The following is a 57,671-nucleotide window of genomic DNA, read 5'->3' as shown; positions in this document are numbered from 1 at the left end:
GTGGCTCGCGGGGGCGCCACGGCCGCGCTCGGAGCGCCCGCCGGAGCGCCCTCCGCGCCGTGGCGGCCCACCGCGGCGGCCGCCGCGCCGGGGGGCCTCGAGCAGGGGCCGCCAGACGTCCTCGGGCACGGGGACACCGCTCGGGGCGACGGCACCGAGGGCGGCGAGCGTCGGGTCGCCCGGTGCGACCTTGGCGGTCTGCGCCTGCGCACCGGCCCCCTCGATGATCCGGGTCACCATCCGGCGCTGGTGCGGCAGCGCGAGCATGACGACCGCGCCCTGCTCGCCCGCCCGCGCCGTACGGCCGGCCCGGTGCAGGTAGTCCTTGTGGTCCTTGGGCGGGTCCACCTGGACGACGAGGCCGATGTCGTCGACGTGGATGCCGCGGGCGGCGACGTCGGTCGCGACGAGCACCGGCAGCCGACCCTCGCGGAAGGCCCCGAGCACCCGGTTGCGCACGCCCTGGGAGAGCCCGCCGTGCAGCGCGGCGGCGAGGACGCCCCGCTCGCGCAGCTCGCGGGCGATCCGCTCGGCACCGAGCTGGGTGCGGGCGAAGACGACGGTGCGCCCGGCCCGCCCGGCGAGCTCGGCGGTCAGGGCCTTCTTGTCCTGCGGGTCGATGAGCAGCACATGGTGGCTCATCGTCGTCACGGCCGCCTGGGCCTCGTCGGTGGAGTGCGTGACGGGGTCGACGAGGTAGCGCTGCACGAGGGTGTCGACGCCACGGTCGAGCGTGGCCGAGAAGAGCAGCCGCTGCCCGCCCTCGGGCACCGCGTCGAGGATCGCGGTGACCTCGGGGACGAAGCCCATGTCGGCCATGTGGTCCGCCTCGTCGAGGATCGCGACCTCGACCCCGCCGAGCTCGACGGCGCCGCGGTCCATGAGGTCCACGAGCCGCCCGGGCGTCGCGATGAGCAGGTGCACGCCGCGGCGGAGCGCGGAGATCTGCCCCTCGTAGGAGAGCCCGCCCGCGACGAGGCGGTGGCGCAGCCCGGCGACGTGGACGAAGGGCTCGAGCGCGTCGCTCACCTGCATCGCGAGCTCACGGGTCGGGACGAGGACGAGTGCCCGCGGGCGCCGAGGCTGCGGGGCGCCGCCCTCGGCCAGCCGGGCGATCGTCGGCAGGCCGAAGGCCAGGGTCTTGCCCGAGCCGGTCCGGCCGCGGCCGAGGACGTCGCGCCCGGCGAGGGCGTCGGGGATCGTCGCGGCCTGGATGGGGAAGGGGTCGGTGATGCCGTCGCGGGCGAGCCGCTCGACGACCCGCGCGGGCAGCCCGAGGGCGGCGAAGCCGTTGTCGGCAGTCACCTCGCGCGGCCCGCCCGCCGCGGTGGAGCGGTAGGTGGTCCAGGTGTCGGCCTGGGCCCGCTCGGTCTCGGGCGACTCCGGGCGCGTCGTGCGCTCGGCCCGGCGCCCCTCGTGGCGGTCCCGGCGGGCGGGGTCGGCCACCCGGGGCTCCTGCTCCCGGCGGGGCCGCTCACCGCGCTCGCGACGGGGCCGCTCGTCGTGCGGGCGACGCGGCTGACGGGTCCGCCCGTCCTCGCGTCGGGGCTCCTCGCTGCGCGCCGGGCGCTCACTGCGCGCGGGGCGCTCGCTGCGCGCGGGGCGCTCGCTGCGCGGCGTCGAGCCGGCGGGGGCTCCCTGGCCGCGGTGCGGCTTCTTGGTCGCCTTGCGGGCCTGGGCCTTGCGGGCAGCGCTCCAACGGGCCTTCGGCCCGGATGCCTTCTTCGGCATGGTGGTACTCACCTGTGTCTCGGTCGTGATGGCGTCTGACAGACACGTCGTCGGCCGGTGGCGAAACAGCAGGGACAACGGGTCTCCGGGCCGGCAGTGGCCCTGGCGGCCGGTTCGACGGGGGTGTCACCGGCGGGCACCGGGTGGGACTGGCCACGGCTCGCGCGGTGCGAGCGGAGGGCGCTGCCGAGCGCCCGGCCACCACGGTGGAGGACCCAGCCTACCAGCGCACGGGGCCTGCTCCGGACGGCCAGCGCCGGCCGACCAGCCTCGCGAGCAGCACCCCGAGGGCGACACCCGCGAGGTCGGCGAGCGCGTCGAGGGCGTCACCGTCGCGGTGGGCGAGCACGCTCGCCTGCACCACCTCGCTGAGGAGGGCATGGGCCGTGAACCCGGCGACGAGCCAGCGCAGCCGGCCACCGGCGAGGGCCCCGAGCAGGACGGGCAGGAGGAAGACGCCGGCGTGCACGAGCTTGTCGACCCCGGGCGGAGCGGGCGGCCCGGGCACCGTCGGCGCGTAGACCACGGCGAGCTGGAGGGCGAGCGCGGCCACCGCGAGCACGGCGAAGGCCCGCGGGGCGGCGCGGCCGCCGGCCTCCTCACTCATGCGTCGTCGGCCCCGGGGTGGTGCTCGGTCCCCGCGACGGCCCGCCGCACCGCGTCGGCGACGACCGTCGTGACGTCGGGGTGGAAGACGCTGGGCACGATGTACGTCGCGTTGCGCTCCTCGTCGGTGACGACGTCGGCGAGCGCGTCGGCCGCGGCGAGCAGCACGTCCATCGTCACGTGCCGGCTCGCGGCGTCGATGAGCCCACGGAAGACGCCGGGGAAGACGAGCACGTTGTTGATCTGGTTGGCGAAGTCCGAGCGCCCGGTGGCGACGACCTCGGCGTGCCGGGCCGCGATCTCGGGGTCGATCTCGGGCACCGGGTTGGCCATCGCGAAGACGACCGCCCCCGGGGCCATCGAGGCGACGTCCTCCTCGGTGAGGATGTTCGGTGCCGAGACGCCGAGGAAGACGTCCGCGCCGCGGACGGCGCGTGAGAGCGTGCCGCTGACGTTGTCGGGGTTGGTGTGCTCGGCGATCCAGGCGTGGTTCGGGTGCTCGCCGGAGAGGACGTCGGCGCGGCCCCGGTGGACCACGCCGTCGATGTCGGCGACGACGACGTGTCGCGCGCCGGCGTGCAGGAGCAGCTTGAGGATGGCGGTGCCGGCCGCCCCGGCTCCGCTCATGACGAGCCGCACCTCCTCGAGCCGCTTGCCGACGACGCGCAGCGCGTTCCGCAGCGCGGCGAGGGCGACGATGGCCGTCCCGTGCTGGTCGTCGTGGAAGACGGGGATGTCCAGCTCCTCGCGCAGCCGGGCCTCGACCTCGAAGCACCGGGGAGCGGAGATGTCCTCGAGGTTGATCCCGGCGAACCCCGGCGCGATCGCCTTGACGGTGCGGATGATCTCCTCGACGTCGGTCGTGTCCAGGCAGAGGGGGAAGGCGTCGATGTCCGCGAAGCGCTTGAAGAGGGCCGCCTTGCCCTCCATGACCGGCAGCGCCGCGAGCGGGCCGATGTCCCCGAGCCCGAGCACCGCGGTGCCGTCGGTGACGACCGCGACGGTGTTGCGCTTGATCGTCAGGCGGCGCGCGTCCTCGGGGTTGTCCGCGATGGCCGTGCACACCCGGGCCACGCCCGGGGTGTAGACGAGGGAGAGGTCGTCGCGGGTGCGGATCGGCACCTTGGACTCGACGCTGAGCTTGCCCCCGAGGTGCATGAGGAAGGTGCGGTCGGAGACCTTGCCGATCTCGGCCCCCTCGACCGTGCGCATCGTCTCGACGATGGCCTCGGCGTGCTCGGGGTCGCGCGTGAGCATCGTGAGGTCGACGCGCATCCGGGCCTGCGCGGAGCCGGTGACGTCGAGGCCGGTGACCACCCCGCCGGCCCGCTCGATGAGGCTCATCATCTCGCTGACCGCGGTCGGGCGGGCGGGCAGGACGAGGCGGACGGTGACGCTGTTGGCGATCGAGGGCGCGGCGGGCATGGGGACGATTCAACCCTGTACCACCGGGTAGCCCGAACGGCAGGCGTCACCGGGGCCCCGGGAGGCGCCCTACAGTGACGCCCATGACCGCGGACCGCAGCGCCCCCGGAACGCACGCATGAGCTGGCTCGACGCGCTCGGCTGGTTCGGCTCGGCCCTGCTCGTCTTCTCGCTGCTCCAGGCGCGCATCCTGCGCCTGCGCGTGCTCAACACGGTCGCCTGCGTCATCCTCACCGTCTTCAACGCGCTGCTCGGGGTGTGGCCGATGGTCGCGATGAACGTCGCGCTCGCGGGCATCAACGTCTACTTCGTCGCCCGGATGCTGCGCGAGCGGGGGGACGAGCGGGCCTACAGCGTCGTCGCGGTCGGCCCCGGCGACGGCTACCTGCGCCACTTCCTCGAGGTCTACCGGGAGGACATCGCGCGGTTCTTCCCCGGGTTCGCCCCCGCGGACGTCGCCTCCGGCACCACCTACCTCGTCCAGCACGGCGACGAGACCGCCGGCGTGGTCCTCGTCCGGGACGCCGGGGAGGGCACCGCCGAGGTCGCGCTCGACTACGTCACCCCGCGCTTCCGGGACTTCGCGCCGGGTGAGTTCGTCTTCCGCCGCTCTGGTCTCTTCCGCGAGCGGGGCTTCGTCCGGGTGCTCACCCCCGCCGGCATGGTGGCCCCGTACTACGCGCGGCTGGGCTTCGTCCCCGACGGCGACCGGTACCGCCTCGACCTGGCCTGAGACGCGCGTTACATCCTCGCAATACCCCTCGGGGTACTACGCTGTGATCTACTACGTTGAGTAGTATTGAGCGCCGTATCGCGAGGAGGCGAGGGCCGTGGCACCGTTCGTCCACGAGTTCGAGAGTGGGTCCAAAGAGCAGAAGGACCTCCTCGGGGGAAAGGGGGCCAACCTCGCCGAGATGACCCGGCTCGGCATCCCGGTGCCGCCGGGGTTCACCATCACGACGGACGCCTGCCGCCACTACCTCGCGCACGGTGAGGCCCCCGAGGGGCTGTGGGGCGAGGTCGAGGCCCACGTCGCGACCCTCGAGCAGCGGATGGGCCGCCGCCTCGGCGACCCCGGTGACCCGCTCCTGGTCTCGGTCCGCTCCGGCGCGAAGTTCTCCATGCCCGGGATGATGGAGACCGTCCTCAACGTCGGGCTCGGGGACGCGGCCGTCGAGGGCCTGGCCCACCAGACCGGTGACCCGCGCTTCGCGTGGGACTCCTACCGCCGGCTGCTGCAGATGTACGGCAAGACCGTCCTCGGGCTCGACGGTGACCTGTTCGAGGACGCCATCGACGCGGCCAAGCGGGCCCGGGGGGTCACCGCCGACGTCGACCTCGACGTCGACGACCTGCGTGGCCTCGCCGCGCGCTTCCAGGAGGTCATCCTGCGCGAGTCCGGGGCGCCCTTCCCCCAGGAGCCGCTCGAGCAGCTGCGTGCCGCCGTCGTGGCCGTCTTCGACTCGTGGAACTCCGACCGGGCCGCGCTCTACCGCCGCCGGGAGCGCATCCCCGCCGACCTCGGCACGGCGGTCAACATCCAGGCGATGGCCTTCGGCAACCGCGGCGCGGACTCCGGCTCGGGGGTGGCCTTCACCCGCGACCCCGCGACCGGTGAGCGCGGGACCTACGGCGACTACCTGCCCGACGCCCAGGGCGAGGACGTCGTCGCGGGCGTGCGCAACACCCTCACCCTCGCCGACCTCGAGCGGATCGACCCCGCGAGCTACCGCGAGCTGCTCGAGATCATGGCCCGGCTCGAGGAGCACTACCGCGACATGTGCGACATCGAGTTCACGATCGAGCGTGGCCGGCTGTGGATGCTCCAGACCCGGGTCGGCAAGCGCACCGCCGAGGCGGCCTTCCGGATCGCGACCGACCTGCTCGAGGAGGGGGTCATCACCGAGGAGGAGGCGCTCTCCCGGGTCACCGGCGAGCAGCTGGCCCAGCTGATGTTCCCGCACTTCGTCCACGGCGGCGGGGCCGAGGCCGTGGCGACGGGCATGGCCGCCTCCCCCGGCGCGGCCGTCGGGCAGGCCGTCTTCGACTCCGACACCGCGGTCCGGATGACCCAGGAGGGCACCCCCGTCATCCTCGTGCGCCGCGAGACCACCCCCGACGACCTGCACGGGATGGTCGCGGCGCGCGGGATCCTCACGAGCCGGGGCGGCAAGACCTCCCACGCCGCCGTCGTCGCCCGCGGTATGGGGCGCACCTGCGTGTGCGGCGCCGAGGCGCTCGACGTCGACACCCGGGCGGGCTGCCTCACCCTGCCGGACGGCACGGTCGTGCGCCAGGGCGAGACGATCTCGATCGACGGGTCCACCGGTGAGGTCTTCCGGGGCGAGGTCGACGTGGCCCCCTCCCCCGTCGTGCGCTACTTCGAGGGCGAGGTCGACCCACAGGACGCGCCGCCGGTCGTGCGGGCCGTCCACCGGATGATGGAGGTCGCCGACCGCCGACGGCGCCTGCGGGTGCGGGCGAACGCCGACAACGCGGCCGACGCCGCGCGCGCGGCCCGCTTCGGCGCCGAGGGCATCGGCCTGGCCCGCACCGAGCACATGTTCCTCGGCGAGCGCCGCGCGATGGTCGAGCGGCTGATCCTCGCCGAGGGTGACGAGGAGCGCCAGGTCGTCTTCGACGAGCTGCTCCCCCTCCAGCGGCGCGACTTCGTCGAGCTCTTCGAGGCGATGGGTGGCCGACCGGTCACCGTGCGTCTCCTCGACCCCCCGCTGCACGAGTTCCTCCCCGACCTGACCGAGCTGTCGGTGCGGGTCGCCATCGAGGACGAGCGCGGCGAGCACTCCGAGCGGGACACCGCCCTGCTGCGGGCCGTGCTGCGGCTGCACGAGCAGAACCCGATGCTCGGCCTGCGCGGCGTGCGCCTCGGGCTGGCGATCCCGGGACTGTTCGCGATGCAGGCCCGGGCGGTCCTCGAGGCGGCGGCCCTGGTCGTCGAGGCCGGTGGGCAGGCGCGCCCGGAGATCATGGTCCCGCTCGTCGGCGACGTGCGCGAGCTGCGGGCCATCCGCGAGGAGATCGACGCGGCGGCGCACGAGGTGCGGGTGGCGCACGCCGTGCATCTCGACCACCTCGTCGGGACGATGATCGAGCTGCCCCGGGCGGCCCTGACCGCGGGCGAGATCGCCCAGACGGCGGACTTCTTCTCCTTCGGCACCAACGACCTGACCCAGACGACGTGGGGCTTCTCGCGCGACGACGTCGAGTCCTCGTTCTTCTCCCGCTACCTCGAGAAGGGCATCTTCGGGGTCTCGCCGTTCGAGACCATCGACCGCACGGGGGTCGGCCGGCTCGTGCAGATCGCCGCGTGGGAGGGGCGCCAGACCCGTGGCGACCTCAAGCTCGGCGTGTGCGGTGAGCACGGAGGCGACCCGGAGTCGATCGGGTTCTTCGACGAGTCCGGCCTGGACTACGTCTCCTGCTCGCCCTTCCGGGTCCCGGTGGCCCGACTCGAGGCCGGTCGCTGCGCGGTCGGGGGCTGACGCGACCGACGGCCCGGACCCGCGCGGGGTCCGGGCCGTCGCCGAACAGCGTGGGAGTGCGCCGATGGTGGAGGTGGCGGGAATCGAACCCGCGTCCACTGACGGCAGCCCAGGGCTTCTCCGGGTGCAGTGCGCTGTGGATTTTCTCGGCCCCGGGGCTCGCGCGCACACGTTCCCCGACAGGCCCAGCCGAGTGGGAGTCCCGCGTCGCCGCTCGGCACGACGACGCAGCAAGATCTCTAGCTGACGCTGGTGACTAGGTCGAGATCGAACCTAGGCCAACGGACTTCGGGCTCGCTCAGGCGGCGAGGGCGAAGTCGGTGCGCTTGGAATCGGCACCTATTGGTGTGCACGGAGCGTTGTACGAGATGACCGTGCGTCCTCGACCCGCTTCCCACTGGACATCCGACCAATGTCGAAACCGATCACCCCCGTGGGGGGCGTACTCCCACGCTGTTCAGTTGTCGCCCGCCGCGGCCGGTCGGCCCGGCGGAGAACCCATTATGCCGTCCAACGTCGGGCAGACCCAAGCGTGTTCCCCACCCGCGGGACGGCTCGGCCCCGCCGGCCGCGGGCTCACTAGGGTGGTGCCGTCCCACCGCCGAGCCCCGGAGGTCCCCGCCGTGTTCCACAAGATCCTCGTCGCCAACCGCGGGGAGATCGCGGTCCGTGCCTTCCGGGCCGCGACCGAGCTGGGCGCCAAGACCGTCGCGGTCTTCCCGCACGAGGACCGTACGAGCGAGCACCGGCTCAAGGCCGACGAGTCCTACGAGATCGGCGAAGAGGGCCACCCCGTGCGGGCCTACCTCGACTACGAGAACATCGTCCGGGTCGCGGTCGAGTGCGGCGCCGACGCGATCTACCCCGGCTACGGCTTCCTCTCGGAGAACCCGAACCTCGCCGAGGCCTGCGAGGCCCAGGGCATCACCTTCATCGGCCCCCCGGCCTCGGCGCTGCACCTGGCCGGCAACAAGGCCCGGGCGGTCGCCGCCGCACGCGAGGCCGGGCTGCCCACGCTGCGCGGCGCCGACCCGAGCACCGACCTGGAGGCCCTGGCCCGTGCGGCCGAGGAGATCGGCTTCCCGGTGTTCGTCAAGGCCGTCTCCGGTGGCGGTGGGCGCGGGATGCGGCGGGTCGAGGAGCCCGCGGGGCTGCGCGAGGCGCTCGAGGCGGCGCAGCGCGAGGCCGACGCCGCGTTCGGCGACCCCACGCTCTACCTCGAAGAGGCCGTCGTGCGGCCCCGGCACATCGAGGTGCAGGTCCTCGCCGACGGCACGGGCACGGTGCTCCACCTCTACGAACGCGACTGTTCGGTCCAGCGCCGCCACCAGAAGGTCGTCGAGATCGCCCCGGCCCCGAACCTCGACCCACAGCTGCGCGAGCGGATGTGCGCCGACGCCGTGCGCTTCGCCGAGGCCATCGGCTACCGCAACGCCGGCACCGTGGAGTTCCTCCTCGGCGAGGACGGCCGCTACGTCTTCATCGAGATGAACCCGCGCATCCAGGTCGAGCACACCGTCACCGAGGAGGTCACCGACGTCGACCTCGTCGTCTCGCAGATGCGGATCGCCGCGGGTGACACCTTCGAGGACCTCGACCTGCGCCAGGAGGACATCCGCACCCGTGGCGCCGCCCTCCAGTGCCGGATCACCACCGAGGACCCCGCCAACGGCTTCCGCCCGGACGCCGGCCAGATCACGGTGTACCGCTCGGCCGGTGGCGGCGGCGTGCGCCTCGACGGTGGGACGGTCTTCGTCGGGGCCCAGGTCAGCCCGCACTTCGACTCGATGCTCGTCAAGCTCACCTGCCGCGGCCGGGACTTCGAGTCGGCCGTGCGCCGGGCCCGGCGGGCCCTCGCCGAGTTCCGCATCCGCGGGGTCTCGACGAACATCCCCTTCCTCGAGGCCGTGCTCGCCGACCCCGCCTTCCAGCGCGGTGAGGCCACGACGAGCTTCATCGACGAGCGGCCCGAGCTGCTCGAGGCCCGGATGGGCGGCGACCGCGGGACCAAGCTGCTGCAGTACCTCGCCGACGTCACGGTCAACCAGCCGCACGGGCCCGCGACGACCCACCTGAAGCCGCGCACCAAGCTGCCCGCCCTCGACCGCGAGGCCCCGCTGCCCCCCGGCAGCCGCGACCTCCTCCAGCGGCTCGGGCCGGCGGGCTTCGCCCGGCAGCTGCGCGAGCGCACCGACGTGCCGGTCACCGACACGACCTTCCGCGACGCCCACCAGAGCCTGCTCGCGACCCGGATGCGCACCCGCGACCTGCTGCACGTCGCCGGCCACGTGGCCCGCACCACCCCGCAGCTGCTCTCGATGGAGGCCTGGGGCGGGGCGACCTACGACGTGGCCCTGCGTTTCCTCCACGAGGACCCGTGGGAGCGGCTGGCGCTGTTGCGCGAGGCGATGCCCAACGTCCCCCTCCAGATGCTGCTGCGGGGCCGCAACACCGTCGGCTACACCCCGTACCCGACGAAGGTCACCGACGCGTTCGTCCACGAGGCGGCCCGTACCGGGCTGGACATCTTCCGGATCTTCGACTCCCTCAACGACGTCGACCAGATGCGCCCGGCCGTCGACGCCGTGCTCGAGACCGGGACGGCGGTCGCCGAGGTGGCCCTGTGCTACACGGGCAACCTCATGGACCCGGCCGAGGACCTCTACACCCTCGACTACTACCTGCGCCTCGCCGAGCAGATCGTCGGGACCGGCGCCCACGTCCTCGCCATCAAGGACATGGCCGGACTGCTACGGGCGCCCGCCGCCCACCGGCTCGTCACGGCGCTGCGCGAGCGGTTCGACCTGCCCGTCCACCTGCACACCCACGACACGGCCGGAGGGCAGGTCGGCACCCTCCTCGCGGCGATCGACGCCGGCGTGGATGCCGTCGACGCCGCGACCGCGACGATGGCCGGCACGACGAGCCAGCCGAGCCTGTCCGCCCTCGTCGCCGCGACCGACGGCACGGAGCGCGAGACCGGGCTCGACATCGACGCCGTCTTCGCCCTCGAGCCCTACTGGGAGGCGGTGCGCCGGATCTACGCCCCGTTCGAGTCCGGCCTGGCCTCCCCCACCGGGCGGGTCTACTTCCACGAGATCCCCGGCGGGCAGCTGTCCAACCTGCGCCAGCAGGCGATCGCGCTCGGCCTCGGCGACCGTTTCGAGGACGTCGAGAACATGTACGCCGCGGCCAACCGGATCCTCGGCAACCTCGTCAAGGTCACCCCGAGCAGCAAGGTCGTCGGCGACCTCGCGCTGGCACTCGTCGGCGCGGGCGCCGACCCGGCCGACTTCGAGGAGGACCCGACCCGCTACGACATCCCCGACTCGGTCATCGGTTTCCTCGAGGGCGAGCTCGGCGACCCGCCGGGCGGCTGGCCCGAGCCCTTCCGCAGCAAGGCGCTCCAGGGGCGCAAGGCCAAGCCGCGGGTCACCGAGCTCACCGAGGAGCAGGAGGCCTCGCTCGTCACCGACACCCGACGCACCCTCAACGAGCTGCTCTTCCCCGGCCCGACGCGCGAGTACGAGCAGACCCGTGAGCTCTACGGCGACCTGTCCGTCCTCGGCACCATCGAGTTCCTCCACGGACTCGAGCACGGCCAGGAGTACGAGGCCGAGATCGAGGCCGGCAAGCGCCTCCTCCTCGGCATCAGCTCCGTGGGCGAGGCCGACCGGCAGGGCATGCGCAACGTCATGTGCACGCTCAACGGCCAGTTCCGCCCGGTCCAGGTGCGCGACCGCTCGGTCGAGGCCGAGACCAAGGCCGCCGAGAAGGCCGACCCGGGCACCCCCGGGCACGTCGCCGCGCCGTTCGCCGGGGTCGTCACCCCGACCGTGGCCCAGGGCGACACCGTCGAGCCGGGCGCCGTCGTCGCGACCATCGAGGCGATGAAGATGGAGGCCAACATCACGACCCCGACGGGCGGCACCGTGGCGCGGCTGGCCATCGACGGCCACCAGCAGGTCGAGGGGGGCGACCTCGTCCTCGTCGTCGAGGGCTGACCCGCGCACGCCCCGCCGGGGGCCGGGACGGTTACCGTAGGGGAACCGGCACCTGGTCAAGAAGCGGCTCGATGCTCCCATCACCGACGAAGGGAAGCACCCATGGGTTTCGACGACAAGCTGGAGAACGCGGCCACCGACGCCTCGGGCAAGGCCAAGGAGGCGGCCGGCAAGGCCACCGACGACGAGAGCCTCGAGGCCGAGGGCCGCACCGACCAGGCCAAGTCCGACCTGCGCCAGGCCGGGGAGAAGGTCAAGGACGCCTTCAAGCACTGACCCCCGGTACGCGACGAACGGGCCGCTCCCTCATGGGGGCGGCCCGTTCGTCGGTGGTCACCAGCTGCCGCCGGAGGTCCCTCCCCCGCCACCGCCGGAGAAGCCGCCGCCCATGCTGAACCCCGAGGAGCCCGACGAGCCCGGCGTGGAGACGAAGGTGCCGGCGGCGAGCGTCGAGAAGGAGTCCATGCTCGAGGCGATGTCGCGGAAGCCGGCGGCCGACCAGGCACCCGAGTACCAGGCCGGGGCGAGCACGGTGTGCCCGGCCGCGGCCGCGGTGGCGGCGAGCTCCTCGAACACCTCGGCCCAGCGCTCCGCGACGCCGAAGACGATGGCGTAGGGCAGGTAGCGGGAGAAGACGTCCTGGGCCTCCTCCCAGCGGATCTGGTTGGCCTCCGCGGTCTTCAGGTAGCGCTCGAAGCCGCGGGCCTGGGCCAGGACGGCCGACCCCTCGGCCGTGCGCGCCGCCATCCGCCGGCCGAGCGCCCGGGTCACGAGCCCGCCGACGACGAGGCCCCCGGCGAGCACCCAGCCGGGGTTCGCCGGCAGCCCGGCGTCGGCGAACAGCCCGGAGGCCGGCCCGACGAGGAAGAAGCCGGTGAGGACGCCGAGGCCGGCGACCACCGTGCCGAGGGCCATCCAGCCCGAGCGCTGGGCCTGCGGGCTGCGCCGGAACCAGCCGCGCTCGACGACCTCGTCGTACATGAGGTGCTGCACGGCGTCGAGGGTCGGGCGGAAGCGGTTCTTCAGGGACGAGAGCGCCACGGTGTCGCCGGCGGCGAAGAGCGACTCGTGGAGGAGCTGCTCGTAGGGGCTCAGCGGGGCCGAGCGTGCCGGCGGGGTGGTCCGGGTGAGCACCCAGTCCTCGCGCCGGAAGTGCCCGGAGTCGTCCCGGCCGATCTGCAGGTGCCCACGCACGGCGAGGTCGACGATGGTCGCGGTGACGTCGAGGATGCCGGCCTCCTCGTCGATGACCGTGCCGACCATCCCCGGCTGGACGCCGTCCGGCGGCGTGAACCGCACCGCGACCGTCGGGGCGTCGCCACCGCGCACGACCACCGGCCGCTGGTCCACCCCGGGGGTGAGACCGGGCGTGAGCCCGGCGTACTGCTCGTCCCGGCCGCGGCGCCAGACGAGCAGGCCCATGGCGGTGGCCGCACCGAGGGGGACGAGCGCCCCGGCCCCGAGGGTGAGCAGCCCGAGAGTGCGCGCCGCCTCCGGGCTGAGCGGGCTGCCCTCGTCGCTGGAGACGCTGCCGGTGCGCAGGTCGGGCGCGAGGTCGCCGAAGGCGCCGCGCGGGAACGAGGCGACGACCGAGGCGCCCTCACGCGCCTCGAGGTCGGGGACCCGGTAGGAGGCCGGGTCGCCGGCGGACGCCTCGCACGCGGTGGTCGAGCCGAACTCGCCGTAGTAGCACGCCGCCCGGGTGACGGGCACCGGGCCGGCGACGGTGGCGCGCACGTCGTGCTGCGGCACGCCGTTGGCCGTGCTCACGACGTCGTAGTAGACCTCCGCGGTGCCGTCGCCGATGTCGTTGACCAGGTGGGCCAACCGGAAGCGCACGACGTAGCGCGCGGTGCCGGAGACCGTCTCGGACGGGCTGCCGATCCGGATGCGCCGGTCGGCACCGTTGTCCTCGACGGTGATGTCCGTGGGCGCCCCGGTCGGTGAAGTGACCTCGACCCCGGAGAGCTCGTAGTAGCGGTAGCGGGTCTCGCTGTCCTGGTAGCCGGCACGGACGCGGACGTTGCGGTAGATCCCGTGGCGCTGCTCGCCCTCGGGGAAGCGCCAGGTGATGTCCTCGGTGACGACCACCGAGCCGTCCCGCTCGGCCTCGACGGCCACGTGGAGGGAGTCGGCCTGCTCGGCGGCGGCCACCGAGCCCGGGGACCCGCCCCAGGCACCGAGCCGGCCCCCGACGAGCGTGCCGCCGGCCAGGGTGTCGGCGGAGGTCGCCGCGGCCGCCGGCAGCGCCACCGAGCCCGCGAGCAGCAGGCCGCCGAGCAGCCCGGCCAGGCCGGCCGCGACCGACCGCCGGCGCCCCCCGGCGGTCACCTCACTCCTCGCCCCGCCGGCGGGCGGCGATGGCGCGCTCGGCCTCGCGCCGGTCCTGGCGCTCGCGCAGCGTCTGGCGCTTGTCGTAGGCCTTCTTGCCGCGGACGACCGCGATCTCGACCTTGGCCCGCCCGTCCCTGAAGTAGAGGCTGAGCGGGACGATGGTGTGCCCGGTCTCCCGGGTGGCCTGGGCGATCTTTTCCAGCTCGCGCCGGTGCAGCAGCAGCTTGCGCCGCCGGCGCGGGGTGTGGTTGGTCCACGTGCCGCTGACGTACTCGGGGATGTGCACGCCCTCGAGCCACAGCTCGCCCTCGCGGTCGAAGCCGGCCCAGCCGTCGACGAGGGAGGCCCGGCCCATCCGCAGGGCCTTGACCTCGGTGCCCATGAGGACGAGGCCGGCCTCGTAGGTGTCCTCGACGTGGTAGTCGTGGCGCGCCTTGCGGTTGCTCGCGACGAGCTTCCTCCCCGGGTCCTTCCCGCTGTCCTTGGCCACGAGCAGGAGGCTACCGTCCGCGGGCGGGCCGCCCCCCGAGGTGTCCCGGTGCGGCGGTCAGGACAGCGTGTTCAGCCAGCCGCGGGGTCGACGAAGCTGCCGTTGACGAGGGTCTCGAAGTGCAGGTGGCAGCCCGTGGAGGAGCCGGTGGTCCCGCTGTAGGCGATCAGCTGGCCCCGGCTGACGTAGCCGCCCCCGACGACGATGCTCGAGAGGTGGTTGTAGGTCGTCGCCAGCCCGACACCACGCTGCAGCCCGTGGTCGATGACCACCCGGTTGCCGTAGCCCGCGGTATAGGTCGTCTGGATGACCGTCCCGGAGGCGGCGGCGTACACGGGGGTGCCGCAGCCGACGGCGTAGTCCCGCCCGGAGTGCAGCTTCCAGTAGTGGTAGATCGGGTGGTAGCGCATCCCGAACTCCGAGCTGATCCAGCCGGTGTGCACCGGGCGGGAGAGGTAGCCCGAGCTCGTCGAGGACCCGCCGCTGGAGCCGCCGGAGGAGGAGGAGCCGCTCGACCCGCTCGACCCGCTCGAGGAGCCACCCGAGGAGGAGCCACCCGAGGAGCCCGAGCTGCTCTGGTTCTGCTGCGCCCGGCGCTTGGCCTCGGCAGCCGCGCGCTTGGCCGCCTGTGCCTTGCGCCGCGCCTCGGCCCGGGCGCGGGCCTCGGCCGCCCGCTTGGCGAGCACCTTGGCGAGGCGCTCCTGCTCGGACTTCATCGCGGCCAGCTGCTTCTTGTCGGTCGCGAGCTGGTCCTCGTAGCCGTCGGCCTGCTTCTGCTGGGTCGCGGCGAGGGACTCCAGGGCGGCCTGGGCCTGCGCGGCGGCGGCCTGGGCGGACTCGGCCTTGGCCAGGGCCGCCGCGGCCGCCTTCTGCTTGCGGTCGGAGTCGGCACGCAGCGCGGAGACGTGGTCCTCGAGCGCGGTGAGGCTGGCCTGCTCGGTGCTCAGCCGCTCGATCGTCGCGTTCTGCACGTCGAGCACGGTGTCGACCATGGCGAGCCGGTCGGCGAACTCCTGGGGCTTCTCGCTGGAGAGGGCGACGTCGAGCTGGCCGAAGCCCTGCTCCTGGTAGATCTGCGCGGCGAACTGCGCAATCCGCTCGCGGCCGTCGGCGACCTCCTGGGTCGCCTTCTTCAGGTCCGACTCGGCCTTGGCCTCGTTGGCCTTGGCGATCTCGAGCTCCTGGGTGGCCTGCGCCTCGGCGGCGTCCGCAGCGGCGGCGGCCTCGCGCGCCTCGCTGAGGGCACTGCGCGCGGCGGGGAGCTGGCTCTCGGTGGCGTGCAGGCGCTGGTAGGCGTTGGAGAGCGCGGCGCTCGTGTCGTCGAGGTGGTCCTCGAGCTGGTCGACCTGGGCGTCGACCTTCTTCTTCTCGGCGCCCGGGTCCTGGGCCGCGGGCGCACCGGGCGCGCCGACCAGGGCGAGACCGGCGGTGCAGGTCACCGCGGTGAGCAGCCCGACGAACCGCCTCGAGGCAGCCCGCAGCCCGCGGTCACGTGGTCCCATGATCACCATTGGTAACACGAACCACAGTGGTTTGCACAGACATCAGGGCAGAAAAGTGCCACCGACCGGCCTCGCCGGTCAGCGTTCTCTCAGGCGGGCGCGGGCCCGGGGGTCAGACCCGCAGGTAGCGGCGCAGGGTGACCAGGCTCGTCGCGACGGCGATGAGCAGCACTCCCCCGAGCATCCACGGGGCGAGCAGCCAGACGTCGGAGACGCCGATGAACGCCTGGGAGAGGGCGATCTGGCTGGCGCCCTCGGTGAAGACGTACTGCGTCAGGCCGACGAGCAGCCCGACGGCCAGCCCCACCCCGACGAGCGAGACGATGACCATCTCGGTGACGAAGGGCATCCGGATCGTCCAGTTCGAGGCCCCGACGAGACGCATGATGCCGATCTCGCGGCGGCGGATGAAGGCCGCCTGCCGGATCGTCGTCGCCATGAGCAGGGCCGCGCAGGCGGCCATGAGCGCGGCGAGGAAGACCGCGAAGACGGTGATCCAGTTGATGATCGTGAAGAACTTGCTGAGGACCTTCTCCTGGTCCTGGACGGTCGCGACGCCGGGTGCGTCCTCGAACTGGGTCGTGACGTTGCGGAACTTCGTCGGGTCCTCCAGCTGCACGCGCAGGCTCTGCGGGATGTCCCCGACCTGGACGTTGCCGGCGATCGGGCTGTTGCGGAACTGCTCCTTGAACCGGTCGTAGGCCTGCTTCTCGGACTCGTAGAAGACCTGCTTGACCTCGGGCAGCGCCTCGAGCTGGGACTGCAGGGCGGCACGCTGGGCGTCGGTGACCGCCTTGCCCTCGCAGTTGGGCTGGAGGGCGTCGGCGGTGCACAGGTAGATCGACACCTGGATGCGGTCGTACCAGTAGCCCTTCATGGTGTCGGCCTGCCGCTGGGCGAGCAGACCGAGGCCGAGGAGGAACATCGAGACCATCGTCACGAGGACGACCGAGACGGCCATCGAGACGTTGCGGCGCAGCCCGGAGCCGACCTCGGAGGCGAGGAAGCGCATCTGCATCTCAGGCCTCCTCGGGGCGGTCGTACTCGGCGTCCTGCTGGTCGCGCACGACCCGCCCGTCGTCGAGCTGGATGACCCGGCGGCGCATCTCGTTGACGATGTCGTGGTCGTGGGTGGCCATGACGATGGTCGTTCCGGTGCGGTTGATCCGGTCGAGCAGGCGGACGATCTCGAGGCTGATGCGCTGGTCGAGGTTGCCCGTCGGCTCGTCGCACAGGAGGATCTGCGGCCGGTTGACGACGGCGCGCGCGATGGCGACGCGCTGCTGCTCGCCACCGGAGAGCTGGTGGGGGAAGCGCTTCTCCTTGCCGGCGAGGCCGACCATCTCGAGGGTCTCCGGGACGAGCTGGCGGATCGCGTGCCGCGGCTTGCCGATGACCTGGAGGGCGTAGGCGACGTTCTCGTGGACGGTCTTGTTCGGCAGCAGCCGGAAGTCCTGGAAGACCGCGCCCATCTCCCGCCGCAGCCGGGGCACCTGGCGCATCGGCATCCGGCGCAGGTCGTGCCCGGCGACGAGGACGAGCCCGTTGGTCGCGGCCTCCTCGCGCAGCGCGAGGCGCAGCATCGTCGACTTGCCCGAGCCGGAGGGGCCGACGACGAAGACGAACTCGCCGCGATCGATGTCGACGCTGACGTCGTCGACGGCCGCACGGGTCGAGCGGGGGTAGACCTTCGTGACGTTCTCGAAGCGGATCATGCGGGTCGGCGGGCCTCGGGGCTCGGGGGCAGGGGTGGACGCGGACGGGCCGCGACGGCTTCGAGGATAGGTCGGCGACCCGTGGATCCCGGTGAGCGCCCCGCCGTCGGCGCGTTCGGCCTCTCAGGTGCCGCGCAGGGTGGGCAGCCCCTCGTCGGGCTCGACGCCGAGCACCTGCCCGAAGGTGGCGGCGACCGCCGCCGCGGCGCGGGTGGCGTCGGCCGGGTCGAGGTAGGGGGACCCGGGGACGTCGTCGGGCCAGAACCGCACGAAGTCCTCGCCGTCGCCGACGGTCGGGCGGTGCCAGCCGAGCCCGAGGAGCGCCTCCTCCTCGGCGGCGGTCCACGGGAAGCGCCCGCCGAGCCGGCGCGAGCCCGTCCAGTGCCCGCGCAGGTGGTCCTCGACCCGCACGAGCCGGGCGGTCGGCAGCAGCGGGCGTCGGCGGGACCCGGCGAGCCAGCGCAGCCGCCCCCCGGTCGCGGCCATCCGCGCGTGCTTCACCGGGGCGGCCGCGGTGACGGTGGCTCCGTCCTCGAGCGCGAGCACGGCGGCGACGAGCTCGGCCTCCCAGTCCGCCCAGGTGGCGGCGGGCGTGGTCTCGGGCGCGGTCACCCGACCCACCATAGGGCCGAGGAACGAACGTCGATCCGTCACCGACGTCGCACGAGGTAGCCGAGGGCGGCCAGCACACCGGCTGTTCCCCAGACTGCGACGACGACGAGGTCCCGGACGTCCACGGCACCGCCGAAGGCCTTCTCCCGGACGAGGTTGCCCATGGGTGCGAACGGCAGGTATTCGTGCACAGTCGCCGCCCACGCGGGCAGGCGGTCGGGACTGAACGTGATCGGTGAGAACAACAGCCCTCCGATCATGACGACCTGCGTCGCCAGGCCCGCCGCCTCCGGAGGCAACCAGTAGGCGATCGCGTAACCGATCCCCGTCGCGGCGACCAAGACGAGGACCAGCGCCCCCACCAGTGACGGGCCGGGGCTCAGGTCGAGGTCGAAGCGCGTCACCGAGGCGGCGACGCCGACGGCGATCCCGGGCAGGGCAGCAACGCCCCACACGGTCATGTCCGCCAGGAGCAGCGCGGAGGGAGGTACCGGCAGCGTCCGTTGGTACTCCAGGAGACCTTCCTGCTTCGACGCCGTGACGACCCGCGGGGCCAGAACACACCCCACAGCGATGACGCCCAGGGTCCAGGCCCCCGAGGAGAGCCGGCGTGCGGCGGCCGCGTCCACCTCGGGCAGCAGCAGCGCGAGACCGTAGACGATGGCCACGGCAAACAGCGCCTGGACGGCCGTGAACACCGGGAGGAGGTATCGATGCCGGACCATGCTCCATCGCACGAGCGACCACCAGGTCGACGTCCAGGGCAGCTTCGGCGTGTCCGTTCGCTGTGGGAGCGCAACCTGTCCACCCCGCGGGCTCACGTCATCCGGCACGGGTGACTCGCTCGTAGAGGCGGGACAGCGACGCAGGCTCCAGCGCGAACGAGGAGGCCAGCGCTTTGCGGGTGAGGTCCACGGCCCACGAGGCAACGGCCACCACCTGGTCCGGCGCCACCACGAGCTCGAGATCCGCGCCTCGCCGGACGGAGTCGCGGCAACGGGGTGCGGAGTCCTCGATGCCCGGGCGGGCGTCATGGACGGTGAGCGTCATGGGCGCGAGCGCACCGGCGACGGTCGCGGGGGTGCTGTCCATCAGGACCCGGCCTCGTTGCATGAGGACGAACCGGTCCATCGTCTGCTGCACCTCGTGGAGGTTGTGCGTCACGACGAGCACGATGCGTCCGTCGTCCGCCAGGCGACGCAGCACCGACCAGATCATCGGACGGCGCACGGGGTCGACGTCGTTGGTGGGTTCGTCAACGAGGACGATCGTCGGCGCGCGGACAGCGGTCATGGCCAGCGAGGCCAGCCGACGAACTCCGCCGGACAGCTTCTCGCCGGCGCGGTCCGCGAATTCCTCGATGTCGAGGGCGGCGAAGAGCCGCGTGGCCGCCGAGCGCGCATCGCGGGAGGACGCGCCGCGAAGACGCGCGACGGCGACCACCGCCTGGCGCGGCGTGACACCGGTCAGAGGTGCGTGCAGCTGAGGCATCATCGACGCCGTTCGCCGGGCGAGCCCGGGGTCGGCGACCAGCGAAGCCCCGTCGAGGGTGATCTCCCCGGAGTCCGGACGGGTCACTCCGATGACCTGGCTGAGCAGGGTCGTCTTCCCGGCTCCGTTGTGACCGACCACCGCGAGCAGCGTCCCGCCGTCCACGCTGAGGGAGACCTCGTCGTTGGCACGCACCGAGCGTGCGGCGTAGGTCTTCGTCACCCGCTGGACGGCCAACGTCGGCACATGGTAACTCTCGGGACGGTTCACATACCGATAGTATCCCAATTGTGTCGCTCGACCGCTGACCCGCCCTGGCGGCGCTCGTAGATTGCGGGCATGCAGCGGCTGACGCGGACCGAACGCCAGGAGAACAACCGACGCCTACTCATCGACACCGCCGAGCGCATCTTCGGTGAGCGCGGTGTCGACGGCGCCTCTCTCGACGACGTGGCCTCCGCTGCCGGTCTGACGAAGGGGGCCGTGTACTCCAACTTCGGCAGCAAGGGCGACCTCATCCTCGCGGTCATTCGGCATCGGCTCCAAGACACCACCCAGGCCCACGCCTTCCAGCAGGTTCTCGACGATCCCGGGGACGAGTGGGCGCGTCTCGACACCTGGTGTGACGTGTGGGTGGACACGGCACGCGCGGGTGAACAGGCGAGCTATGCCCGGCTGCTCCTCGACTTCATGGCCTACGCCCTCCGCCATGAGGAGTTACGCACTCAGCTGCGAGAGGTCCTGCGGCCGCATCCTGAGGCTGGGCGCAGCCTCATCCCTCGCGACAGCGGGTTGGCCGCGGTGGATGCCCCGGACCAGGAAAGGATCCTCCTCGCCCTCGATGTCGGCCTGTCGGTCCTGCGGCTCGTGGACCCCGATGACGTGGACCCCGAACTGTACCGGACGGCGGTCACGGCGCTAGTTGGCTCGCCCCGCGCGCACAAAGACTCAAGTCAAGCTGCGGCCCAGAAGGACACCGATCGGCACAAGGTACAGCAGAAACAGTGTGATTGAGACTGCTCGACCGAGCCACATGAGAAGAGCCCAGGCGCCACAGGTCATGGCAAAGCACCGCAGGGTCCGCTACCCCCGACCAGCACCTCCATTACCTCATGTGGGACTACGAGAATATCTGCCTCCCGTGCCACGACCACCCAATGACCGTTCTTCAACTTCCGAGAACTGAAGGGTTTGACCATGATCGGCACCTTGGCCCAATCTTCTAGTCTTCCCATGAGGGCACAGAGTAATGCTGAAAGGTTCGCCAGTCGGTAACGCTACCGGTGCCACACGTGGGACAGTCGTTCGGGAGCCGCGGCCACGCCGGATGGGCGAAGGAAGTTCCTTGTTCGTAATCCAGTTCGAACTGTCTCCCCAGGCTGCGCGGGGGAGCATAACCCGTCAAGACTCGAACCGCTTCGTCCACAATTATGGAAGCGAGAAAGTAGATCGACGGCGCATATTCAACTGATGGAGGTTCGAAAATGTGAGGCCTGAAACCCTGCGAACTGCTCAACAAACTGCGGATCTTGCTGCGAGTAGTGAACATTAAGGCAGTCGAAGCGACCTGTTTCGCGCGGTATTACCGTATAGACACGACCTCGGGTTACTTGGCTCGCTCCGAATACACCGGAACGCCTCCTGCCACGACTGCTGCGTTCACGATACGCTGTGCTGAGAATGCTCCGGTGGCCTCTACCTTCTCAGCGCGACGTACCTTCACCTTCATCCGACTCACCTCCCCCCTGCGGTTAGCGCTCCACCAGTAGCCCTTCGCGTAGGGCTCCCCAAGTGAAGTTATTGCCAGCCGCGCGCCGCAGGGATCCATATTGCGAGAATTCGCAAGGCGAGCGTTGTACCGGCAATCCGGACCCAGGAACGAGTGCGCAGGATCGTTGTTCTGACGCGGCCGCCGCGACTCGCGGCACCATGGACGTCAATCGGCGTCCATCGGCTCAGACCTCGGCGGTGGCCTTCTCCTGGGCGCGGCGCCAGCGGATGCCGGCCTCGATGAAGTCGTCGATGTCGCCGTCGAAGACCTTGTCGGGGTTGCCGACCTCGTGCTCGGTGCGCAGGTCCTTGACCATCTGGTAGGGCTGGAGGACGTAGGAGCGCATCTGGTCACCCCAGCTGGCCTTGACGTCGCCGGCGAGCTCCTTGCGCTCGGCGGCCTCCTCGGCCTTCTTCAGGAGCAGCAACCGTGACTGCATGACCCGCAGGGCGGCGGCGCGGTTCTGGATCTGGCTCTTCTCGTTCTGCATCGACACGACGGTGCCGGTCGGCAGGTGGGTCATCCGCACGGCGGAGTCGGTGGTGTTGACCGACTGCCCACCCGGGCCGCTGGAGCGGAAGACGTCGATCTTCAGCTCGTTCTCGGGGATCTCGATGGAGTCGGTGCTCTCGATGAGCGGGACGACCTCGACGGCGGCGAAGCTCGTCTGGCGGCGGCCCTGGTTGTCGAACGGGCTGATCCGCACGAGCCGGTGGGTGCCGCCCTCGACCGAGAGGTTGCCGTAGGCGTAGGGCACGTTGACCTCGAAGGTCGCCGACTTCAGCCCGGCCTCCTCCGCGTAGCTCGTGTCCATGACCTTGGTCGGGTAGCCGTGGCGCTCGGCCCAGCGCAGGTACATCCGCAGGAGCATCTCGGCGAAGTCGGCGGCGTCGACGCCCCCGGCGCCGGCGCGGATGGTGACGACGGCCTCGCGCTCGTCGTACTCGCCGGAGAGCAGGGTGCGCACCTCGAGGTTGGCGACGGCCTGGCGCAGCGACTGCAGCTCGCGCTCGGCCTCGGCGAGGGTGTCGGCGTCGTCCTCCTCCTGGCCCATCTCGACGAGCACCTCGAGGTCCTCGATCCGCTGGTCCATGCCGGTGACCCGCTCGTACTCGGCCTTGGCGCGCGACAGCCCCGAGGTGACCTTCTGGGCGCGCTCCTGGTCGTCCCAGAGGGAGGGGTCGGCGGCCTGCTGCTCGAGGTCGTGGATCTGCTGCTGCAGGGCGTCGAGGTCGGTGACCTCCCGGACCGACGCCATGGTCGCGCGCAGGTCCTTGATCTCCTGGGTGAAGTCGGTGGCCACGAGGGGCAAGCCTACGCGAGCCCGTCCGGGGTGTATCAGGGCGCGGGGGCGGCGCTCCTTCCCTTCGACGGCCCGCTCCGGCGGGTCGGGCGGACGCGGTGAGGTCTCTGGCGGGGCACCACCGTGGCAGCACGGGTCCGCGTGAGCAGTCGGCAGGGGTCTGCTCACGCGACAGCGGGGCGGTCGGGCACACAGCGCGACCGCCCCGCGATCGTCTCCCCGGCCGAGGCGGCTCAGGGACCGACGTCGGCGCGGGCGCGGGAGGTCACGTGGATGCTCACCCGCACCCCGAGGTCGCGCAGCAGCCCACCGACGAGCGGCAGGCGCGCCTCCCCCGTCAGGTCGACGACGGCGGTGTGCCCGTCGGGGGTGCCGGTGCCCGGCCCGAGCTGCCAGCCGAGCACGTTGGCCGGCCGCTCGTGGCCCGCGACGTAGTCGGCCGCGCGTCGGGCCACGGCCTCCTCGCTCAGCGGGACCGCCTCGCCGACGCCCGCGGTGTAGGCGGAGTCGTCGAGCCCGCCGGCTGCTGCGAGCGCGGCACCGTCGGCGACGTCGAGCAGTCGGATCCGGGCCAGGTGCGCCGCCGTGACCGCGGTGACCCCGGCCACGAGGGTGACGGCGAGGACGACGAGCCCGAGGAGGTAGAGGGTGATCGTGCCCCGCTCGTCGCGCAGTGCCTCGCGCGTGGCGGGGCTCACGGCAGGCTCCGGAACCGGTCGACGGTCGAGACGTGCGACGCGGAGACGGGGACCGACAGGGGCAAAACGTCCTCGAGGAAGGCCGGCAGGAGCGGCAGGGGGACCTGGACGGTGGCCGTCGTCCCGACCCGGCCGTCCGGACGCAGGCAGGGGGCCCCGTCGCACTCGATGCGCAGGGTCCCGGTGTCCTCGAAGCGCTGGTCGAGGAAGGCGACGTAGGCGGCGGCTTCGGCCCGCCCGGTGGCGTCCTCCCCCGACCGGGCCGTGACGTACGCCCGCCCCGCCTCCCGCGAGGCCTGGCTCACCGCGTAGGCCCCGGCCTGGACCCGGGCCAGCATGAGGACGAGGTAGACCAAGGGCAGCAGGAGCAGCACCCCGAGCGTCACGAGCTCGACCACCGCCGAGCCGGACTCCTCCCGCTGCAGGCGCTGCCGGAGGCTCACTGCCGCTCCAGGAACGCGCGGCCCACCACGTCGTAGCGCCCGGCGGGTCCGAGGAGCCCGAGGACGGGGACGGGCGCGACCACCCGGACCTCGAGGACCCGGACCCCCGCGACCGTGCTCTCCCGGGAGGTGACCGACCGGGCGTAGGACGGGGCGAGGGAGGCGCTCACGAGCTCGCGCGTGCGGGCCACCCCCTGCCCGGGGACGGCGTCGGCGCGCGCCCCGTACCGCGCTCCTTCCGCGGCACACGAGACGAGCGTGTTGCGAACGTGCAGCGCGAGACCGAGCTGCACGAGCCCGAGGAAGAGGACGGTGAGCAGGGGCGCGACCATCGCGAAGTCGGTGACGGCCGCGCCGCGCTCGTCCCGCCGGCCGGCGGACATCCGATGCTCAGCCCGTGACCGAGGCCAGTGCGTCGGTGAAGAGGGCGACGAGCTGCTCCTTGGCCACGGCCCAGAGCACGGTGACCAGACCGGCGGTCATCAGCGTGATCAGCACCCAGCCGGGCACGTCGCCTCGTTCGGGTCGTCGTGCGCGGCGTCCGTCCCGGTGGCCACCCACGGGGTGCAGGCAGCGCAGGGTTCTGCGGAGGAGGTTCATGGTCGTCGTCCTTTCACGAGCCACGGTCAGAGGGTGAAGCGGAAGAAGGTGTAGCCGGGGAAGAGCAGGAAGAGAACCGTGACCGGGAGGATGAGGAAGACGACGGGGACCATCATGACGATCTCCTTGCGGCCCCCGGCCTCGAGCAGCGCCCGCCGCCCCTCCTCGCGCACGTCCTGGGCCTGGGCCCGCAGGACCTCGGCGAGGGGCGTCCCGCGCTGGACGGCGACGACGACGCCGTCGACGAACCGCCGCAGGCTGGCCAGCCCGGTGCGGTCGGCGAGGCCCTGCAGCGCCGAGGGCAGGTTCGCCCCGGCCCGGGCATCGGCCAGGCACCGCCGTAGCTCGTCGGCGAGCTCACCCTCGGACAGCCGGCAGACCCGCTCCAGCGCCCCGACCGCCCCCTCTCCCGCACCGACCGCGAGCGCGAGCAGCTCGGCCACCGTGGGGAACTCGGCAAGCATCCTGCGCTCGCGCCGGGTCGCCCGGGCCGAGAGCAGGTAGTCGGCCCCGGTGACGGCCAGGCCCAGCCCCACGCCCGTGAGCAGCAGCACGGTGACCACCGAGCCGCCGCGCCCGAGCAGGAGCGCCGTGCCCGTCGCCGCTCCGGCGACCGCGCCGGCGAGCCCCCAGAGCACCTGCTCGGCACGGAAGCGGTCGACGTCCGCCACGAGGCCCGCCCGCAGCTGACGGCTGCGCACCGAGGCCGCGCCCCCGAGGACCCGGTCGATCCCCTGGCCCAGCTCCTCGACGAGCGGCGAGGCGACGACGGACAGGACCCCCCGCCGGGACCGGTCGTCCTCGAGCAGGCGAGAGGGACGCGGGGTGTCCCGGAGGTAGGGCAGCACCCGGTCGGCCAGCCCGCGGCGACGGTTGCGCGGCAGCCCGGTCCACACGAGCAGCAGACCGAGCCCGGCGAGACAGCCCAGCAGGGCGCCCTCGCGCACCACGGCACTCACCGCAGGACCCGACGTTCGTCGGGGAGCCGGCCGATGCGCACCATGAGCGCATAGGCGACCGCGGTGACGGCCGCTCCCGCCGCCAGCACGACCGCGCCGGTGACGCTGGCGTACGCCGCGACCGACTCGGGGCGGGTCGAGAGCATGACGAGGACGAACCACGGGGCCGCGACCGCCAGCCGGGCGGCGTTGACGGTCCACGACTGACGGGTCTCGAGCTCGGCTCGGGTCCTGGCGTCCTCGCGCAGGAACCCGGAGAGGGTCCGCAGCAGGCGTCCGAGGTCGCTACCACCCACCTCACGGGCGATGCGCAGGCTCTCGACGAGCCGGTCGGCCACCGGGTCGCTGAGCCGCTCCTTGAGCCGGTCGAGACAGTCCGAGAACCGGCCGGTGAGCCGGTAGTCGTCGGCGAAGCGGCGGAACGGCTCGCGCAACGGCTCCGGGCCGCGCTCCCCCAGCTGCCCGAGGGCCTCGGGCAGGGCCATCCCCGCCCGCACCGCGGAGGTGATGTTGTCGACGGCGTCCGGCCACAGCTCGCGCAGCACCGCCCGTCGCCGCCGGGCACGCCGGCGGACCAGGGCCACGGGCGCGCCACCGGCCATCGTGGCGAAGCACACCGCGATGGGTGCCACCCCGACGGTCAGCCAGACGATCGCCAGGACCAGGAAGAAGGCGATCGCACACGCCAGCAGGAGAGCCCGCACGGTGAGCCCGGCGAACCCGGCCTGGACGACCTCGTCACGAAGCCGCGCCACCGGCCCGGACCGTGCCCGGGTGACCTCCACCGCGGCGGGCCGGGGCACCCAGCAGCTCCACCAGATGAGGAAGAGGCCCACCCCGACCCCGAGCCCCGACAGCAGGCCGGTCACGACGTCCCCTGGGCGAGCAGTGCCGCGACGTCGTAGCCCGCCCGCTCGAAGCGCTCCGCGTGCGGCGGGAAGCCGTCGGCGCGCACCAGCTCCTCGCGACGGCGGACGAAGACGTCGGCGATCTCGACGACGTCACCTTCGACCCGACCCGGGACGGCGGCGATCTCGCGGACCCGCCGCCGTCCGTCCCGCTCGAGGGCGGCATGGACCACGAGGTCGATGGAGGCGGCCACCGTCGGCAGGACGAACCGGGCGGAGACGTTCTCCCCGGCGAGCAGCGGAAGGGTGCACATCTTCGTCACGGCCTCACGGGCGCTGTTGGCGTGCACCGTGCACATCCCGGGGAGGCCGGAGTTCAGGGCGATGAGCAGGTCGAGGCTCTCGGCCTGGCGGACCTCCCCGACGATGATCCGCGAAGGGCGCATGCGCAGGGCCTCCTTGACGAGCCGGCGCAGCGGGATCTCCCCCGTCCCCTCGAGCGACGGCTGGCGGCACTGCATGGCCGCCACGTCGCGGTGCGGGATCCGCAGCTCGAAGACCTCCTCGCACGTGACGACCCGCTCGCGGGCGGGGATCGCCGAGGCCAGGCAGTTCAGCAGCGTCGTCTTGCCCGCCTGGGTGCCCCCGGCGACGAGGATGTTCAGCCCCGCCGCGACCGCCGCCTCGAGGAAGCGGGCCGCCTGGGCGCTCACCGTGCCGAGCCGCACGAGGTCCTCCATCGTGTCCGCCTTGACGACGAACTTGCGGATGTTGACGTACCAGTGCTCGCGGGTGATGTCGGGGATGACGACGTGCAGCCGGCTTCCGTCGGGCAGAACCGCGTCGACGAAGGGCGAGCTGAGGTCGACCCGGCGCCCGGAGCTCTTGAGCATGCGCTCGACGAGGTCACGCACCTCGTCGTGGGTGAGCAGGGTGGTCGTGAGCTCCGCGACGCCGTCGCGCGCGACGAACACGCGGGAGGGCTCGTTGACCCAGATCTCCTCGACCGTCGGGTCGTCGAAGTACTGCTGGAGCAAGCCGAACCCGGCCACGCTGTCCCACAACGACTTCGATGCGGCATCGACATCGGGCAACACGGGCAGCCCGCCGTGCATGGAACGCTCGTCGTAGTCGGTCACGGCCTCGCGCACGAGCCGCCGCACCGCGGTCTCGTCACGCGCTGGGTCCAGCCCGGAGCGCCGGATGAGCTCGCGGACCTCGACCTCCAGCGTACGAACGGCATCCACCTGCCGTCCCCCTTCCCAGGAGCGAGAACGCCCCCTGCTGGCGCCCAGCAAACCGGACCTCGATGTCCCCCGCACCCCGAGCAGACCTGGCCTGTGGATAACTCGGCGACCCACCTCCCGGCCCCGCCTAGCGTCGACCCCGTGGAGATCCGGGTGACCGTGCACGTGCCACGGAGGCGGCCGATGGCGCAGGACGTCGTCGTGCGCTGGCGCGGCCCCGCGCACCTCGCACACCTGCGGGCCGCCCTCGCCGAGCACCTCGGGCACGCGGTCCCCGGCCTCGCGGCCGGCGGCCGCCTGCTGGCGGACGACGTGCCCCTCGGGCTGCCTCCACTCCTCGACGGCGTCTCCCTCGCCGTCGTCACCGACCGAGCCGGCGTGGCGGGCGACGCAGGGGGCCGCCCGCCCGCCGTGCTCTCTCTCGCCGTCGTCGGCGGACCCGACGCGGGCCGCTCTCTCCCGCTGTCCCCGCCAGGGATGACCGTGGGCCGTGGTCCCACGACCGGCCTGCGTCTCGAGGACCCGGCCCTGAGCCGCTCCCACTGCCGGGTGGCGCTCGACGCCCACGGTGTCCACGTCGAGGACCTGGAGGCGACCAACGGCGTGCTCGTCGACGGCCGTCCTCGCACCGGGCGCACGAGCATCGACACCTCCTCCACGGTGGTCGTCGGCGCGAGCACGCTCCGGATCCGGCGGGCCGGCGCCCCGGGCTCCCCCGCGACCCCGATGGGGGACGGGACGGTCGCCGTCGCCCCGCTGCCCTCGCCGCCGAGGGAGCGAGCCGCCGAGGAGCTGCTCGCCCCCCGGGCCCCGGACCCGCCGACCCGCACGCGGGTCCCGTGGGTGGCCGCCCTGGCGCCGGTCCCGGTCGTGGCCGGGCTCGCGGTCTTCCTCGGTCCCCACGTCCTTGCGTTCGCCGTCCTCGGGCCCGTCGTCCTGCTCGCCACCGCCCTGAGCGACCGGATCGGTCGCCGCCGGCGCCACCGGCGCGAGTGCGCGCAGCACGAGGTCGCCATGGCCGCCCACGAGAAGCGGGTGGCCGCGGCCCTCGCCCACGAGGCCGCCCGCGAGCAGGCGGCCTGCCCCGACCCCCACGCGGTCCTGAGCCGGGCGGAACGGCGCGGTCCGGGGCTGTGGTCGGCTGGCTGCGACCCCACGGTCCGCCTGGGCCTCGGGAGCCGCCCGTCGGCCTGCACGGTCGTCGACGCCCAGGGCCACGCCGACCGGCCCGGACTCCACGGAGTCCCGGTGACCGTGGCCCTCCCGGGCACGCTGCTCGCGTTCGTCGGGCCGAGCGAGGTCACCGACCGCGCACTCGCCGCGGTCGTCGGCCAGCTGGTCACTGCCTGGCCTCCCTCGGCCCTCAGCGTGCACCTGGCCGGGGCAGACGCGCCGGGTTGGGCCTGGCTCTCGCTCCTGCCGCACCACGGTGCGGCGGCGAGCCGTCCTCTGCTGGTCGCGCCGGACGCCGCCGCCGCCGGTGCCTCGCAGCGGCTCGCCGCGGTGGCGGCCGAGGGGGGTCTCGTCCTCGCTGCGGCCCGTCACCGCGAGGCGCTCCCGCCGCACGCCCTGGCCGTCGACGTCGGCGGGGGCCCGGCGGCCGTCGCCGGGCCCCCCGGCACGAGCGTCGTGGTCGATGGCGTCGGGCCGGCGTGGTGCGACCGGCTCGCCCGGGCCCTTGCGCCGCTGCGCTCCTGCGGACCCGGCACCCGCCCGCTTCCGTCCGAGGTCTCCCTCGGTGAGCTGCTCGGCCTGCGCAGCGACGACGCGGGGTGGTTGCGCGCCCGCTGGGCGGCCGCGGCCGGGCCGACCGCCACCGTGGGCGTCGGCCCGTCCGGACCGCTGGTCGTCGACCTTCGAACGGACGGACCGCACGTCCTCGTCGGGGGCACGACCGGCTCCGGCAAGTCGGAGTTCCTCCGCACGCTCGTCACCGGCCTCGCACTGGACTCCCCACCCGAGGAGCTCACGCTCCTGCTCGTGGACTTCAAGGGAGGCGCGGCGTTCGGGCCGTGTGCCGGGCTGCCGCACGTCGTCGGGCTCGTCACCGACCTCGACGACCGGCTCGTCCGGCGGGTGCTGCGCGCCCTCGAGGCCGAGCTGCGCCGGCGCGAGGAGCTGCTCGCACGCCTGGGCGCCGCCGACCTCGAGGCCGCCGCGCGTCGGTGGCCGAGCGACGAGCCGGCGCTTCCCCGGCTCGTCGTCGTCGTCGACGAGCTGCGCGCGCTGGTCGACGAGCATCCGGACGCGCTCACCGCGCTGGTCCGGATCGCGGCGCAGGGTCGCTCACTCGGTCTCCACCTCGTCCTGGCCACGCAGCGGCCGGCCGGCACGGTCACCGCCCAGGTCCAGGCCAACGTCAACCTGCGGATCGCCTTCCGCGTCCGCGACCGCAGCGACGCGGTGCACGTCGTCGAGGACGAGCGGGCCGCACTGCTGCCGGCCGACGTCCCCGGGCGGGGGGTGGCCCGGGGCGGGGACGGTGTCCTCACCGAGTTCCAGGCCGCCCTCGCCACGCCCGCGCCGAGCGCGGAGCCGCAGGTCATCGTCCTGCCTGCCTCGCGCGACGCAGTCCTCGGCCCCGCCGGCGCGGACCACGCCGAGGGTCTCGCCGACCTCGTCCGGCTCCTGCGCCAGGTGCACACCGGCCCGGCGCCGCGACGCCCCTGGCTGCCCCCGCTGGCGTCGCGGCTGACGGGCGACGGGTGCCCGCCGGGAACCGTCGCCCTCGTCGACGACCCGGACCGCCAGCGGGTCCGGCACCTGGCCTGGAGCGAGCAGACGCCGCTGTGGCGCGTCGTCGGACCGGCGCGCTCGGGGCGTACCCAGGCGCTGCGCTCGCTCGTCCACGCAGCGGCCGAGCTGCTCGCGCCCTCCCGGCTGCACGTCCAGGTCCTCGGGGGAGCCCTGGCGGACCTGCGGGCACTGCCTCACGTCGGCACCGTGGCCCCCACCGAGGACCAGGCCGCCGTCGGGGCCGTCCTCGACCACCTCGAGCACGCCGCCCGGGGAGAGGACGCGCCCCTCGCGCTGCTCGTCGTCGACGGCCTCGACCGGCTCGAGGACGACACCCACGCAGTGACGCCTGCGGGCGAACGGGTGGCCCGGCTCGTGCGCGACGCACGCGCCCTCGTGGCCGTGGCCGGCGGTCGCGACCTGCTGCGCCCGCGGTGGGCGGGGCTGGGCGGCGAGGCACTCCTCCTGGGGCCGCGCGACCCGCTGGACGCCGCCCTGCTCGGCACCCCCCTGACCGACGTCGGGACGAGCCCCACTCCCGGGCGCGGGGTCCTCGCACGGGACGGCTGCGAGCTGCAGGTCGTGCTCACCCCGGCGGACGGGTCGCGTCCCCTCGCCGGCGGTGCCCCCGGTGCCGCGCCGTGGACCTACCGTGCGCTTCCGCGGCGGGTGCTGCGTCGCGAGGTCCTCCAGGCCCCCACCGCGCCGGGCTGGCTGCTCGGGCTCACCGGGCCGAGCGCCGAGCCGTGGGCCTGGTCACCGGAGCGCGACGGCCGGCTACTCCTGCTCGCCGGCCCGCCCGGCTCGGGACGCAGCACCGCCCTGCGCACCCTGGCCCGGTCCGCCGCCCTCGTGGGCCAGCCGCTCGTGTGTGTCTGCCCCGACCCCTCGGCCCCGCCGACGTGGCCATCTGTCGACGACGCGGTCACCGCCGGGGACGTCGATCGGCTCGTGGCGCTGCGCCGGCGCCACCCCGGTCTGCTCGTCCTCGTCGACGACGCCGACCGGCTCGACGACGCACCGGTGCGGCCGGTCCTCGAGGAGATCACCGAGCTGCTCCACCGCGACGGTGGGGCGATGGTCGTCGCCGGCTCGAGCACGGCCCTCGCCTCCCGCCTGCGGGGCCTGGACGCCCGGGCCGCCCGGGAACGCCGGGGCCTTCTCCTCCGGCCCCGCCAGGACGACGGGCACCTGCTGGGGCTGGCCCGCGCCGCGCTGCCCGCCGACCCGGGCCCGCCGGGCCGAGGCGTCCTCGTCCTCGACTCCGGCTCCGCACTCCTGCAGGTCCTCACCGACGAGGAGGGCCCCTCGGCGGTCAGCCCTGGAGATCCGAGCCGTCGATGAGCCGGCCGTCCGCGGTCCAGACCCTCAGCTCGGGTCCCCGCCGCCGGGGTCGGGCACCCGAGCGGCGACCGTCGCCCCGAGAGCCACCACGGCGAGCGCCAGCACGACCACGCCGAGCACGGGCCGGCCCGCCTGGAGCAGCGAGACCCCGACGGGCAGCAGGAGCAGGTTGACGACGACCGTCGGGGTCCGCGGCCACCGGGCCGCGCCCAGCCAGCCGCGGGCCAGCGCCGCGAGCCCCGCCGCGCCGAGGAGGATGGTCACCGCCGACATCGCCACCCGGGCGGCGTCGCTGCCCTCCCCCCGGGCCAGCTCGTAGAGGTAGAAGGCCGCGAACCCGGCCAGGGCCAGCGCCTCGACGACGCACGCCGCGGCGGCGACCACGCGCGGTCCCCGGGGCGTGGGAGCGGCGGCGTTCGGCGAGGTGGGGGGCACGCCGGAAGCCTAGGACAGCGCCCGGGAACACAGCCGGCCCACCCGGCCGTTGTCCCTCGGTGAACACCGCCGACCCGATCTCCCTCCGCGCGCCGCGCCCGAAGGTCTGGCCGGATTGGGTCGGTCACGGTAGAGTAACGCTGCGGACGTTTGCGCGTTACACGTCCGTCACATAGGGCTGCAACGGCGCACCCGCCCCTGACGACCGTGCACTCGCCCTCCCGCCCGGTGTCGACCTGACTTCCTGCACCACCCCGACCAAGGAGCACCATCCATGGACTGGCGCGACCGCGCTGCCTGCCTCGACGAGGACCCCGAGCTGTTCTTCCCCATCGGGAACACCGGCCCGGCGATCGCTCAGATCGAGGAGGCCAAGGCCGTCTGCCGGCGCTGCGAGGTCATCGACACCTGCCTGAAGTGGGCCATCGAGTCCGGTCAGGACGCCGGCGTCTGGGGCGGCATGTCCGAGGACGAGCGCCGCGCGCTCAAGCGCCGCAACGCCCGCGCCCGCCGCGCCGGCTGACCACCGGGCACCCGCCCCTCACCGCAGCGGCCGCAGCCGCGCGACGAACTCCACCCGCGTCCCGCGCGGCTCGACGTTCTCCCACCGGATCCGCCCGCGCAGGTCCTGCACGAACGAGGTGACGATCCGGGTGCCCAGCCCGGCCAGCCCCGGCCGGAAGCCCGCCGGCAGCCCCGCCCCGTCGTCGGTCACCGAGACCGTGAGGTCGTCCCCGCCCTCCATCGGCCGGCGTTCCACGCGCACCACGACCGTGCCGTCCCGGTCGGCGAGCCCGTGCTCGACGGCGTTCTGCACGAGCTCGGACATCACCATCGCCAGCGCCGTCGCGTCCTCGGCGCGCACCCGTCCGAACGTCCCTTCGAAGCGGCTGTCGACGTGGTGCTCACGGGTCGCGACCTCGACGACCGCCCGCAGCCCCCGCAGCGCGATCTCGTCGAAGCTCACCGTCTCGTCGAACCCGGTCGAGAGGGTCTCGTGGACGAGCGCGATCGTCGCGACCCGGCGCACGGCCTCCTCGAGCGCGGCCTTGGCGTTCTCCTCCGGCACCCGCCGCCCCTGCAGCCGCAGCAGCGCCGCCACCGTCTGCAGGTTGTTCTTCACCCGGTGGTGGATCTCACGGATCGTCGCGTCCTTGGTCAGCAGCTCCTGCTCGCGCCGACGCAGCTCGGAGACGTCGCGCAGGAGGATCATCGCCCCCTGGCGCACCCCACCACGGGTCAGCGGGACCGCCCGCATCGTCACCGTCGCCGAGGCGGTCTCGACCTCGGTCCGCCACGACGCGCGCCCCATGACGACGACCGCGAGCGTCTCGTCGACCTGCCGCTCCCCCGCGGCGACGAGGTCGGTGACGATCTTGGCCAGGGTCTCCCCGACGACGTCGCCGACGTGCCCCATCCGGTGCACCGCCGAGACCGCGTTCGGGCTCGCGTAGCGGATGACGCCCTCGGCGTCGAGGTGGATGACGCCGTCCCCGACCCGCGGGGCGCCGCGCCGCAGCCCGGTCGGCGCCGAGGTCGGCGGGAACTCGCCCGTGGCGACCATCGTGAGGATCGCGTCGGCGAGCTCGTGGTAGGTCAGCTCCAGCCGGCTCGGGGTGCGCCCGCCGGTGAGGTTGGCGTGCCGGGTGACCACGGCGACGACCCGCCCCTCGTGGACGACCGGCACGGCGTCCTCGCGCACCGACATGTCCTCGCGCACCATCGGCGAGGGCGCCGTGACCAGGCGCCGCTCGCGGGCCGCGTCGTCGAGCATCGCCGCCCGCGAGCGGGTCGAGGTGCGCCCGACGATGTCGTCGTAGAAGACCATCGGGCCGGTGTTGGGGCGCACGTGCGCGACGGCGCGCCAGCCGTCGAGGCCGCCGCGCACCCACAGGACGAGGTCGGCGAAGGACAGGTCGGCCACGAGCTGCCAGTCGCCGACGAGCAGGTGGAGCCACTCCGACTCCGCGGGCTGCAGGTCGGCCGTCTCGCGCAGCATCTCGGCCAGCGTGCTCACCCCGCGAAGCCTAGGTCACCGGGCTCAGGCGGAGGTACCGACCCGGATCACCGAGCGCAGCGTCCGCAGCGCCACCGAGAGCGCCGCGATGTTCGGCCGCTCCAGCCGCAGCACGCCCGAGAGCGCCGAGGTGGCCCGCTCCACGGACTCCTCGTTGCTCGCCTCCCACACCGCGTACTGCGCCGCCGGGTCGTCGTCGGCGGCGTCGCTGCCCGCGGCGCTCTCGAGCACCGAACGGGTCAGGCTCTCCAGCACGGCGTACAGGTCGTCGCGCAGCGCGCCGCGGGCCAGGGCGTCCCAGCGGTCCTCCCGTGGCAGCAGGGTGACCTTCCCGAGCATCGCGTCGATGCCGAACCGCTCGCTGAGCAGGTAGTACAGCGGTGCCACGTCCGTCGGGGCGCGGCCGGTGTCCGTGGCGATGTCGACGATGTCGAGCAGCGAGTACTGGTCGAGCAGCGAGGCCGAGCGCACCGCCAGCTCGGCCGGCACACCCGCCTCCTCGAGCTCGGCCGCCCGCGCGTCGAGGCGCTCGCGCTCCTCGCCCCGCAGCAGGCCGGGCACCTCGGGGGCGAGCTCGTGGACCACCCCGGCGAACCGGTCCACCTCGGCGCCGATGTCCAGCTGCGAGGGCCGCGCGGAGAGGAACCAGCGCACGGTGCGGTCCAGCAGCCGACGGAACTCGAGGTAGAGCTCGGTCTGCGCGGAGGTCGGCACCCGGTTGTCGAGCTCCTCGACGGCCCGCACGTAGTCGGCCAGCCCGAAGACCTCGCGGGCCACGACGAACGCCCGGGCGACCTGCTCGGGGGCGGCCCCGGCCTCCTCCTGGGCCCGGTAGGCGAAGGTGATCCCGCCCCGGTTGACCATGGAGTTGACGAGCGCGTTCGTGACGATCTCGCGGCGCAGCGGGTGCTCGGCGAGCTCCGCGGCGTACCGCTCGCGCAGGGGCGGCGGGAAGTACTCGGCGAGCGTCCCCGCGAAGTACGGGTCGTCGGGGATGGTGCTGGCGAGGATGTCCTCCTTGAGCGCGAGCTTGGCGTAGGCGACGAGCACCGAGAACTCCGGGCTCTTCAGCCCGAGCCCGTCGTGGTGGCGCTTCTCGAGCTCGGCGTCCGAGGGCAGGAACTCCAGGGCCCGGTCGAGCAGCCGGCGCTGCTCGAGCCAGTGCATGAACCGCTCGTGCACGCTGACCATGGCGTGCTCCTGGGCCCGGGCGTTGCCGAGGAGCACATTCTGCTCGTAGTTGTCCCGCAGCACGTGCTCGGCGACGTCGTCGGTCATCGACGCGAGCAGCTCGTTGCGCTCGGGCGTGTCCAGCCCGCCCGCCCGCACGACGTCCTGGAGGAGGATCTTGATGTTCACCTCGTGGTCGGAGGTGTCCACCCCCGCCGAGTTGTCGATGGCGTCGGTGTTGACCCGCACCCCGTGGAAGGCGGCCTCGATCCGGCCGAGCTGGGAGAGGCCGAGGTTGCCGCCCTCGCCGACGACCTTGACCCGCAGCTGGCGTCCGTCGACCCGGATCGCGTCGTTGGCCCGGTCGCCGATCTCGAGGTGCTCCTCGCTCGAGGCCTTGACGTAGGTGCCGATCCCGCCGTTCCACAGCAGGTCCGCCGGTGCGAGCAGGATGGCGTGGATCAGCTCGGCCGGGGTCATCGTCGTCACGCCGTCATCGATGCCGAGCGCCTCGCGCATCTGCGGGGTGACCCGCACCGACTTCAGTGACCGCGCGAAGACGCCGCCGCCCTCGCTGACCAGTGAGCGGTCGTAGTCGTCCCACGAGCTGCGCGGCAGCTCGAAGAGCCGGCGGCGCTCGGCGAAGGAGGCCGCGGCGTCCGGCGCCGGGTCGACGAACACGTGCCGGTGGTCGAAGGCGGCGACCAGGCGGATGTGCTCGGAGAGGAGCATCCCGTTGCCGAAGACGTCCCCGCTCATGTCGCCGACCCCGACGACGGTGAGGTCCTCGGTCTGGGTGTCGCGCCCCATCTCGCGGAAGTGCCGCTTGACCGACTCCCACGCCCCCCGGGCGGTGATCCCCATCGCCTTGTGGTCGTAGCCGGCCGAGCCACCGGAGGCGAACGCGTCGTCGAGCCAGAACCCGTAGGACTGGGCGACCCCGTTGGCGAGGTCGGAGAAGGTCGCGGTGCCCTTGTCGGCGGCGACGACGAGGTAGGGGTCGTCGCCGTCGTGCCGCACGACCCGCTCGGGCGCGACGACCTCCCCGGAGACCCGGTTGTCGGTGACGTCGAGCAGCCCGCGGATGAAGGTGCGGTAGGCCTCCTGGCCCTCCGCGAGCCAGGCCTCGCGCTCGAGAGCCGGGTCCGGCAGCGCCTTGGCGTAGAAGCCGCCCTTGGAGCCGGTGGGCACGATGACGGCGTTCTTGACCATCTGTGCCTTGACCAGGCCGAGGATCTCGGTGCGGAAGTCCTCGCGCCGGTCGCTCCAGCGCAGCCCGCCGCGGGCCACCGGGCCGAAGCGCAGGTGCACGCCCTCGACCCGTGGGCTGTAGACAAAGATCTCGAACTGGGGCCGCGGGGCGGGCAGGTCCGGCACCGCCCGCGGGTCGAGCTTGAGCGAGACGTACCCGTGGTACTCCCCGCCCTCGCGCCCGGGCTGGTAGTAGTTCGTACGCAGCCCGGCCCGGACCACCCCGAGGAAGGCCCGGATGATCCGGTCGTGGTCGAGGCTGGAGACCTGCTCGAGGGCGTCGAGCACCCGCTGGGCGACCTCCTCCTCGGCCTCGGCGCGGGCCGCGCGCCCGTCCTCGTCGTCGGCGTGCCGGTCGGGGTCGAAGCGGGTCTCCCACACGGTGACGAGGTCGCGGGCGACCTGCGGATGGGCGACGAGCGCGTCCTCGAGGTAGCTCTGGGAGTACGTGGCCCGGGCCTGGCGCAGGTACTTGGCGACCGTGCGCAGGATGACCACCTGCCGCCAGGTCAGCTGCGCGCCGAGGACGAGCCGGTTGAAGCCGTCGGACTCCGCCCGCCGGTCCCACACCGCGGCGACGGCACCCTCGAACAGCTCGCGCAGCCGCTCGTGCGGGCAGGCCTCCCACACCGCACAGTCCGGGACGCGCAGGCCGAAGTCGTACACGTGGAGGGCGGCACCGTCGGAGCGCTGCACCTCGAAGGGCTGCTCGTCGACGACCTCGACGCCCATGTCGGTGAAGATCGGCAGGATGTGCGTCAGCGAGAGCGGCTCGACGCGGAAGAGCTTGAAGCGGCGGATCTCGTCGGGGGCCTGAAGCGGCCGGTAGAGCGCCACGCTCGTGCCCTGCTCGGGGCCGAGCCGGTCGAGGTGGCTGATGTCGGCCACCCCCTGGCTCACCGTGAAGGACTCCTCGTAGGCGGTCGGGAAGGCACGCCCGAACCGGTCCATGAGCCGGTCGCCGGCCTCCTCGCCGTACGCCGCGTCGAGGGCGTCGCCGAGCCGGTCGGACCAGGTGCGGCTCGTCTCGACAAGCCGGCGCTCGAGGGCCTCGCGCTGCTCACGGTCCAGGGTGCGGATACGGCCGCCCTTGGCCACCCGGACGACGAACTGCAGCCGGGCGAGCGCCGACTCGCTGACCCGGGCGGCGAACTCGACCTCGCTGCCGCCGAAGGCCTCGGTGAGGATGTCGGCCATCCGCAGCCGCACGGCGGTGTTGTAGCGGTCGCGCGGGATGAACACGAGGCACGAGACGTACCGGCCGAACTCGTCCTCGCGCACGAAGAGCTTGGTGCGCCGGCGCTCCTGGAGCTGGGTGACCGCGATGGCCGTCTCGTAGATCTGGTCGACGGATGCCTGGAAGAGCTCGTCGCGCGGGAACTTCTCGAGCGTCTCGAGCAGGTCCTTGCCGGTGTGGCTGTCGAGCGCGAGCCCGGAGCGCTCCAGGACCGCCTGGACCTTCTCGGCGACGACCGGCACCCGCGTGACGGACTCGGTGTAGGCCGTCGAGGCGTACAGCCCGAGGAAGCGGCGCTCCCCGACGACCTCGCCCCGCCCGTCGTAGACCTTGACGCCCACGTAGTCCAGGTGCGCGACGCGGTGCACCGTCGAGGTCGAGTTCGCCTTGGTCAGCACGAGCAGCTCGGGCCGGTGGGCGATGGCCGAGGCCTCCGGGCTGAGGACGTCGGGGGCGACCCCGAGCGGGGGGTCGGCCCGCAGCAGGCCGAGACCGGTGCCGGTGACCGGGGCGATGACCTCCCCCTGCGGGGTGCCCTCGAGGGTGTACTCGCGGTAGCCGAGGAAGGTGAAGTGGTTGTCGGCCATCCAGCGCAGGAAGCGGGTCGCGCGGACGACCTCGTCCGGGCCGAGCCCGCTCGGCGGCGCGCCTTCGAGCTCCGCGGCGAGCACGAGGCAGCGGCTGCGCATCTTCGGCCAGTCCTCGACCGCCTGCCGGACGTCCTCGAGCACGCCACGGATGGTCCGCTCGAGACCCTCGCGGCGCTCCTCGTCGCCCTCGCGGTCGATGGAGAGCAGCATCCACGACTCGGCGAGCTCGCCGACGGCCCCCGAGCGGAAGCCCTTGGTGATGTCGCGGTCGGCGACCGCCTTCAGCTCGCCCACGGCGTCCCGCTCGACGACGAGCTGGGGGTGGACGACGAGGTGGATGTCGATGCCCGCCTGCACGAGCGCCCCGGTGACCGAGTCGACGAGGAAGGGCATGTCGTCGGTGACGACCTGCAGGACCGTGCGCGGGTTGGACCACCCGTCGGTCTCGGTCGTCGGGTTGTACACCCGCACGTTCGCCGTGCCGGGCGGCCGGTGCCGGGCGAGCTGCAGGTGGCTGTGGGCGACGCCGGCGAAGACCTCGGGCGGGCGCGCCGCGAGCTCGTCGAGGGGGGTGTGCCGGAAGTACCGCTCGACGAACTCGCTCCCCCAGCCGTCGGGCGCGAGCTCCTCGTAGGCCCGAACGATCGGCGCGAGGATCTCCTCGCGGGGGGTGACCGGGCCGGTCGGCATGGGGCGCTCGCACTCCTTCGTCGCGGGTGGCACCGCGAACGCGGTGGGCCACGTCCTCGTGTCCGTGGCCGAGCCTAGCCACCCTCGCGCCGGGTGAGGGCATCCACCCCGTCGGCGGTCACGGCGCTCGCCTGCCGCCCTGTGGGGAACGCCCCGCCGCCGACCGGTGCGGCGGCTACCGTGGGGCGGTGCCCTCCGGACCCGAACCGGCCTCCGCCCGCTCCGTCGCGGCCCACCTCGACGCCCTGCGGGCCCTGCTCGCCGAGGCCGAGGAGGACGTCCTGGCGAGCCTCGTCGTCACCGGCGAGCCACGGCCGCAGCGCGTGCTCGACGACTGGCTGGACCAGGTCGCCGACAGCCTGCGGGCGCTGACCGAGACCGCGGACGAGGTGGCTCTGGCGCTCGCGCCGTACGCCGGGGCCGGCGCGCCCGCGGCCGGCGCCGAGCGGGACCGGCAGGTCCCCCGATGAGCGTCGTCCCGGGCGACCCCGGCTCGTTCGCCGCCGCCGCCTCGACCCTCGCCGCCGCCGGGCGGCGCCTCGGTGCCAGCGCGCCGCCCCTGGCCACGGCGCTCGCCGACCTCGGTGAGGGCTGGGCCGGACGGGTCTCGGTGCACACCCGCCGCCGGGGTGCGGACCTGGCCGAGGCGACGACGTCGGCGGCCACCGAGCTCGAGCGGGTCGCCCGCCTCCTGCAGGACCGTGCCGGCGACCTCTCCGAGCTGCACGCCCGAGGCCGGGCGCTGCACGAGCGGGCGGCCACCGCCGGCCTCGAGCTGCGCGACGGGCGGGTCGTGCCCGGCTACGGGGTGCGGGGGGAGGCCGACGAGGCCACCGACGCCGGACGCCGCGAACGCGCCGTGCGGCTCCAGGGTGAGCTCGACCTCCTCCTGGCCCAGCACCGGCGCCGGCGGGACTTCGTCCTCGACGAGCTGCGCGCCTCGGCCGCCCGGCTCACGACCCTCTCCGACGCCCTCCGGCGCGGGTGAGCCTCAGTCGGCCAGCCGGGCCGCGAGTGCCGCCCGCTCCTCGGGGGCCAGGGGGGCGCCGGGCTCGAGGTCGACCACCACCTTGTCGATCCGGCCGGTGAACGCGTTCCGCAGCGGGGGGTAGTCGTCGACGACCGGGCTGCCCCGGTCGACGCCGACGTTGAAGGTCTCGTCGAACGCGAAGTAGTAGGCCGTCGTGGCGGCCAGCCGGCCCTCCCCGACGACGGTGCCGTCGACGAGCAGGCTCACCCGGGCCCCGCTGCCCGGCGGGCCGCCGTCGTAGACGAAGTCCATCGCGAGGGTGTGCGCGCCGGGGCGCACGACCGTGCGCGAGCGCACCACGGTCAGGTCGCGCCCGTAGCGGTTGTAGGCGTAGCAGGGCCGCCCGTCGAGCAGGTAGAAGGACCACCCGCCGAACCGGCCGCCCTGGGCGACGAGGACCCCGCCCGAGGCCTGCGGTGGCAGATGGCTGTGCGGAAGGTCCAGCTCGACGCTCACCCGGTGGGAACGGTTCTTGACGTTCGGCGCCGCCTCCTCCGACAGCCGGCGCGTCGTCGGGCCGAACACCATCCGCCGGCGCCCGTGGTGGAGGTCGAAGCGGCCGGCGAGCTCGGGGTTCTCCCGCTCGGTGACCCGGTCGTCCAGCGGGAAGACGTGGTGGCGCGCGGCCTCCTCGACGAAGACCTCGCGTAGCGCCGCGAGCCGCTGCGGGTCGCTCCCGGCGAGGTCGCGCGACTGCGACCAGTCCGCCGTCGTGTCGTAGAGCTCCCACGGGTCGTCCTCGAACGGCCGGGGCGCCTCGGTCATCCGCCACGGCCGACCGTGCCGGGCCACCGCCGTCCAGCCCTCGTGGTAGATGCCCCGGTTGCCGACCATCTCGAAGTACTGGGTGCGGCGGCGGTCCGCCGCCGCGGGCGCGTCGAAGCTGTAGCCCATCGAGACCCCCTCGACCGGCTGCTGGAGCACCCCCTCGACGGTCTCGGGCAGCGGCACACCCGCGGCCTCGCAGACGGTCGGGAGGATGTCGATGACGTGGTGGAACTGGTCGCGGACCTCGCCGCGGGCGGCGAAGCCCGCCGGCCAGTGCACGACGAGCCCGTCGCGCGTGCCGCCGAAGTGCGAGGCCACCTGCTTGGTCCACTGGTAGGGGGTGTTCATCGCGAGCGCCCAGCCGACGGGGTACATGCCGTAGGTCGACGGGGAGCCGATCTCGTCGAGCCGGGCGTCCATGTCGGCGACGTCGTCGGCGATGCCGTGGCCGACGAGGTGCTCGCGCACGGTGCCCTCGAGGCCGCCCTCCCCCGAGGCGCCGTTGTCCCCGAGCAGGTAGAGGACGAGGGTGTTCTCCAGCGCCCCCGCCTCCTCGAGGGCGTCGACGAGCCGGCCCACCTGGCGGTCGGCGTGCTCGGCGAAGCCGGCGTAGGTCTCCATGAGCCGCACGGCCACCCGCCGTCCGGCGTCGTCGAGCTCGTCCCAGTGGGGCACCCCGTCGGCCCACGGGGCGAGGCTCGTGCCCTCGGGGACGACACCGAGCTGCTGCTGGCGAGCGAGGATCTCCTCGCGCATCGCGTCCCAGCCGGCGTCGAAGCGGCCGCGGTAGCGCTCGATCCACTCCGGCGCGACGTGGAAGGGCGCGTGCGTCGCCCCGAGGGCCAGGTAGCAGAAGAAGGGCCGGTCCGGGGTGAGCGTGGTCTGGGTGCGCACCCAGGTGACGGCCTGGTCGAGCAGGTCCTCGGTGAGGTGGTAGCCCTCCTGCGGGGTGCGCTCCGGCTCGTAGGGCGAGGTCCCGGCGTACAGCTGGGGGTACCAGTGGTTCATCTCGGCCCCGAGGAACCCGTAGAACGTGCCGAACCCCTCACCCGTCGGCCACCGGGTGAACGGCCCCGACGGGGTGACCTCGACCGGCGGGGTCTGGTGCCACTTGCCGAAGGCGGCCGTCGAGTACCCGTTCCCGGCGAGCACCTGGGCGAGGGTGCCCGCGCTGCGGGGCCGGAACCCGTGGTACCCCGGCTCGCTCGTCGCCATCTCCGAGGTCACCCCCATGCCGACCGAGTGGTGGTTGCGGCCGGTGAGCAGCGCCTGGCGGGTCGGCGAGCACAAGGAGGTGACGTGGAAGCGGCTGTAGCGCAGGCCGCCGGCCGCGAGCCGCTCCGCCGTCGGCATGTGGACCGGGCCGCCGTAGGGCGAGGAGGCGCCGAAGCCCATGTCGTCGACGACGACGAGCAGCACGTTCGGGGCCCCCTGCGGGGCACGCACGGGCACGACCGGCAGGCCGGAGACGTCGAGCGGCAGGTGGCGCCGGTCCGGCTCGGGCGGGGGCGCCGCGCTCGTGCTCGCCGGGTCGAGCAGCGGGGAGGGCGACTGGGCGGAGGGGTGGCCGGGCTCGGGGGCGCCGTGGGCAGGTGGCACGCAGCGGATCCTCCACCCGGGACCCGTCCGCCGTCCACGACCGGCCGAGCGGCGGACACCCGCCGTAGGATCGCCGCTCCAGGCCCCGAGCGAAGGACGACCCGTGCGACTCACCCGCCGCGAGCAGCTGGCCGCCACCGCGCAGCAGGTCTACGCCGTGCTCACCGACGCCGGCTTCCAGCACGCCAAGTGCGAGGCGACCACCGCGGGCGGACGGTACGAGGTGGAGGTGAGCGAGCACGCCCTCGGCCACCGGGTGCGGACCGCGCGCGAGCTGCCGGCCGACGGCCTGCCCGACGTCGCCCGCTCCTTCGTCGGTGACACCCTCACCGTCGTCGAGGTCTACGACTGGGGCGCGCCGGAGCCCGGTGGGGCCCGGCAGGCGAGCGTCGACCTCCACGTCCAGGGCGCCCCCCTCACCCTCAAGGGCACCCTGCGGCTCGAGGGCGACGGCGCGGGCTCGCTCGAGCTGCTCGACGCCGAGCTCAAGGCCACCGTGCCGCTCGTCGGCGGCCGGATCGAGCGCGCGGCCGCGGGTCCGATCGACGCCGCGATCGGGCGCGAGCTCGACCTGCTGCGCGAGCGTCTCGGCGGCTGAGCCCGCCGCGCTCAGCCCATGTGCGGGTAGCGGTGGTCGGTCGGCGGCACGAACGTCTCCTTGATCGAGCGCGTCGAGGTCCACCGCATGAGGTTGGCCGCCGAGCCCGCCTTGTCGTTGGTGCCCGAGGCCCGGCCACCGCCGAAGGGCTGCTGGCCGACGACCGCGCCCGTCGGCTTGTCGTTGACGTAGAAGTTGCCGGCGGCGAAGCGCAGCCGCTCGGTGGCGTCGGCGATGGCGGCCCGGTCCTGGGCGATGACGGCCCCGGTGAGCGCGTACGGCGCCACCGACTCCATCTGGTCGAGCACCGTGTCGTACTGCCGGTCCGGGAAGACGTGCACGGCGAGGATCGGGCCGAAGTACTCGGTCGAGAACATCTCGTCGCCGGGGTCGCTGCTCTCGACGACGGTCGGGCGCACGAACCAGCCCTCGGAGTCGTCGTAGGTCCCCCCGGCGAGCACGTCGAGGTGGCTGCTCGCGTGCGCCCGGTCGATGCACGCCACGTGCTTGGCGTAGGCCCGCTCGTCGATGACCGCGCCCATGAAGTTGCCGAGGTCGGTGACGTCGCCCTGGGTCAGCCCCTCGGTGACGCCGACGAGGTCGTCCTTGAGGCGGCGCCACACCGAGCGCGGCACGTAGGCCCGGGAGGCCGCCGAGCACTTCTGGCCCTGGTACTCGAAGGCCCCCCGGACCATCGCCGTGCGCAGCACGTCGGGGTCGGCGCTCGGGTGGGCGAGGATGAAGTCCTTGCCCCCGGTCTCGCCGACGATCCGCGGGTAGTGCCGGTAGGTCGTGAGGTTCTCCCCGATGGTGCGCCACAGGTGCTGGAAGGTGGCCGTGGAGCCGGTGAAGTGCAGGCCGGCGAGGTCGGGGTGGGTCAGCACGACGTCCGAGACGGCGACGCCGTCGCCGGTGACGAGGTTGACGACCCCGGGAGGCATCCCGGCCTCCTCGAGCAGCTCCATCGTCAGCTGGGCCGCCAGCTGCTGGGTCGGTGAGGGCTTCCACACGACGGTGTTGCCCATGAGGGCCGGCGCCGTCGGCAGGTTGCCGGCGATCGCCGTGAAGTTGAACGGCGTCACGGCGTAGACGAAGCCCTCCAGCGAGCGGTGCTCGCTGCGGTTCCAGACCCCCGGCGCGTTGCGCGGCGGCTGCTCCTCGAGGATCTGCCGGGCGAAGTGCACGTTGAAGCGCCAGAAGTCGGCCAGCTCGCACACCGCGTCGATCTCGGCCTGGTAGGCGGTCTTGGACTGCCCGAGCATCGTCGCCGCGTTCAGCCGGGCACGCCAGGGCCCGGAGAGCAGGTCCGCCGCCTTGAGCAGGACGCTCGCGCGGTCCTCGAAGTCGAGCCCGCGCCACCCCGGGGCGGCCGCCCGGGCCGCGTCGACCGCCGCGGCGGCGTCGGCCTTGGTCGCCGACTTCGACACCCCGAGCACCGAGCGCCGGGCGTGCGGCTGGCGCACCTCGAACCGGCGCCCACCGCCCATGACCCGCTTGCCGCCGATCGTGTGCGGGAGCTCGTGCTGCTGCGCGCCCAGCTCGGCGAGAGCCACCTCGAGGGAGGCCCGCTCCGGGCTACCGGGGGCGTAGTCGAGCACGCGCTCGTTGGTCGGGGAGGGGACGTGGGTCACAGCGTCCATGCGGGGCGGCACCTGCTTCGGTCACGACGTCGGGGACGCCTCACACTCTCGCGCCGGCCCCGCACGCGGCGCAAATCCGCCTCAGCCGGCGGCGAGCAGCGTCAGGACCGCGTCGAGCTCGGTGACGTCGTACCAGAGGAGGTCGGCGGTGCCGGTGTCCCCCCGGTGCTCGTCGACGTGGAAGGAGACCAGGCGCGAGCGCGGCACCGGCACCTGGACCTCGACCCGCGAGGGGACCTCGCCCGCCGCCGGGACGGTGACCGCGCCGGCGTCGAGGTCGGCGGCGGCGACGACCCGCCGCTCGTCCCGCTCGCGCAGCGCCTCGGCCTCCTCGCTCGCCGCCACCCAGGCGAGGTGCTCCAGCTCCTCCGCGTCGCCCGGCCGCCCCGGGCCGGCCAGCGCGGGGGTGACGCCGTGCGCCGCGAGCGGGGGCGGGCCGAGGTCCATCCCGTCGACGAGCGCCTCGAGGTCGGCCGCGGTGAGCGGCAGATAGACGCGGGTCAAGGGCATCGTGGGGCCTCCGTGGGTCTCAGGTGCGGCGGGAACGGGGACGCGGTGCCTCGAGCAGCTCCTGGAGGGCCTCGAGCAGCCCCTGGCCGAGGACGTCCGCGTCCGGGATGGCGTCGCGGTCGGCGTAGATCCCGTAGTAGACGCCGCCGTCGTAGGAGGTCAGCCCGATCGAGAGGGCCTGCCCGACGCCGAGCGGGGTCACCGGGTAGGTCGAGACCATCTGCGCGCCGTCGGCGTACAGCGGGGTCTGCGGGCCGGGCACGTTGGTGACGACGACGTTGTGCAGGCGCTTGCCCACCGCGCGCCCGAGCCGCGCCCCGAGGGCGTGCAGCGTCGGGGGCGCGAAGCCGCCGACCCCGGTCAGCGCGTCGGCGGGCACGGCGCGCCGGCCGCCGCCCTCGGTCTGCTGGCGCATCGCGAAGGCGATCTGGTGCAGCCGCATCGAGGGGGTGGGCTCGCCGACCGGCAGGTCGACGAAGCACGCGGTCACCTCGGCGCCCGGTGGGCCCTCCTCGCCGACGTCGGCGGGCTGCACCGAGACGGGCACGAGCGCCCGCACCGTCGTCCCCGGGTGCACCGGCTCGCCGCGGGTCAGCATCCACGAGCGGAAGGCGCCGGCCACCGTCGCGAGGACGACGTCGTGGACGGTGACCTGCCCGCCGGCCGCGCCGGGGCCGAGGCGGGCCCGCACCGCCCGGTAGTCCTCGAGGTCGGTGCCGACCATGACGTAGCGGCGGGCCCGGCCGACCGAGGCGTTGAGCGGCGACTCCGGGGCCGGGCGCGCGGAGAGCCGGGCGAGGGTCGTCACGACGTCGGCGGCGACCCCGGCGACCTGGCCGGCCGTGCGGGCGACGTCGGCGACACCGTGCTGGAGGGTCTCGAGCAGCTGCCCCGGCGTGCGCACCACGTCGGCGAGCGCGCCGACGACGAGCTCGGCCGACGTGGGCTCGGGGCGGGGGCTCCACGTCGCGAGCACCCCCTCGCCACCGGTGGGGTTGCCGTCGACGATGACCCCGCCGATGTCGACGCCGTGGACCCCGTCGACGAGGCTGTGGTGGCTCTTGGTGATGATCGCGAAGCGGTCCTCGGCGAGCCCCTCGACGAGGTAGACCTCCCACAGCGGCCGCAGCGGGTCCAGCGGCCGCGGGAGGATGCGCGCGACGAGCTCCTCGAGCTGCTCGTCGGAGCCGGGACGGGGCAGGGCGCTGCGCCGGACGTGGTAGCTGAGGTCGAAGGACTGGTCGTCGACCCACACCGGGGGCCCGATCCCCAGGGGGACGGTCCGCACCCGCTGCCGGTAGCGCGGGACGTGCGCGATCCGCTCGCTGATCAGGTCGACGAGGCGCTCGTAGTCGAAGCCGGTGTCCGGGACGTCGAAGACCATGACCGAGCCCACGTGCATCGGCGTCGTCGCGTCCTCGAGCCGCAGGAAGGACGCGTCGAGCGCGCTGAGCCGGTCGGTCACGCGCCCTATCGTGTCAGACCCGGGCGCGCCGCCGGGTGCCGTGGCGGCCCGCGGTGGGGGCACCCACGCACCGCTCGTCGAGGTCCGCGGCGAGCGCCGCGACCTGTGTCAACAGGGGGGAGCGCGGGCGCACCTCGGTCAGGGCGCGGCCGGTCAGCACGGCCTCGTCGCAGTCCTCCGGCGCCCACGGCAGCAGGCGCACCTCCTCGAGCCCGGCGAACCGGCCGAGGACCTCGCGGATCGTGCGCTCCGGACGCGGCCCGGCGGCCGAGGCCCGCACCTTGTTGACGAGGACCGTCGGGGGCGGGGCGGGGCGGACCGCGAGGTCCTGCACGCCACGCACGAGCCGCTGGAGGCCCACCGGGTCGGCCGCCCCGACGACGACGAGCCGGTCGGCGGCCTCGAGCGCGGTCAGGGTCGCCGCGTTGCGCCGGGGCGCGGCGGTGTCGTAGCTGAGCTCCTCGTCCTCCTCGAGGGCGAAGCCGGTGTCGACGACGACGTGGTCGACGATCCCGCGCGCCAGCCGCAGCACGTCCTCGACCGCCGCCGGCCGCAGCTCGGGCCAGCGGTCGGCGCGCGGCAGGCCGGTGAGCACGCGCAGCCGGGGCAGGGCCTCCGGGGCGAGCCGGGCCAGCCCGGGCACGTCGAGCAGCCCCTGCTCGGAGGCCCGGGCCGCGGCCGCGACCCCGGGAGCCTCGTCGACGAGCCCGAGCAGCTGGGCCACCGACGCCCCCCAGGTGTCGAGGTCGACCAGGAGGGTGCGGATGCCGGCACGGGCCAGGGTCGCCGCGAGCGTGACCGCGACCGTGGTGCGACCGGGAGCCCCGGTGGGACCCCACACGACGGTGACCGGCGTCGGCGCCCGGGGCGCCTCGGGCTCCTCCTCGACCTCACCCGTGGACGCGGCCGCGGGGCCGAGGGGCCGGGAGGTCGTCGCCTCCGCGAGGCCCCCGAGGACGGCGGCGACGGTGGCCGCGTCGTCGTCGGGGTGCAGCACACTCGCCACCCCGAGCTGGCGCAGGCGGCGCTCGCCGTCCTCGTCCTCGGGTGCGGCCAGGCCGGCGACGCGCACGCCGTGCCCCGCGAGATGCCGCAGGGCGTCCCGGTCCAGGCCGCGCAGGTCCGGGGAGACCACCGCGACCCGGGCCACCCCCGCGGCCCCCGTCGAGAGCAGCTCGGGCAGGTCGGCGCACCGTCGCACGAGGGTCACCTCCGCCGCGGCGCCGACGACCTCGACGAACCGGGCCTCGTGCCGGTGGGTGAGCGCCGTGACGACCGTCGTCACGAGGGGCCGCCGGGGACGGGGACGAGGGTGATCCGGGAGCCGGCGTCGACGTCGCCGACGAGCCCGGGGACCGCGTCGCTCGGGACCATGACCCGGACCGCCCGGGTCTGCTCGGCCCCGGCGAGCACGGCGTCGGCCTCGGCCACGCCCGCGACCGAGACCCGTTGCAGGACCCGCTCGGGCCCGGCGTAGCGCGTGCTGCCGACCCCGGCGGACCCCTGCCGCGGCCGGTTGACGTAGACGTCGACGAGCGCCCCCCGCGCGAGGACGCCGGCCGAGGTGGCCTCGACCTGGAGGGCGAGCTGCTGGACCCCGACGTCCTGGGCGCTCCCGACCCCCGAGCTCGGCACGAGCTCGCCGGCGCGCAGCTCCCGCAGCGCGTACCGGGCCTCGGGCAGCGGGACGTCGGCCGCGAGGTAGTCCGCCGCTCCCGAGCCGAGGCGGACGCGCACGACCGCGACGTCCTCGGCGGTGAGCCGCTGCCCCGGGGTCCAGGCCCGGGCCGCCGCGTACACGGGGACGGTGTCGTCGGCGTGGGCCAGGACGAGCCCCCCGAGCGCCGTGGAGACGAGCACGAGGAGCACGCCGACGAGCAGCCGCGAGTCGCGCCAGGACGGCGCGCGCAGCCGGGAGGCGGTCGGTGTCGGCAGGTCGCTCATGGCGGCGATCCTGCCCCAGTCCGCCCGTGCGCGCCCGCCGGTGGGCCGGCCCTGTGGACGGCCGGGCCGGGCGGGAGGGGCCCGGGTGGCACACTGGCGCCGTGCCCCGCCGCTTCATCCCGCTCACCGAGGTCTCGGAGATCCTCGACATCTCCGCGGCGCAGGCCTACGCCCTCGTCCGCAGCGGCGAGCTGCCGGCGATCAAGGTCGGCGGCCGCGGCCAGTGGCGGGTCGAGACGAGCGAGCTGGAGTCCTACATCGCCCGGATGTACGCCCAGACGCGCGACGTCGTCGCGACCCGCGGTGAGCAGCCGCCGCAGGAGCCGCCCGGCTGACCCGGGTCAGCCGCGCGAGTCGACGCGGCCCAGCGCCGTGAACGGCACGGCGAGCACACGGGTGACGTTCGCCCGTCGCCGAGGCTCCCCCTCCGGGTGCTCGGCGAGGACGAGGTGGTCGGCGCCCACGACGTCGAGCGTGCCGGTGAGCGCCGGCCCCTCGCTCAGCCCGAGGACCACGCCGGCGCGGTCCCGTGCCAGCGCCCGCAGGGCGTAGCCGAGGCCGAACCGGCGGGCGGTGCGGGCCGGCTCCGCCTGCGGCGGCAGCCCGGTGACGGTGAGCAGCGCCGGGAGCGGGACGAGCACTTCGGTGCGCCCGGCGGCCAGCAGCAGCCAGCCGTCGCCGACGTCGCGCAGCCGTCCGGAGACCGCCGAGCCGCCGGCGACCCGCAGCCCGAGCTCGTGCCCCAGCCCGGCGGCCAGCCGCGCGGTGAGGTCGACGAGGGCGCGCTCGCGCCGGGTGCGCTCGGCCACCTCGCTGTCTCGCTCGCGTCGTTCCTCGGCGGCCAGCTGCCCCTCGAGGTCGGCGAAGAGCCCCTCCCATCGCATGGGTCCACAGGGTACGCACCGACCGCTTGCCACCGCCGGCCGCGGACTCTAGGGTCAAACGCATGCAAACGTCGTCAAACAGCCACAGGGCGCACCGTGCGCGGCTAGCCGCCGCGGTTCTGGGCACCGCGCTCGCCGCGGTGGCGGCCGGGCTGCTCGCCCGGGCGGCGGCCTCGGCCTGCGCCGCCGCCGCTCGGGGTGCCCCGTCGGACCCGGCGCAGGCCCTGCTGGCCCTCGTCGCCGGTCTCGGGGCGCTGGGGCTGGCCTGGCTCGTCCTCGGCGTCCTCCTGGAGGCGCTCGCCCGGGGTCCGGGGGTGGTGGGGCGATGGGCCTACGCCGCGGCGGCGCTGCTCAGCCCGCGGCTGGTGCGCCGGGCCGCGGCCCTCGTCCTCGGGGCGGGTCTCGGCGCGGGGCTCGGGGCCGGCGGTGCCGTGGCCGCCCCCGCCCGGGAGGCCGCGGTCGCCGTCACCCGGGCGGTGGCCGCTCCCCTCCCGGAGCCCTCGTGGTCGCCTCCGCCCGATCCCGGCTGGACCCCCACCGCGCCCCCGGTGCGCCGGCAGCCGGAGGTGGCCGTCGTCAGCGGCCCCGCGCCCGGCCCCGGGCCGGAGGAGGTGGTCGTGCAGCGCGGTGACTCGCTGTGGTCGCTCGCCGCGCGACACCTCGGTGAGGGGGCGACCGACGCCGAGGTCGCGCACGCCTGGCCCCGCTGGTACGCGGCCAACCGCGCCGTCATCGGGCCCGACCCCGACCTGCTCCTGCCGGGTCAGGTCCTGCGGCCCCCGGGCGCGGGGCCCTCGTGAGCCGGCCCGGGCTGCACGTCGCGCCCACCCCGCGGCCGCTGCCCCCGGCGCTGCCGCTCGGCGAGGCGGTGCGCCGGGGGCGGGCCGCAGCCGGCGCACCGGCGGGGCGGGTCCCCGGGTACGTCCAGGACGCCCTCGCCGTCGACTTCTCGTGCGCCTCCGACGAGCAGGTGTTCGGTCCGCAGCGCACGGCACGCGGCGACCTGCCCGACCCCGCCGCCTGGGCCGCCCGGATGGCGCAGGCCCTGCTCGAGGTGATGACGGGCGCCCGGCCGGCGCCGCAGGTGCTGCGCTGGACCACCCCGGAGGTCTACGCCGTCCTCGCCCGGCGCGGCGCCCGGGTCGCCCGCCGGGCCGGCGTGGGCCGGGCCCCCGGGCGCCAGCGCGTCCTCGTGCGCCGGGTGCGGGTGTGCGAGCCCGCCGACGGCGTCGCCGAAGCGGCCGTCGTCGTCGAGCACGGCCGCCGGGTGCGCGCCGTCGCCCTCCGGCTCGTCGGTCAGGACGGCAAGTGGCGGGTCAGCGCACTGCAGGTCGGGTGAGCGGCCCGCGGTCGGCGCTCAGCGCCGGCCGTGGCACATCTTGAACTTCTTGCCGGACCCGCACGGGCAGGGCGCGTTCCTCGGGGTGGAGGAGAGCTGCTCCTGGGTCAGGGTGGCCGTCGCGGCCCCCGCGCCCCGGACCTCGACCTCGCCGGTCTCGGTCGGCGCGGAGTAGTTCAGCCCACCGGTGCGCGGCCGGCCGACACCGACGCCGGAGACCTCGACGTGCGGCTGGTCCTCCTCGCCCGGCGTGGGCTCCTCGGCGGGCTCGACGGCCGGCTCCGACGCCGACTCCTCGGGCGCCGCCGGAGCGCCGGACCCGGCCATCGCCCCGAGCATCTGCGAGACGTGGACCGGCTCGGCCGCCGGCGCGGCCTCGGCGGGCTGGTCGACGTTGACCTCGACGTGGAAGAGCAGCCCGACCGACTCCTCCTTGACGGCCTCGTTCATCGCCTGCCACAGCTGGAAGCCCTCGCGCTGGTACTCCACGAGCGGGTCGCGCTGGGCCATGGCGCGCAGCCCGATGCCCTCCTGGAGGTAGTCCATCTCGTAGAGGTGCTCGCGCCACTTGCGGTCCAGCACCGAGAGCATGACGCGCCGCTCGACCTCGCGCATCACCTCGCTGCCGAGCGCCTCCTCGCGCTCGTCGTAGGCCCGGTGGGCGTCGGAGAGGATCTCCTCCTTGAGCAGCTCGGTGGTGAGCGCCGAGCGTCCACCGGCGGCCTCCTCGAGCTGCTCGGGCGTGATGCTCACCGGGTACAGCGCCCGCAGCGCACCCCAGAGCCGCTCGAGGTTCCAGTCCTCGGCGAAGCCCTCGGCGGTCTCGGCGTCGATGTAGCCCTCGACGACGTCGTTGACGAAGAAGCGCAGCTGCTCGTGCAGGTCCTCGCCCTCGAGCACCCGGCGCCGCTCGGCGTAGATGACGGTGCGCTGCCTGTTGAGGACGTCGTCGTACTTGAGGACGTTCTTGCGGATCTCGAAGTTCTGCGCCTCGACCTGGGCCTGGGCGGACTGGATGGAGCGGGTGACCAGCCGGGACTCGATCGGCTGGTCGTCCTCGAGCTTGGCCGTCGTCATGACGCGGTCGACGAGACCCGCGTTGAACAGCCGCATCAGGTGGTCCTCGAGCGAGAGGTAGAAGCGCGAGGCGCCGGGGTCGCCCTGGCGCCCGGAGCGCCCCCGCAGCTGGTTGTCGATCCGCCGCGACTCGTGCCGCTCGGTCCCGAGGACGTAGAGGCCGCCGAGGGCGGTGACCTCCTCGTGCTCGGCCGCGACGTCGGCCTCGGCGGCGGCGAGCGCGGCGTCCCAGGCCGCCTCGTACTCCTCCGGCGTCTCGTGCGGGTCGAGGCCGCGCTCCTTGAGCGCCGCGACCGCCCGGAACTCCGGGTTGCCGCCGAGCATGATGTCGGTGCCGCGCCCGGCCATGTTCGTCGCGACCGTCACCGCCGCCTTGCGCCCGGCCTCGGCGACGATCGCCGCCTCGCGCTCGTGGTGCTTGGCGTTGAGGACCTCGTGGCGCACGCCGCGGCGGCGCAGCTGCTCGGAGAGGTACTCCGACTTCTCCACCGAGACGGTGCCGACGAGCACCGGCTGGCCCTTGGCGTGCCGCTCGGCGATGTCGTCGACGACCGCCTTGTACTTGCTCTCCTCGGTCCGGTAGACCAGGTCGGCGACGTCCTCGCGGATCATCGGGCGGTTGGTCGGGATGGAGACCACGCCGAGGTCGTAGATCGAGCTGAGCTCGGCGGCCTCGGTCTGGGCCGTGCCCGTCATCCCCGAGAGCTTGTCGTACATGCGGAAGTAGTTCTGGAGGGTGATCGTCGCGAGGGTCTGGTTCTCGTTCTTGATCTCCACCCCCTCCTTGGCCTCGATCGCCTGGTGCATGCCCTCGTTGTAGCGGCGCCCGGCGAGCATCCGGCCCGTGTGCTCGTCGACGATGAGGACCTCGCCGTTCATGACGACGTAGTCCTTGTCGCGGGTGAAGAGCTCCTTGGCCTTGATGGCGTTGTTGAGGTAGCCGATGAGCGGGGTGTTCGCCGACTCGTAGAGGTTGTCGATGCCCAGGTGGTCCTCGACCTTGTCGATGCCGCGCTCGAGGACACCGACGGTCTTCTTCTTCTCGTCGACCTCGTAGTCCCCGCGCCCGGACTCCAGCTCGCCGCGCTCGAGCCGCTGGGCGATCCGGGCGAACTCGGTGTACCACTTGGTCGGGGCGTCGGCCGGCCCGGAGATGATCAGCGGCGTGCGCGCCTCGTCGATGAGGATGGAGTCGACCTCGTCGACGATGCAGAAGTTGTGCCCCCGCTGGACCAGCTCGTCGGTCGACCACGCCATGTTGTCGCGCAGGTAGTCGAAGCCGAACTCGTTGTTCGTCCCGTAGGTGATGTCCTTGGCGTACTCCGCCCGGCGCTGCTCGGGGGTCATCGAGGCGAGGATGCACCCGGTCTCCAGGCCGAGGAAGCGGTGCACGCGGCCCATGAGCTCGGACTGGTACTCCGCGAGGTAGTCGTTGACCGTGATGACGTGCACGCCCTTGCCGGTGAGCGCGTTGAGATAGCTCGGCAGGGTGGCCACGAGCGTCTTGCCCTCACCGGTCTTCATCTCGGCGACGTTGCCCAGGTGCAGGGCCGCCCCGCCCATTATCTGGACGTCGAAGTGGCGCTTTCCGATGGTGCGCCGGCTCGCCTCGCGGACGGCGGCGAACGCCTCGGGCATGATGTCCTCGAGGGTCTCGCCGTCGGCCAGCCGGGCCCGGAAGGTGTCGGTCTCGGCGCGCAGCTCGGCGTCGGTGAGCGCCGTGAAGTCCTCCTCGATCGCGCTGACCTGGGCCGCGATGCTGTCGAGCCTCTTGAGGATGCGCCCCTCACCGGCACGCAGCAGCTTCTCGACGATCTTCACGAGCAGGACTCCCTCGGGGCAGACGACACGCAGGCGGTGCCTGACCGCCGGACCCGCCCAGGGTAGTCGAGGCCCCGGGAGCCGCCCGCCGGGCGGGGCACGCCACGTCAGGCCAACGGCACGGCATGGTCCCCGAGTTCCCCGCGTGGCCCGCCGGTGGTTGGCTGACGCCATGACGGTGACGACCTTCCCCGACGACGTGCCCGAGCTGGGCGACGGGCAGGTGCGCCTGCGCGCGCACCGGTCGGCCGACCTCGAGCGCATCGTCGAGCAGTGCACCGACCCCGAGTCGCTGCGCTGGACCACGGTGCCCCGCCCCTACGGCCCGCAGCAGGGACGCGAGTGGCTGGCCGCGCTCGAGGCGGCCTGGCGGGACGCCGCAGGGAACCGCACCTGGGCGGTCACCCGTGCCGACGACCCGGGCGGGACCTACCTCGGCGCCGTCGACCTGCGCCCGAGGGTCGGGGACCAGGTCGCCGAGCTCGGCTACGGGCTGCACCCCGAGGCGCGGGGCTGCGGCGTGATGGCCGCCGCGGTCCGGCTCGCGTGCCGCTGGTGGTTCGAGCGCGGGGGGAGCCGGGTGCTCTGGCGGGCCGCCCGGGGCAACTTCGCCTCCTGGCGGGTGGCCTGGGCGTGCGGCTTCACCCGCCACGGCACCCTGCCGGGCTCGCTCGCCGACGGCGACGGCGGGCCGGCCCTGGACGCCTGGCAGGCCAGCCTGGGCGCCGAGGACCTCATGGAGGCCCGCACGCCCTGGTGCGAGCCGACCGCCCTCGGCAGCCCGGCCGCGGGCGGCCTGCGTCTGCGGCCCTGGCGGGACGAGGACGTCGAGGCGCTCGAGACGCTCGAGCAGCCCTCGCACCACATGCCGGCGCGGGGGGTGCTCGACGCCGACACCTTCCCCGAGTGGCTGCTCACCCGACGGGAGAAGATGGCCGTGGGGACGACGGTCAGCTGGTGCGTCGCCGACGACGAGCACGACCGTGCCCTCGGTGAGGTGCTGCTCTTCGTCACCGAGGGCACGCTCGAGGACGACACCGCCGAGCTCGGCTACCAGGTCCTGCCGGGCGCTCGCCGCCGCGGCGTGGCCACCGCGGCCGCGCGCCGGGTGGTCGAGCACGCCTTCACCGCCCGGGCCGACGGGGGCCTCGGCCTGCGCCGGCTCGTCGCCCGCACCGCCGAGGACAACGTCGGGAGCACCCGCGTCCTCGACGCCCTGGGGTTCGAGCTCTGGGGCACCGAGGCCGCCGCGGACGTCCTGCCCGGTGGGCGTACCGTCGCCGCCCTGCACTGGGAGCTGCTCAGGGGCTGACCGCGCCCAGGCCGAGCCAGCCGGCGAGCGTCCCGAGCTCGGCGTCCAGCTCCGCCCGCTCGGCGGGGTCGCCGTGCCCTTCCTCCCACGTCGTGCGGCGTACCCGCAGCACACCGGCGGGGCGGTCGCTCTTGAGGTCGACCCGGGCGACGAGGCGGTCCCCGAGCAGGAACGGCAGCACGTAGTAGCCGTGGACCCGCTGCGGCTCGGGGACGTAGATCTCCAGCCGGAAGTCGAACCCGAACAGTGCCCGGGTGCGCTCGCGCTCCCAGACCAGGGAGTCGAAGGGCGAGAGCAGGGCCCGGGCGTGGACGGCGCGAGGCCGGCGTGCGTCCCGGTGGAGGTAGACCGGGCGTCGCCAGCCCTCGACCACCGCGGGCAGCAACGTGCCGTCCTCGACGAGAGCGGCCAGGGCCGGACGGGCCTGCTGCGGGGTGAGCCGGACGTAGTCGCGCAGGCACTGCTCGCTGCCGACCCCGTGAGCCCGGGCGGCGAGCGCCACGAGCGACCGGACGGCCTCCTCCTCGCCGGGCCGCCGGCCGGGGTCGAGTGCCGCCTCCCGGACCACGGGGGGCAGGACGCGGGCGGGATGGGCGTAGCGGCGTTCGAACTGCGCCGTGCGGCCCGCGCTGGACAGCTCGCCGGCCCAGAAGAGGTGCTCGAGGGCGTTCTTGACGAGCGACCAGTTCCAGCCCCAGTCCTCGCGCTCGCGGGGCAGGTCGTGCGCGAGCGCGGCCTCGACCTGCCGGCTGGTCATCGGGCCGCGGGCGGTCACCTCGGCACGGACGGCGGCGACGAGCTCGGGGTGCTCGCGGGCGACCCGGCGCATCCCGCCCCAGGCGTCGGAGCGGGCGCGGCGCATCCTGAAGTCCAGCAGCGGCCACACCTGCGGCGCGACGAGGGAGGCCTCGTGCGCCCAGTACTCGACCATCCGCCGCGGGGCCCGGTCGCGGGCGCGGTCCAGCAGCCCCCGATCGTAGGGGCCGAGCCGGGAGAAGAAGGGCAGGTAGTGGCTGCGGACGAGCACGTTGACGCTGTCGATCTGCACGACGCCGACGGTGTCGAGGACCCGCTGGAGGTCGCGGGTGCCGGGGAGGGCCGGTCGGGGCCGGGCGAACCCCTGTGCCGCGAGCGCGATGCGGCGGGCGGCGGGGCGGCTCAGGCGGACCGGCTCGCGCTCAGCCATCCGGGGACGGCGCGCTCTCGCCGCGCGTGGGGACGGGAGCGTCCGGCCGGGAGCGGAGCGCGGCGAGGATGCCGCCGAGGAGGGGGGCGAGCTCGCCGTCGGCCAGGCCGAGGGCGGCGGCGGCCTCGGCCTGCGACATCCCGCGGGCGAGCAGCCGCAGCAGCCGGGTCTGCGCCGGCCCGGGCCCGGGCCGGCGCCGGCCGAGCTCGTCGAGCAGGGCGGCGGCCAGGCGCGCCGGGAGCACGGCACCACCGGCGTGCACATGACGGACCGCCTCGGCCACCTCCTCCCCCGGCCGGTCCTTGAGCAGGCAGCCGACCGCGCCCACCCGCAGCGCCTCGAGCAGCTCGTCCTCCTCGTCGCTCATCGTCAGCATCACGGTGCGCACGTCCGGAGCGTCGACGGACAGCCGGGCGACGGCGTCGATCCCGCCGAGGCCGGGCATCCGCACGTCCATGAGGACGACGTCCGGGCGCACCCGGGCGCAGACCGCGAGCGCCTCCTCGCCGTCGCCGGCCTGGCCGACGACCCGAGCGGAGCCGTCGAGCTCGACGACGAGCGTCATGCTCTGCCGGTAGCGGGCGTGGTCGTCGGCGATGACGACCCGGACGGGGTCCCCAGCGGGGCCCGCGTCGCTGCTCACCTCGGCCACCGGCCCATCCTCGCGCACGACCTCGCCGGGCGCAGGCGGTCCGCGCCGGGGCCGCTCAGGAGGCCGCGACCTCGACGTCGTCGCCGGCCAGGCCGTCGTCGAGGTCGAGGTGGAGGACGCCGTAGGACCATCCCCGCCGGCGGTAGACGACGCTCGCCCGGTCGGTCTCGACGTCGTGGAAGAGGTAGAAGTCGTGACCGACGGCCTCCATCTCGCGCAGGGCGTCCGCGAGGGTCATCGGCCTGGAGTGGTGCACCTTCTCGCGGACCTCGATCGGCGAGTCGCCGAACGGGCCGTCGGCGTCGCCGGGCCCGGGCTCCGGCCCGTCCTCGGGCTCGGGGATCCGGGCGGTGGCCATCGCCACCGACTCCGGCGTGCGCCGGCCGCGGTGGACCTGTCGGCGGTCGCTGCGGCGCCGCAGCCGTTCCATGAGCTTGTCGAGGACGACGTCGAGGGCGGCGTACTTGTCGTCGGCGCACGCCTCGGCCCGCACGACGGGGCCCTTGGCGTAGATCGTGACCTCGACCCGGTCGCAGGCCTTGGCCTGGCGCCGGTTGGCCTCGTGGCTGACCATGACCTCGACCCGCCGGGTCCGGGGTTCGAGCTGGGTGATCTTGGCCAGCTTCTCCTCGATGTGCTCCCGGAATCGGTCGGAGACGGTCAGGTGCCGTCCGGTGACGACGATGTCCACTGGGGTCCTCCTCGTGCTCGATGGTGTCGGGGCGCGCGTCGCGCGAAGCGTCAGGGGCACCACCTCCGCCGCACGGGGTCCATGGACCGACGCTAGCCCCCGGCCGGGGGGCCCACAACCGGGTGTCCCGTCGTGCCGCTCACGTCCACCCGCCGCGGCCGGGCCGGACGGCGGGCGTCGCGGCGACCACCGCCCCCGCGACGTGCACGGCGCCCGCCGACCGGAGGGCCCGCGCGGCCTCCGCGAGGGTCGCCCCGGTCGTCACGACGTCGTCGAGCACGACACACGCGGCACCGCGCACCGCGTCCCGGGCCACCGGCGGCACGGCCAGCGCGCCGGCGAGGTTGGCCGCCCGGGCCTGCCGCCCGAGGCGCGCCTGGTCGCCGACCCGGCGGGTGTGCCG

Annotated in this window: 47 protein-coding genes, 1 other RNA gene and 1 pseudogene (1 of these 49 running past the window's edge); 14 read left to right on the top strand and 35 right to left on the bottom strand. The window is 74.2% G+C overall.

What is annotated here, in order from left to right:
• The 3 genes from G8D98_RS09305 to G8D98_RS09295 all read right to left on the bottom strand — a co-directional run.
• Positions 1 to 1,743 carry the 5' portion of a DEAD/DEAH box helicase gene (locus G8D98_RS09305; protein ID WP_229661756.1) on the bottom strand. Its footprint begins 36 nt before the window's first position, so only the first 1,743 of its 1,779 coding nucleotides appear in the window; the start codon lies at positions 1,741 to 1,743; the stop codon falls past the left edge of the window.
• A gap of 208 nt (positions 1,744 to 1,951) precedes the next feature.
• The gene (locus G8D98_RS09300; RefSeq protein ID WP_166102116.1) at positions 1,952 to 2,338 is read right to left on the bottom strand and encodes a VanZ family protein; all 387 of its coding nucleotides are present in this window, start codon (positions 2,336 to 2,338) and stop codon (positions 1,952 to 1,954) included.
• The gene (locus G8D98_RS09295; protein WP_166102113.1) at positions 2,335 to 3,762 is read right to left on the bottom strand and encodes an NAD-dependent malic enzyme; all 1,428 of its coding nucleotides are present in this window, start codon (positions 3,760 to 3,762) and stop codon (positions 2,335 to 2,337) included. The genes G8D98_RS09300 and G8D98_RS09295 overlap by 4 nt, the downstream gene beginning before the upstream one ends.
• Before the next feature lie 118 nt (positions 3,763 to 3,880).
• Here G8D98_RS09295 and G8D98_RS09290 point away from each other — a divergent pair, with 118 nt between their 5' ends.
• Positions 3,881 to 4,495, top strand: coding sequence for a YgjV family protein (locus tag G8D98_RS09290; RefSeq protein WP_166102110.1), 615 nt, complete (start codon positions 3,881 to 3,883; stop codon positions 4,493 to 4,495).
• Between the two features lie 97 nt (positions 4,496 to 4,592).
• Positions 4,593 to 7,265: a pyruvate, phosphate dikinase gene (ppdK, locus tag G8D98_RS09285; RefSeq protein ID WP_166102108.1), complete on the top strand. Its 2,673-nt coding sequence runs from the start codon at positions 4,593 to 4,595 to the stop codon at positions 7,263 to 7,265.
• Between the two features lie 65 nt (positions 7,266 to 7,330).
• Here ppdK and ssrA read toward each other — a convergent pair.
• Positions 7,331 to 7,698, bottom strand: a transfer-messenger RNA (tmRNA) gene (ssrA, locus tag G8D98_RS09280).
• A gap of 190 nt (positions 7,699 to 7,888) precedes the next feature.
• Here ssrA and G8D98_RS09275 point away from each other — a divergent pair.
• Positions 7,889 to 11,269: a pyruvate carboxylase gene (locus G8D98_RS09275; RefSeq protein WP_166102105.1), complete on the top strand. Its 3,381-nt coding sequence runs from the start codon at positions 7,889 to 7,891 to the stop codon at positions 11,267 to 11,269.
• A gap of 102 nt (positions 11,270 to 11,371) precedes the next feature.
• Positions 11,372 to 11,545, top strand: coding sequence for a CsbD family protein (locus G8D98_RS09270; RefSeq protein ID WP_166102102.1), 174 nt, complete (start codon positions 11,372 to 11,374; stop codon positions 11,543 to 11,545).
• A 57-nt stretch (positions 11,546 to 11,602) separates the two neighbouring features.
• On the opposite strand, the gene G8D98_RS09265 is transcribed toward G8D98_RS09270, so the two are convergent.
• From G8D98_RS09265 to G8D98_RS09230, 8 genes are all read right to left on the bottom strand, one after another.
• Positions 11,603 to 13,600 (bottom strand): DUF2207 domain-containing protein, encoded by a 1,998-nt coding sequence (locus G8D98_RS09265; RefSeq protein WP_166102100.1) that lies wholly within the window; start codon positions 13,598 to 13,600, stop codon positions 11,603 to 11,605.
• 1 nt (position 13,601) lies between these two features.
• Positions 13,602 to 14,093 (bottom strand): SsrA-binding protein SmpB, encoded by a 492-nt coding sequence (gene smpB / locus G8D98_RS09260; RefSeq protein ID WP_166102097.1) that lies wholly within the window; start codon positions 14,091 to 14,093, stop codon positions 13,602 to 13,604.
• Positions 14,094 to 14,164: 71 nt separating this feature from the next.
• Positions 14,165 to 15,595 (bottom strand): M23 family metallopeptidase, encoded by a 1,431-nt coding sequence (locus G8D98_RS09255; protein WP_166102095.1) that lies wholly within the window; start codon positions 15,593 to 15,595, stop codon positions 14,165 to 14,167.
• Between the two features lie 112 nt (positions 15,596 to 15,707).
• Positions 15,708 to 16,613, bottom strand: a complete 906-nt coding sequence (gene ftsX / locus G8D98_RS09250; RefSeq protein WP_166102092.1) for a permease-like cell division protein FtsX — start codon at positions 16,611 to 16,613, stop codon at positions 15,708 to 15,710.
• A 1-nt stretch (position 16,614) separates the two neighbouring features.
• Positions 16,615 to 17,310, bottom strand: coding sequence for a cell division ATP-binding protein FtsE (ftsE, locus tag G8D98_RS09245; RefSeq protein ID WP_166102090.1), 696 nt, complete (start codon positions 17,308 to 17,310; stop codon positions 16,615 to 16,617).
• A gap of 123 nt (positions 17,311 to 17,433) precedes the next feature.
• A complete protein-coding gene (locus G8D98_RS09240) occupies positions 17,434 to 17,922 on the bottom strand; it encodes a TY-Chap domain-containing protein (RefSeq protein ID WP_166102088.1) in 489 nt (162 codons plus the stop codon).
• A 38-nt stretch (positions 17,923 to 17,960) separates the two neighbouring features.
• The gene (locus G8D98_RS09235) at positions 17,961 to 18,647 is read right to left on the bottom strand and encodes an ABC transporter permease (RefSeq protein WP_166102444.1); all 687 of its coding nucleotides are present in this window, start codon (positions 18,645 to 18,647) and stop codon (positions 17,961 to 17,963) included.
• Positions 18,648 to 18,744: 97 nt separating this feature from the next.
• Positions 18,745 to 19,659, bottom strand: coding sequence for an ABC transporter ATP-binding protein (locus G8D98_RS09230; RefSeq protein WP_166102085.1), 915 nt, complete (start codon positions 19,657 to 19,659; stop codon positions 18,745 to 18,747).
• 93 nt (positions 19,660 to 19,752) lie between these two features.
• Between G8D98_RS09230 and G8D98_RS09225 the strand changes: the two genes are divergently transcribed.
• Entirely contained in the window at positions 19,753 to 20,427 is a 675-nt protein-coding gene (locus tag G8D98_RS09225; protein WP_166102083.1) for a TetR/AcrR family transcriptional regulator, read from the top strand.
• A gap of 941 nt (positions 20,428 to 21,368) precedes the next feature.
• On the opposite strand, the gene prfB is transcribed toward G8D98_RS09225, so the two are convergent.
• The 7 genes from prfB to G8D98_RS09185 all read right to left on the bottom strand — a co-directional run bounded on the left by prfB (position 21,369) and on the right by G8D98_RS09185 (position 27,282).
• Positions 21,369 to 22,487: a peptide chain release factor 2 gene (prfB, locus tag G8D98_RS09220; RefSeq protein ID WP_166102080.1), complete on the bottom strand. Its 1,119-nt coding sequence runs from the start codon at positions 22,485 to 22,487 to the stop codon at positions 21,369 to 21,371.
• A 233-nt stretch (positions 22,488 to 22,720) separates the two neighbouring features.
• On the bottom strand, positions 22,721 to 23,185 hold the full coding sequence (locus G8D98_RS09215) for a pilus assembly protein TadG-related protein (RefSeq protein WP_166102077.1): 465 nt from the start codon (positions 23,183 to 23,185) through the stop codon (positions 22,721 to 22,723).
• The gene (locus tag G8D98_RS09210) at positions 23,182 to 23,628 is read right to left on the bottom strand and encodes a pilus assembly protein (protein WP_166102075.1); all 447 of its coding nucleotides are present in this window, start codon (positions 23,626 to 23,628) and stop codon (positions 23,182 to 23,184) included. Before G8D98_RS09210 ends, G8D98_RS09215 begins: the two co-directional genes overlap by 4 nt.
• Positions 23,625 to 24,011 carry a TadE family protein gene (locus tag G8D98_RS09205; RefSeq protein ID WP_166102073.1) on the bottom strand — a complete coding sequence of 129 codons (387 nt, stop codon included), beginning with the start codon at positions 24,009 to 24,011 and terminating at the stop codon, positions 23,625 to 23,627. Before G8D98_RS09205 ends, G8D98_RS09210 begins: the two co-directional genes overlap by 4 nt.
• A gap of 243 nt (positions 24,012 to 24,254) precedes the next feature.
• On the bottom strand, positions 24,255 to 25,187 hold the full coding sequence (locus G8D98_RS09195; RefSeq protein WP_166102067.1) for a type II secretion system F family protein: 933 nt from the start codon (positions 25,185 to 25,187) through the stop codon (positions 24,255 to 24,257).
• Positions 25,184 to 26,056, bottom strand: a complete 873-nt coding sequence (locus G8D98_RS09190; protein WP_166102065.1) for a type II secretion system F family protein — start codon at positions 26,054 to 26,056, stop codon at positions 25,184 to 25,186. The genes G8D98_RS09195 and G8D98_RS09190 overlap by 4 nt, the downstream gene beginning before the upstream one ends.
• On the bottom strand, positions 26,053 to 27,282 hold the full coding sequence (locus G8D98_RS09185; protein WP_166102062.1) for a TadA family conjugal transfer-associated ATPase: 1,230 nt from the start codon (positions 27,280 to 27,282) through the stop codon (positions 26,053 to 26,055). Before G8D98_RS09185 ends, G8D98_RS09190 begins: the two co-directional genes overlap by 4 nt.
• Positions 27,283 to 27,423: 141 nt before the next feature.
• Here G8D98_RS09185 and G8D98_RS09180 point away from each other — a divergent pair, with 141 nt between their 5' ends.
• Positions 27,424 to 31,362 (top strand): FtsK/SpoIIIE domain-containing protein, encoded by a 3,939-nt coding sequence (locus G8D98_RS09180; protein WP_166102059.1) that lies wholly within the window; start codon positions 27,424 to 27,426, stop codon positions 31,360 to 31,362.
• Positions 31,363 to 31,386: 24 nt separating this feature from the next.
• Here the strand turns inward: G8D98_RS09180 and G8D98_RS09175 are convergent, their stop codons facing one another.
• Positions 31,387 to 31,797: a hypothetical protein gene (locus G8D98_RS09175; RefSeq protein ID WP_229661757.1), complete on the bottom strand. Its 411-nt coding sequence runs from the start codon at positions 31,795 to 31,797 to the stop codon at positions 31,387 to 31,389.
• 274 nt (positions 31,798 to 32,071) lie between these two features.
• Between G8D98_RS09175 and G8D98_RS09170 the strand changes: the two genes are divergently transcribed.
• Positions 32,072 to 32,320, top strand: a complete 249-nt coding sequence (locus tag G8D98_RS09170) for a WhiB family transcriptional regulator (protein WP_055811177.1) — start codon at positions 32,072 to 32,074, stop codon at positions 32,318 to 32,320.
• 18 nt (positions 32,321 to 32,338) lie between these two features.
• Here G8D98_RS09170 and G8D98_RS09165 read toward each other — a convergent pair whose 3' ends face one another.
• Positions 32,339 to 33,814: a sensor histidine kinase gene (locus tag G8D98_RS09165; RefSeq protein ID WP_166102057.1), complete on the bottom strand. Its 1,476-nt coding sequence runs from the start codon at positions 33,812 to 33,814 to the stop codon at positions 32,339 to 32,341.
• 24 nt (positions 33,815 to 33,838) lie between these two features.
• On the bottom strand, positions 33,839 to 38,752 hold the full coding sequence (locus G8D98_RS09160) for an NAD-glutamate dehydrogenase (protein WP_166102055.1): 4,914 nt from the start codon (positions 38,750 to 38,752) through the stop codon (positions 33,839 to 33,841).
• A gap of 188 nt (positions 38,753 to 38,940) precedes the next feature.
• Between G8D98_RS09160 and G8D98_RS09155 the strand changes: the two genes are divergently transcribed.
• Both G8D98_RS09155 and G8D98_RS09150 read left to right on the top strand, forming a co-directional pair.
• Entirely contained in the window at positions 38,941 to 39,222 is a 282-nt protein-coding gene (locus tag G8D98_RS09155; RefSeq protein WP_166102052.1) for a hypothetical protein, read from the top strand.
• Positions 39,219 to 39,740, top strand: a complete 522-nt coding sequence (locus G8D98_RS09150) for a hypothetical protein (protein WP_166102050.1) — start codon at positions 39,219 to 39,221, stop codon at positions 39,738 to 39,740. The genes G8D98_RS09155 and G8D98_RS09150 overlap by 4 nt, the downstream gene beginning before the upstream one ends.
• 3 nt (positions 39,741 to 39,743) lie before the next feature.
• Here the strand turns inward: G8D98_RS09150 and G8D98_RS09145 are convergent, their stop codons facing one another.
• Entirely contained in the window at positions 39,744 to 42,149 is a 2,406-nt protein-coding gene (locus tag G8D98_RS09145) for a sulfatase-like hydrolase/transferase (RefSeq protein WP_229661758.1), read from the bottom strand.
• A 103-nt stretch (positions 42,150 to 42,252) separates the two neighbouring features.
• On the opposite strand from G8D98_RS09145, the gene G8D98_RS09140 reads away from it, so the two are divergent.
• The gene (locus tag G8D98_RS09140) at positions 42,253 to 42,747 is read left to right on the top strand and encodes a DUF2505 domain-containing protein (RefSeq protein WP_166102047.1); all 495 of its coding nucleotides are present in this window, start codon (positions 42,253 to 42,255) and stop codon (positions 42,745 to 42,747) included.
• 11 nt (positions 42,748 to 42,758) lie between these two features.
• Here the strand turns inward: G8D98_RS09140 and pruA are convergent, their stop codons facing one another.
• The 5 genes from pruA to G8D98_RS15480 form a co-directional block, all read right to left on the bottom strand.
• Entirely contained in the window at positions 42,759 to 44,387 is a 1,629-nt protein-coding gene (pruA, locus tag G8D98_RS09135) for an L-glutamate gamma-semialdehyde dehydrogenase (RefSeq protein WP_166102044.1), read from the bottom strand.
• Between the two features lie 81 nt (positions 44,388 to 44,468).
• Positions 44,469 to 44,897, bottom strand: a complete 429-nt coding sequence (locus G8D98_RS09130; RefSeq protein WP_166102042.1) for a DUF6912 family protein — start codon at positions 44,895 to 44,897, stop codon at positions 44,469 to 44,471.
• Between the two features lie 19 nt (positions 44,898 to 44,916).
• Positions 44,917 to 46,362, bottom strand: coding sequence for a WS/DGAT/MGAT family O-acyltransferase (locus tag G8D98_RS09125; protein WP_166102039.1), 1,446 nt, complete (start codon positions 46,360 to 46,362; stop codon positions 44,917 to 44,919).
• Between the two features lie 13 nt (positions 46,363 to 46,375).
• Positions 46,376 to 47,647 carry a CpaE/TadZ family protein gene (locus G8D98_RS15485; RefSeq protein WP_187566764.1) on the bottom strand — a complete coding sequence of 424 codons (1,272 nt, stop codon included), beginning with the start codon at positions 47,645 to 47,647 and terminating at the stop codon, positions 46,376 to 46,378.
• On the bottom strand, positions 47,644 to 48,306 hold the full coding sequence (locus tag G8D98_RS15480) for an SAF domain-containing protein (protein ID WP_166102036.1): 663 nt from the start codon (positions 48,304 to 48,306) through the stop codon (positions 47,644 to 47,646). The genes G8D98_RS15485 and G8D98_RS15480 overlap by 4 nt, the downstream gene beginning before the upstream one ends.
• A gap of 101 nt (positions 48,307 to 48,407) precedes the next feature.
• Here G8D98_RS15480 and G8D98_RS09110 point away from each other — a divergent pair, with 101 nt between their 5' ends.
• The gene (locus G8D98_RS09110) at positions 48,408 to 48,641 is read left to right on the top strand and encodes a helix-turn-helix domain-containing protein (RefSeq protein ID WP_166102034.1); all 234 of its coding nucleotides are present in this window, start codon (positions 48,408 to 48,410) and stop codon (positions 48,639 to 48,641) included.
• A 6-nt stretch (positions 48,642 to 48,647) separates the two neighbouring features.
• Here G8D98_RS09110 and G8D98_RS09105 read toward each other — a convergent pair whose 3' ends face one another.
• Entirely contained in the window at positions 48,648 to 49,190 is a 543-nt protein-coding gene (locus tag G8D98_RS09105) for a hypothetical protein (protein WP_166102031.1), read from the bottom strand.
• 62 nt (positions 49,191 to 49,252) lie between these two features.
• On the opposite strand from G8D98_RS09105, the gene G8D98_RS09100 reads away from it, so the two are divergent.
• Together G8D98_RS09100 and G8D98_RS09095 are read left to right on the top strand one after the other, a co-directional pair.
• Positions 49,253 to 49,990: a LysM peptidoglycan-binding domain-containing protein gene (locus G8D98_RS09100; protein ID WP_166102028.1), complete on the top strand. Its 738-nt coding sequence runs from the start codon at positions 49,253 to 49,255 to the stop codon at positions 49,988 to 49,990.
• Complete coding sequence (locus G8D98_RS09095) at positions 49,987 to 50,529, top strand: Rv3235 family protein (protein WP_166102025.1); 543 nt, start codon at positions 49,987 to 49,989, stop codon at positions 50,527 to 50,529. Before G8D98_RS09100 ends, G8D98_RS09095 begins: the two co-directional genes overlap by 4 nt.
• An 18-nt stretch (positions 50,530 to 50,547) precedes the next feature.
• Here G8D98_RS09095 and G8D98_RS15690 read toward each other — a convergent pair whose 3' ends face one another.
• A complete protein-coding gene (locus tag G8D98_RS15690; RefSeq protein WP_420813543.1) occupies positions 50,548 to 50,856 on the bottom strand; it encodes a YecA family protein in 309 nt (102 codons plus the stop codon).
• Positions 50,857 to 50,942: 86 nt separating this feature from the next.
• A pseudogene (gene secA, locus G8D98_RS09090) lies at positions 50,943 to 53,427 on the bottom strand (preprotein translocase subunit SecA); the annotation flags it as partial.
• Positions 53,428 to 53,599: 172 nt separating this feature from the next.
• Here secA and G8D98_RS09085 point away from each other — a divergent pair.
• Positions 53,600 to 54,739, top strand: coding sequence for a GNAT family N-acetyltransferase (locus G8D98_RS09085; RefSeq protein WP_166102020.1), 1,140 nt, complete (start codon positions 53,600 to 53,602; stop codon positions 54,737 to 54,739).
• Here G8D98_RS09085 and G8D98_RS09080 read toward each other — a convergent pair.
• The 4 genes from G8D98_RS09080 to G8D98_RS09065 form a co-directional block, all read right to left on the bottom strand.
• Positions 54,729 to 55,925, bottom strand: a complete 1,197-nt coding sequence (locus G8D98_RS09080; RefSeq protein WP_166102018.1) for a winged helix-turn-helix domain-containing protein — start codon at positions 55,923 to 55,925, stop codon at positions 54,729 to 54,731. The genes G8D98_RS09085 and G8D98_RS09080 overlap by 11 nt on opposite strands.
• Positions 55,918 to 56,577 carry a response regulator gene (locus tag G8D98_RS09075; RefSeq protein ID WP_166102015.1) on the bottom strand — a complete coding sequence of 220 codons (660 nt, stop codon included), beginning with the start codon at positions 56,575 to 56,577 and terminating at the stop codon, positions 55,918 to 55,920. Before G8D98_RS09075 ends, G8D98_RS09080 begins: the two co-directional genes overlap by 8 nt.
• A 55-nt stretch (positions 56,578 to 56,632) precedes the next feature.
• Positions 56,633 to 57,268 carry a ribosome hibernation-promoting factor, HPF/YfiA family gene (hpf, locus tag G8D98_RS09070; RefSeq protein ID WP_166102012.1) on the bottom strand — a complete coding sequence of 212 codons (636 nt, stop codon included), beginning with the start codon at positions 57,266 to 57,268 and terminating at the stop codon, positions 56,633 to 56,635.
• A gap of 139 nt (positions 57,269 to 57,407) precedes the next feature.
• The coding region (locus G8D98_RS09065) for a ComF family protein (RefSeq protein ID WP_276509391.1) at positions 57,408 to 57,671 on the bottom strand (264 nt) is incomplete at its 5' end.

It is taken from the genome of Phycicoccus endophyticus, from assembly GCF_011326735.1.
GTDB classification, from domain to species: domain Bacteria; phylum Actinomycetota; class Actinomycetes; order Actinomycetales; family Dermatophilaceae; genus Phycicoccus; species Phycicoccus endophyticus.
This window is presented reverse-complemented; position numbering and strand designations above follow the sequence as displayed.

Coding starts and splice junctions, on each gene's coding strand:
- G8D98_RS09150 (WP_166102050.1), top strand. CDS start 39,219: ATGAGCGTCGTCCCGGGCGACCCCGGCTCGTTCGCCGCCGCCGCCTCG.
- ftsE (WP_166102090.1), bottom strand. CDS start 17,310: ATGATCCGCTTCGAGAACGTCACGAAGGTCTACCCCCGCTCGACCCGT.
- G8D98_RS09085 (WP_166102020.1), top strand. CDS start 53,600: ATGACGGTGACGACCTTCCCCGACGACGTGCCCGAGCTGGGCGACGGG.
- G8D98_RS09255 (WP_166102095.1), bottom strand. CDS start 15,595: ATGGGACCACGTGACCGCGGGCTGCGGGCTGCCTCGAGGCGGTTCGTC.
- G8D98_RS09290 (WP_166102110.1), top strand. CDS start 3,881: ATGAGCTGGCTCGACGCGCTCGGCTGGTTCGGCTCGGCCCTGCTCGTC.
- G8D98_RS15480 (WP_166102036.1), bottom strand. CDS start 48,306: ATGAGCGACCTGCCGACACCGACCGCCTCCCGGCTGCGCGCGCCGTCC.
- G8D98_RS09160 (WP_166102055.1), bottom strand. CDS start 38,752: ATGCCGACCGGCCCGGTCACCCCCCGCGAGGAGATCCTCGCGCCGATC.
- G8D98_RS09130 (WP_166102042.1), bottom strand. CDS start 44,897: ATGCCCTTGACCCGCGTCTATCTGCCGCTCACCGCGGCCGACCTCGAG.
- G8D98_RS09225 (WP_166102083.1), top strand. CDS start 19,753: ATGCAGCGGCTGACGCGGACCGAACGCCAGGAGAACAACCGACGCCTA.
- G8D98_RS09170 (WP_055811177.1), top strand. CDS start 32,072: ATGGACTGGCGCGACCGCGCTGCCTGCCTCGACGAGGACCCCGAGCTG.
- G8D98_RS15690 (WP_420813543.1), bottom strand. CDS start 50,856: ATGGCCGGGTCCGGCGCTCCGGCGGCGCCCGAGGAGTCGGCGTCGGAG.
- G8D98_RS09270 (WP_166102102.1), top strand. CDS start 11,372: ATGGGTTTCGACGACAAGCTGGAGAACGCGGCCACCGACGCCTCGGGC.
- G8D98_RS09100 (WP_166102028.1), top strand. CDS start 49,253: ATGCAAACGTCGTCAAACAGCCACAGGGCGCACCGTGCGCGGCTAGCC.
- G8D98_RS09235 (WP_166102444.1), bottom strand. CDS start 18,647: ATGGTCCGGCATCGATACCTCCTCCCGGTGTTCACGGCCGTCCAGGCG.
- G8D98_RS09105 (WP_166102031.1), bottom strand. CDS start 49,190: ATGCGATGGGAGGGGCTCTTCGCCGACCTCGAGGGGCAGCTGGCCGCC.
- ftsX (WP_166102092.1), bottom strand. CDS start 16,613: ATGCAGATGCGCTTCCTCGCCTCCGAGGTCGGCTCCGGGCTGCGCCGC.
- G8D98_RS09300 (WP_166102116.1), bottom strand. CDS start 2,338: ATGAGTGAGGAGGCCGGCGGCCGCGCCGCCCCGCGGGCCTTCGCCGTG.
- G8D98_RS09205 (WP_166102073.1), bottom strand. CDS start 24,011: ATGTCCGCCGGCCGGCGGGACGAGCGCGGCGCGGCCGTCACCGACTTC.
- G8D98_RS09080 (WP_166102018.1), bottom strand. CDS start 55,925: ATGGCTGAGCGCGAGCCGGTCCGCCTGAGCCGCCCCGCCGCCCGCCGC.
- pruA (WP_166102044.1), bottom strand. CDS start 44,387: ATGGACGCTGTGACCCACGTCCCCTCCCCGACCAACGAGCGCGTGCTC.
- G8D98_RS09295 (WP_166102113.1), bottom strand. CDS start 3,762: ATGCCCGCCGCGCCCTCGATCGCCAACAGCGTCACCGTCCGCCTCGTC.